Source organism: Streptomyces sp. NPDC058289, from assembly GCF_042880975.1.
GTDB lineage: Bacteria > Actinomycetota > Actinomycetes > Streptomycetales > Streptomycetaceae > Streptomyces > Streptomyces stoeckheimensis.
In genome coordinates this window covers 78310-132153 of the sequence record NZ_JBHVYI010000008.1, presented here as the reverse complement: position 1 = coordinate 132153, position 53844 = coordinate 78310, and the positions used below count along the sequence as shown (strand labels likewise).

The window sequence follows — 53844 nt, the reverse complement described above, 5'->3', positions numbered from 1 at the left end:
CTGCCCCGCGAGCACCCCGCCCGGTTCGGGCTGCGCGAGCGCCATGGACGGCTCCCCATGCCTTCCGGGCTGTGCCGTTTCGAGCGGCCGTGCCGGGCCGCGTCAGATCCGTGCCAGGGTGTCGGGGTTGACGACCGGTCATGTGTGCGGTCCCCCAGTTGAGTTGTCTCCGCAGTCGGAGTCCCGCAAACGGCGTACGGGGCAAAGAGCCCGGGTATCACCGTTTCGGGCAAGGGTGGCGGGGCCTGGGGCGCGGTGCCCGGGTGGGGCCATCTGCCGACGGGTGACGAGGAGTTCGCCATGACACGCTGGTACGAGGGCCCGCTGGCCGCATTCGACACGGAGACGACCGGGGTGGACGTGGAGCGGGACCGGATCGTGTCCGCCGCGCTCATCGTGCAGGAGTGCGCGGGCGGCCGGATCCGCTCGACGCGCTGGCTGGTCAATCCCGGCATCCCGGTACCTCCGGGGGCCACGGAAGTGCACGGTCTGACCGATGAGCACCTCCAGCGCAACGGGCGGTGGCCCGCGCCGGTGGTGGAGGAGATAGCCCGCGCGCTCGGGGAGCAGCAGATGGCGGGGAGGCCGGTGGTGGTGATGAACGCGCCGTTCGATCTGACGCTGCTGGACCGGGAGTTGCGCCGCCACCGGGCGTCCTCGCTGGCCCGGTACCTGGACAACCGGCCGCTGACGGTGCTGGATCCGCGGGTGCTGGACAAGCATCTGGACCGCTACCGCAAGGGGCGCCGGACGCTGACGGATCTGTGCGCGCACTACGGGATAGAGCTGGAGGGGGCCCATGACGCGGGCGCGGACGCGCTGGCGTCCCTGGAGCTCGTACGGGCCGTGGGGCGCAGGTTCGCGGGCCGGCTGGAGCGGCTGACACCGGCGGAGCTGCACACGCTCCAGCAGGTGTGGCACGCGGCGCAGGCGCGGGGACTTCAGGCGTGGTTCGCACGGCAGGGCACGCCGGAGTCGGTGGATCCGCACTGGCCGCTGCGGCCGGAGCTGCCCGCTGCGGCGTGAGCCGGAGCTGCTCGCGGCGTGCGGGGCACGGCACGCGAAGGGTCCCGTACATGCGGAAGGCCGGTCCGTCACAAGACGGACCGGCCTGTCCCGGTGGGCGATACTGGGATCGAACCAGTGACCCCTTCGGTGTGAACGAAGTGCTCTCCCGCTGAGCTAATCGCCCGGGAACGGTGTGAACAATACAGAAGGCTCGGGGCTGGTTCAAACCGCTTCCGGCCGGGCCACCAGATGTGCGGCGAGCCCGCGCCGCCCGGCCCGCATCATCAGGGTGTGGTTGAGCCGGAACACCGGCCGCCCGGGGAACGCGAGCAGGCGCATCAGGGGGCGGCGCACCTCGACCTCCTGCTCGTACAGGGCCCGCGCGCCGCCGGGCCGCGACCGCACGGTCCAGCGCGCCCAGCCCTCCAGGTCACCGAGCAGGGCGACCTCCAGGATGCCGCGCACGGGGTCCCGCAGGAGTTCGGCCGCGCTCACGCGCAGGGTGTACGGGAGGGCGGAGCGGATGAAGGCGGTGCCGCTGCTCCCGTCGGCGGCGGGGGCGACGGCGCGGATCTGGGGCCACCACAGGGGGTAGGACTCGGGGCGTTCCAGGACGGCGTAGACGCGGGCGGGTGCGGCGTCGAGGTCCCACACGCTGCGGAAGCGGTAACGGGTCCACCGGTCGGCGGGGTTGGCGGGGGCGGCGCGGCCGGCGGGGCTGCTGCCCCGCGCGGCGCCGGGGCTGCAGATGCGGCTGCTTCGGTCCATGTCTCCAGTCTTGCGCGCGGCGGGGGCGCGCACCGGGTACTCAGCCGGAACTCACCCGGAGATGAGTACGTGCACCCATGTCCTGACGGGGTGATGGGCGCCACACTCCGAACCATGGACAACCCCCTGCCGCCGGCCGAGGAGCTCGTGCTCATCGACCGGGAACTGATCCAACTCGACGCCCGGCGCCACTTCCTGCTGAGTCGCCGTGCATGGCTGCTCGGCGCCCAGGCCCCCCACGCGTGGGGGGCGCCGGCCCGGCCGCCGGTGCCCGCGCAGGGAGCGGAGGCCTCGGCTCCCGGCGCGCAGAACGTGCTGCTGGTCCTGGGCGCGGTGCTGCTGGCCGTCGCGGCGCTGGCGTTCACGCTGGTCAGCTGGGGCTCCCTGGGGATCGCCGGGCGCAGCGCGGTGCTCGCCGTGGTGACGGCGGCGGCACTGGGCGCCCCGGTGGCGCTGCTGCGCCGGGGGCTGCGCTCGACCGCCGAGGCGGTGGCCGCCGTCGGTCTGCTGCTGACGGTGCTGGACGCGTACGCGCTGTACGCCGTCGGCATGCCGGAGGTGGACGGCACGGCGTACGCGGCCGGTGCCGCCGCGGCTCTGGCGGCTGTGTGGGCGGGGTACGGGCGCTCCCTGCCCGCGCTGCGGATCCCGGTCCCCGCGGCGCTGCTGACGGCGCAGCTCCCGCTGCCGCTGGCGGCGCTGGCCGCCGGGGCGGCGGGGCTGGACATGGCCTGGGCCCTGCTGGGGACGGCTGCGCTGGACGCGGGGCTGGTGCTGCTGCGGCCCGGGCGCTGGTCCCGCTGGGCGGGGGCGGCGGGCTCGGTGGCGGGCGGGGCCGCGCTGCTGACGGGTCTGGTCGAGTCCGCGGCGGCGGAATCGACGGGCGCGGCCCTGGCTCCTTCGGCGCGGCTGGCGGCGGTGGCCGTGCTCGCGCTGGTGGTGGCGTGGCGCGCTTCCGGCCTGCGGGCCGCCTTCGCGGCGGCCGGTGCCTTCGCGGCGGTGGCGGCGCTGGGCGGCCTGTTCCGGCCGGAGCTGAGCCCGCCCTGGGCGGCGGTCGCGTACCTCGTGGTGGCGCTGCCCCTGCTGGGGGCCCTACGGGTCTCCGCGCTCCCGGAGCCGGTGAGGCGCGGCCTCGCCCTGGCCGGTGCGGGGGTGGCCGTCCTGCAGGCGGTGGCCTGCGTGGCGTGGGTGGCGACGGTGCTGGTGGACCGGCTGCGGGTGCTGGAGGAGGTCTGGTCGGTGACGACGCCCGCTCCGGCGGCCGCCGACGGCCCGGGGCTCGCCGCGCCGGTGGCGCTGCTGCTGACGGCCGGGGCCGCGTGGTGGCTGGTCCGGGTGCTCCCGGAGCGGCCTGAGGCCGGGGTGGCGGCGGTGGTCCTGGGCTGGGCGGCGCTGTTCACGGCCCCCGTGGTGCTCGATGCGGCCCCGGGTGCGGTCTTCGCGGCCCAACTCGCGGTGACGCTGACGGCGGGACTGCTCGCGCTGCGGTCCACGGCGGTGGCGGTCGCCGGCGCGCCCGCGAAGGACGCCGCGGCGGCCGGCGGCAGCCCGACGGGCTCCGGGACCGTCGGCGACGGCATCCCCGCGGGCTCCGGGTCCGCGGCGGTCGCCCTTCGCAGTCTCGTGGGGGTGGCTGCGGGCGCCTGCGCGCTGGTGGGGGCCCTGAACGTGTCCGTGGCGGCCCTGGACGGCCGGCTGGCCACCTTCGGGGTGTTCGGCCTGCTGGGGGCCGCCTGCGCGGCGGGAGCGGCGTACCGGCCCGCCCCGGAGTGGGCCCGCGCGGGGGCCGCGGCGCTCGCCGTCGGGTACGCGGCGCTCCTCGCGGTGGCGTTGGGCGCGCTGCTGGATCGGCCGGTGGCCTGGTGGGCGCCGCCGGTGCTGGTGGTCCCGGCGGTGGTGGCGGCGCTCGGGCCGCGGCTGGGCGTCGTACGGGTCCCGGCCGAGGTCGCGGCGGCCGCCTCGGGCCTCCTCGCGGTGGCCCTGGCCACCGGGGACGCTCCGGTGCTCGCGCTGGTCCTGGCCTTGGCCGGGGTGGTGTGCGCTGCGGCGGCGGTGCGGTCCGAGCGCCGGTCGGCGGCGGCCTGGCCGGCCGGGGTGCTGTTCCTCGCGGCGACCTGGGTACGGCTGGCGGCTTCGGAGGTGACGGTGCCCGAGGCGTACACCCTGCCGGTGACGGCGGCGGCGCTGGCCGTGGGGTTCCTGCGGCGGCGCCGTGATCCGCTGGCCGGGTCCTGGACGGCGTACGGGCCGGGTCTGGCGGCGACCCTGCTGCCGAGCACCCTCGCGGTGTGGGGCGATCCGCACTGGCTGCGACCGCTGCTGCTGGGGACGGCCGCGCTCGGGGTGACCCTGGCCGGTGCCCGCGGCCGGCTCCGCGCACCGCTGCTGCTGGGCGGGGCGACGCTGACGGCGGTGGCCCTGCACGAGCTGACCCCGTACGTCGTCCAGGTGGTGGACGCGCTGCCGCGCTGGCTCCCGCCGGCCCTGGCGGGGGTGCTGCTGCTGGCGGTGGGGGCCACCTACGAGAAGCGGCTGCGCGACGCCCGCCGACTGCGGGAGGCCATCGGCCGGCTGAGGTAGCCCGGCGGGGCCGGAGCGGGGGCCGGACGGGTGAAAAAGCCAGAGGCCCGGAGACTGTGAAAGTCTCCGGGCCTCTGGTCCGGGTGGGCGATACTGGGTTCGAACCAGTGACCCCTTCGGTGTGAACGAAGTGCTCTCCCACTGAGCTAATCGCCCGGACGCACCGCAAACATTACCGCATGTCAGCGGTGCTCTCCGCCATGGGCGGGCGGGCTCACTGGTCCTTGAGGTTCCAGGGCAGCACGAGCCCGTACTTCCACAGGTAGAAGCCGATCAGGACGCCCGCGATCACGAGCCCGACGCTGGTCAGGATGATGTTGCGGCGGCGGACCTTCGGATCCAGGGCCTTGTGGGCGGCCTCGCTGACCTTGCGCTTGGTCCAGCGCAGGGCGAGGTGGGCCCAGGCGAATTCGGTGGCCCAGATCGCGAGGCCCGCGAAGATCGCCACCCAGCCCGGTCCGGGCAGGACCAGCATGGCGATGCCGGCGCCGATGACGGCGAGGCCGACGACGAAGACGCCGACCTGCCAGCTCAGGTGCAGACCTCGACGGGCCTTGATGAAGTCCGGCGCCTTGGAGACGTGCGGCGCCTCCTCGGCGGCGGATCCCGTCGTGGATTCGGCCGTGGATTCGGCCGCGGGCTCGGCGGCGGATCCGGCTGTGGATTCGGCAGCGGACTCGTTGGTCTCGCGGTCACTCCCCGTGTTCATGGAGTCGAATCTACCCGAGGTGCCAGCACACGTGAATGGTCGTTTGGATCCGCCGTCCGAGGGACCCAGAGGTCCGCAAAACGGTCAGAGGGGTTTACAACGGCACCGTAGGTGGCATGTCGATTTCGCCGACGTGCGAATCCCCGAGCGCACACTGAGCGAAAGGCCCTGGCGCTTATGAACACCACGGTCAGCTGCGAGCTGCACCTGCGCCTCGTTGTGTCGAGCGAGTCCTCACTGCCTGTTCCCGCGGGCCTGCGGTATGACACGGCCGACCCCTACGCCGTGCACGCCACCTTCCACACCGGCGCCGAGGAGACGGTCGAATGGGTATTCGCCCGCGACCTCCTCGCCGAGGGCCTTCACCGGCCCACCGGTACCGGAGACGTCCGTGTCTGGCCGTCCCGCAGTCACGGTCAGGGGGTCGTCTGCATCGCCCTGAGCTCACCGGAGGGAGAAGCACTGCTCGAAGCACCCGCCCGAGCACTGGAGTCGTTCCTCAAGCGGACGGACGCCGCGGTTCCACCCGGGACCGAACACCGGCACTTCGACCTCGACAAGGAGCTCTCCCACATCCTGGCCGAATCCTGAGCCAGGCCTACAGAGGGAACCCTCCCCCGGCTGAGCCCGGGGGCCGTACGACACCGTCCGACTCGGGGCGACGGTGCACGGCGGACAACCACATACGGAAGTGCCGGCGCTGTTCATGCGGAAGCCACCCGCGTGGACGGCGCCGGTGCGCTTTGGGGTGACCCGCTAGAGTCGGCCACCAGCGGCGGCAGCAGACCGTCACCGCAGGCCCGGCCCTTGAGGGAGACCCCGTGCAGATCCCCCACGACACCCGTCGCGCGCTCGACGTCGTCGTCGCGCTGGTGAACACCTCGGCCGAGACCGAGCAGCCCGACGGGCTGGCGGACGTGAACGCGCTGCGCGGCTTCGTCCACGAGTACGCGATCAGCGACGTCGGCGAGCTCAGCGCCCGCGATCTCGCCGGCGTGCGCACGGTGCGCGGCAAATTCGCCCAGATCTTCGCGGCGCCCACCTCGCGCGCGGCCTCCGTCCTGATCAACGAGCTGGTCGCGACGGCCGGCACCACCCCGCAGCTGACCAACCACGACGGCTACGACTGGCACGTGCACTACTTCGCCCCGGGCGCGTCGGTGGGAGACCACCTGGCGGCCGACGGCGGCATGGCACTGGCCTTCATCGTGGTCTCGGGCGAGCAGGAGCGGCTGCGCCGCTGCGAGGCCCCGGACTGCCGGCGGGCCTTCGTCGACCTGTCCCGCAACCGCTCCCGGCGCTACTGCGACAGCCGCACCTGCGGGAACCGGCTGCACGTGGCGGCGTACCGGGCCCGGCGCAAATCGGAGCTGGGGACGGAGCCGGGCTCAGAGCAGGAAGAGATCGTGCACGGCGGCGAGCAGCAGCAAGCCGCCGATCACGGCTAGGAAGATCATCAAGGGCGGCTGGGAGAGCGCGAAGAGGCAGCCTCTCGGCTCCTCGGCGACGGGAACGGTGGCCGGCGCGGGAACGGCGGGCTCACCCGATGTTGTGTCGGGCATGTCGGGGCGATGATGGCCCAGCGGACCCGCGCGCGCCCCTCAACACGCCAGACGGAACGCGCGAGTTCACCGGATCCCGTCAGATCAGGTGGTTCCCGTCCCGGATCGCCGCGCGGACCTGCCGCGCGGACCGGGGCCGCGCGGCCGGGGTCGGCCGGGTCATATGCCGTGCTTCTTGAGGATCGCCTCGATGTCGGAGAAGTCCTCGGCGGGGGCGGCGGCCGGGGTGGGCCGCGGGCGGGCACCGTCGCCCAGCGAGGGCGCGGAGGCGGCCGGGGCGACGGCCTCCTGGGCCGGGCGGCCCTTGGCGGCCTTCGGCTGCTTCTGCCTTCCCTCCCCCGCGCCCGCTCCGCGCCGCTCTATCGCGCGGGTGGTCACGAAGAGGAGCCAGGCCAGCCCCAGCACGGCGAACCCGGCCCAGACGGTCGGCTTGAAGACGATCCCGGTCGCCCACGCCACGACGCCCGTCATCACCAGGCCGACGGGCACCAGCGAGTACGCCGCGATCCGCGTGGCCGCGAGGAATCGCTTGCGGTAGGCGGTCAGCGCGGCGAGGCCCAGGCCCGCCGCGGACACCGCGGAGCAAATGGTCTCGGCGAGCATGCGGGGCCTCCAGGGGGCGGTGCGGTCGGTCGGACCCGGCCGGCGGGCCGGGCGTTCTGTCCCCATCCATCCTGCACCGGCGACCCTCGCCCTGGCCACGTCCGGAGCCCCCCGCGGGCGGATCTCCGGGACATCTCCGGGTCCCGTCTCCTCCCGAGGTCCCGGTCCGCGCTCATCCCGCGGGCTGGGAGACTGTCCGTATGACCGATTCCGTGATCCTCGACGTCTGGTGCGAACTTCAGTGCCCGGACTGCCACAGCGCCCTGGACGACGTGCGCGCCCTGCGGGCCCGCTACGGCGACCGGCTGGACATCCGGCTGCGCCACTTCCCGCTCGAGAAGCACAAGCACGCCTTCGCCGCCGCACAGGCCGCGGAGGAGGCCGCCGAGCAAGGGCAGGGCTGGCCCTACGTGGAGGCCGTCCTCGCCCGCACCGCGGAGCTCGGCAAGGCCGGCGAATCGGTGCTCGTCGAGGTCGCGCGTGAACTGGGCCTGGACGCCGAGGAGTTCGACACCGCCCTGATCGACGGCCGGCACATCCTGATCGTGGACGCCGACCAGGCCGAGGGCAAGGCGATCGGCGTGACCGGCACCCCGACGTACGTGATCGACGGAGAGCGCCTCGACGGCGGCAAGAGCCAGGAGGGCCTGCGCGAGCGCATCGAGGAGATCGCCGACCGGCTGCTCGGCGCGAACTAGGGCCTGTCGTCAAACTCCCTTCTGCGGGCGACGACGGGAGTTTGACGACAGGCCCCAGACCTGTCGCCTCAGATCAGGTCCTTGGCGTAGTTGAAGTTCGTCGTCCGGTAGCCGAGGGACTCGTAGAGCCGCAGGGCCGGGAGGTTGTCCGTGAAGACGTGCAGGGCGAGCACCCGGTGGCCGGCGGCGAGGGCGACGCCCTCCGCGAGGAGCATCAGGTCCCGGCCGTGGCCGCGGCCCCGGTGCTCCTCGGCGACCGCGACGTCGTAGACGTACGAGTCCCCGCCGTTCGGCGCGACCCATACGGTGCCCACGGGGACCCCGGCCGCCTCCAGCACGGAGAAGCTGACGCCCGGGGTGGCCAGGCCCAGCGGCAGCATGGACGCGTGGTCGTTGACCGACTTCGTCCGTGCGGCCCCGGCCGGCATGCCACGGCTGACCCAGTTCTGCGCGTAGCTCTCCAGCGCCTCCGCGTGCCAGGTCTCGAACTCGGCCTCCGTCATCGGGCGGCCTGCCACCCCCTCGGACAGCGCGGGCGGCCCGGCCGGCAGCTCCTTGGCCATGTTGCGGCTGTACTCGGCGTACCCGAGGGAGCCGGCCAGCCGCAGCCCGCCCGCCGAGCCGGCCGGGACCGACACGCGGATCCGACGGCAGCCCCAGCCGCGCAGTACTTCCTCGGCGGCGAGTGCGGCGACCGTGGCACGGCCGCGCCGGCGGTCGGGCTCCTCGACTGCGAGGTCGCGGATCTCGGCGACCGTCGGCCCGAAGGGGGTGTCGGCGGCGAGCAGCAGGGCGCCGACGCGCCTGCTGTTGACGCGGATCTCGTACGGGCGCGAGCGCGCCCCGCCGGTGCTCTGCTGAAGCGGCCCGCTCGGCCGCAGGGTGGTGGTCATCAGTCGAGTTCTACCCGCCCTGCGGCCCGAAGCACAGCAGATATGCCCGGTCCCCCGGTCAGGAGCGGGGGTCGGCGTCCTCGGCGGCGCGGGCGTCGAAGATCCGCATGGCCTCGGCCGTGACGGGGCCGGGGGCGGAGCCCAGCTCGCGCCCGTCGATCCGTACGACGGCCTGGACGTCGCGCAGGGAAGAGGTCAGGAAGACCTCCTCCGCCTGCTCGAGCGCTTCGAAGGGCAGGTCTGTCTCCTTGGCCCCGCACCATTCGGCGACGAGCGCCCGGGTGATGCCCGCGAGGCAGCCGGAGGCCACGGGCGGAGTGTGCAGCTGCCCGTCGAGGACGACGAACACGTTGGAGCCGGTGCCCTCGCAGAGCCGCCCGACGGTATTGGCGAAGAGGGCCTCGGAGGCGCCGGACCGGTGGGCGGCGGCGAGCGCGACCACGTTCTCGGCGTACGAGGTGGTCTTCAGGCCCACCACGGCGGAGCGCTCGTTGCGCACCCACGGCACGGTGACCACGGCGGTGGTGTCGGGGCGGCGCGTGGACCCGGCCAGCGCGACGATCAGCGTCGGGCCGGCGTCGCCGCGGTCGGAGCCCAGCGGGGAGACGCCCCCGGTGTAGGTGACGCGCAGCCGGCCGAGCGGTACCGGGTTGGCCTCCAGTACGGCGGCGCAGGCGCGGCGCACCTCGTCCGGGTCCGGGTCCGGGAGGCCGAGCCCCCGGGCGGAGCGGGTCAGCCGCTCCAGGTGCCGGGTGAGGGCGAAGGCCGTGCCGTGCTCCGCCTTGAGCGTCTCGAAGACCCCGTCGCCGACGGTGAGGCCGTGGTCGAACACGGACACCTTCGCTTCGTCCGCGTCCCGCAGTGCTCCGTCGAGCCAGATCCTCACCGTACGGTCCTCCCGCTTTCGTCCGTCTGCGTTTCCGTCGGGCCCGTCGGGCCCGTCGGGCCTGTCCTGCCGGTCGCACCGGTGAGACCGGTTGCGTTCGCCTCGACGGCTCCCGACGCTACCCGCAACAGCCGGGCGGCCTTCAGCTCGGTCTCCGCCCACTCGCGGTCGGGGTCGGAGCCCCAGGTGATCCCGGCACCGGTGCCGAAGAGCAGCCGGGGACCGCCGGGGGCCGTGCGGTCGATCCAGAAGGTCCGGATGCCGACGGCGAGCTCGGCCGTGCCCCGGTCGGCGTCGACCCAGCCGATGCCTCCGCAGTAGGGGCCGCGCGGGGCGGTCTCCAGGGCCTCGATGATCCGCAGGGCCGAGGATTTGGGGGCTCCGGTGACGGAGCCGGGCGGGAAGGTCGCGGCGAGCAGCTCGGGCCAGCCGGCGCCCTCGGCGAGTTCCCCGGCGACGGTGGAGACGAGGTGGACGAGGCCCGGGTGCTCTTCGAGCGCGCACAGCTCGGGGACGGTCACGGAGCCGGTGGCGCAGACCCGACCGAGGTCGTTGCGTACGAGGTCCACGATCATCACGTTCTCGGCGTGGTCCTTGGGCAGCAGATCGGCGGCGGTGCGGCCGGTGCCCTTGATCGGGCCGGACTCGACGCGACGGCCGGTGCGGCGCAGGTAGAGCTCGGGGGACGCGGTGGCGATCTCGACGCCGTGAGCCGGCAGCCGAATCGTTCCTGCGTACGGGGCCGGGTTGCCGCGCGCGAGCAGCGCGGTCAGGGCGTCCACATCGGCGCCCGCCGGATCGGGGAGCGGCGCGGACATCACGCGGCAGAGGTTGGCCTGGTAGACCTCGCCCGCCTCGATGTGCTCGCGGATGCGGCGTACGCCCGCGATGTACGCGGCGCGGCCGAGGGAGGAGATCCACTCGTCGGCGTCGGGGCCGCGCCAGGCCCCGGGGACGGGGGCCGGTACCGGGTCGGGGCGTATGTCCCCGAAGCGCGCACAGACGAGACGGCCTTCGAAATCGGCCGTCACCGCCCAGAAGCCGGTGGAGTCGAGGGCACCAGGATCGCTGGTGACATCTCTGAGGTCGGTCGCGAGAAGGCCGCCGAAGCGGGCGAGGGGAGGCAGGTCGTGCACGGCTGCGAGTCTATGACCGGTGACGCCCCTGCGCCGGTGGGGCGTCCGCCGGGTGACCGGCGGTGATCGGGCGGCAGCACGCTGCGGAAACGCGTTTTTGAGCTGGCCCGGGAATCCGCTAGAGTTCAACACGTCGCCAGGGAGCGAAGGGGAAAACCCCGGAGCGAACACGGTGACCTGCGGACGTAGCTCAGTTGGTAGAGCACCACCTTGCCAAGGTGGATGTCGCGAGTTCGAGTCTCGTCGTCCGCTCTGAGGTGGGGGATCATCTTCCCGAGGACCCCCTGCTTGCTCCATGGTGGAGTGGCCGAGAGGCGAGGCAACGGCCTGCAAAGCCGTCTACACGGGTTCAAATCCCGTCTCCACCTCCAAGGACGATTAGCTCAGCGGGAGAGCGCTTCCCTGACACGGAAGAGGTCACTGGTTCAATCCCAGTATCGTCCACTGGTCCGCAAGGATCCCCGCGCGATTAGCTCAGCGGGAGAGCGCTTCCCTGACACGGAAGAGGTCACTGGTTCAATCCCAGTATCGCGCACGCAGTACACTTCACACCTGCCACCTGCGGTGCTCGCACCGTGAACGTGGTCCCGCGCGATTAGCTCAGCGGGAGAGCGCTTCCCTGACACGGAAGAGGTCACTGGTTCAATCCCAGTATCGCGCACCAGTTGTCCGAAAGCCCCGGCCGTTCCCACGGCCGGGGCTTTCGCGTGTGCGGGCTGCGGCCCCCCGCGGAGCTTGTGGGCCCCGGGCGGGAGGACGGGTGGGTGCCGGTCGGTTCCGGGCCCCCACCCCGCCACTCCCTTGGACTCAGGAGGAGAAGAGCATCCGGCCGAAGCCGCCCTTGCGGTGGCCGTGACCGTGGCCGTAGCCGCCGTGCTGCGGGGCACCCCAGGCGGGCGCGGGGGCCGCGTGCTGCTGCGGGTACGCGGCGGGGGCGGGGGCCGGCGGGGCGGCCGGGGGCGGGACCTGGCCGTACTGGGAGGTGTACTGGGACTCCAGGCGGGTCAGCGCCTCCAGCTCGCCGTAGTCGAGGAAGATGCCGCGGCAGCCGCTGCACTGCTCGATCTGGACACCATTGCGGTTGTACGTGTGCATCATCGCGTGACACTTCGGACACTGCATGACCGGACCAACTCCTCGCCGTTCGCGTCGACACCGGATGCGTACCCGGTGGCGTGAGGCTCACCCTACGACGGAGGCTTCGACTCCAAGTCGGGCGGGAGGGAGGCAATTCGGGCACAGGCCTCCACCATCAGCCGCTCCACGTCGTCGAGTCGGCGCCGCTCGCCGGCTGCTTTGGCGAGGGCCAGCGCGGCCGTCTGCACGGTGAGCGCGCGGGCCGCGAGGTCGAGTTCCGGCCAGGGGTCGCTGCCGGGCGGACCGGCCGCGGGGCCGCCGGCGGCGCGGTAGGCGTCGAGGAAGCGCAGCCAGGTCCCGGTGTCCAGCAGCCCGGCGGCGTACCAGGCCGCGGGCCGGGCGAGGTCCCAGGCGGGCGTGCCCAGTCCCAGATCGTCCACGTCGATCAGCCGCCAGCCCCCGGCCGGGCCCCGGACCAGCTGCCCGAGGTGCAGATCGCCGTGGCAGAGCGCCCCGCCGGACGGCGCCGGACCCTCTCCCCGGGCCCACCCGGGGAGCGTGGCCGCGGCGGCCCGTACGAGCCGTGCCAACTCCGCGGCGTCGGCGTCCGTGCCTGCCGGCCCGGCCGGCACCGCCTGCCCTGCGGGGATGGACAGAACGGCGCGGCGGGCTCGGTCTGCTCGACCGGAGGACGGCCCGGCGGGGAGCGCGGCAGCCGCTTCGGCTCGGGTCGGCCTATCGCTGGAGCCGTGGTCGCGGTCTCGGCCTTGGCCTTGGCCTTGGCCTTGGCCGTAGGTGCAGTCGCGGCCGTGGTCGTGGCCGCAGTCGGAGGGGCGTTCCCCGGCCGGGCGCCCCCGCCGTGCTCCGCTCGGGTCGTCGGCTTCCGCGCCCGCGGAGCGCCCCTGCACGGCGCGTCCCCCTGCGACCGGGGTCTCGGGCGGGTGCGCCGCGTCGAGGCGGTGGAGGGCGCGGGCGAGTTTCGCCGGGCCGCGCATCGGGGGGAGCGGGTACGGGAGGTGGTGGAGCGGGGTCCGGTGGAGGGCGGCCAGGAGCTCGGCGGCCGGCTCCCAGGGGGCCTCCTCGGGGCGGTCCGGAGCGACCGGAGCACCGTAGGGCCACAGGGAAACGGGCCGGGAGCCGACCAGGCCGAGCCCGGTGCGCAGCGGGGGCAGCAGGACCCCGGCCAGCGCGGGGTCCCCCGCCACGCGGATCCGTACCGCCAGGTCGTCGGGATCGCTGTCGCCGGCGTGCGCCTTGGCCACGACGTCCCCGCAGCGGACCACGGTGCCGTCGTCGCGGTCCGCGAGGAGCACGTACTCCGCCGCGCCCGCGTACGCGGCGAGCTCGGCCGCGCTCACTCGCTCCAGCGGAACCACGCCTCGGCTCTCCCCGTGCTCCGCACCCGGGCGGGTGCTCCTCGGGACGAGCGTACGCAGCGCGGGGCCGGACGGCAGTGGCGGCACCACCGTTCGGGCACCGCCCGCCTCCGCCGGGCGGAGTCCGGCGCAGCGACCCCGAGCCCGGGAAGTGCGCCGGCGCGAGGGGCGCGTCAAGAGGGTGTGCGCGCGGGCATGAAAAAGGGTGCTGCGCGTCCGGCTCCCCAGCCGTACGCGCAGCACCCTTCACCTGCCGTCCGTCGACCGCTCCCCCGTCCCCACGGGGTTCGGCCGGTGACAGTCCCGGCCCAGGCCGCTCTCCTGGGCCCGGGGCGCCGCTCAGCGCCCCAGCATCACGCTTACGGACGACGCCTGTGCCACCACCTGGTCGAAGCCTCCGAAGAGGAAGAGCAGGAGGGCGGCCAGGGGGAGCACCATGGCCGCGGCCACCAGTGGGTGGCGACGACCGGACTCATGGCTGTTGAACGCGAATGCCTTGCGTCCCTGCCGTGCGATGTCCGCCATGGTCCTCTCCCTGTCGTTTGGCAGCGGCGGGTTTGTGACCTCGGGGGACGAGTGCTCCACCCGCCGCTTGTCTTCAACACTAGGCGCGGGAAAGGCTTCTGGCCTCATGCCTTCGTACCCATTGCCTGGCCTCCAGGAGGATGAGGAGTCCACCTCGCGTGTACTCCCCTGGGTGGAGACCCGTCCCCCGGTCTGAGGGTCTTCCCGGAGGGGATGACCGGAGCGTAGTGACTTCGCTCACTTCCGTCACTCACCGCACACGTCCGGCCTCCGACCAGGCGCTCCCAAGATCAACCGGACGGGCCCGGTCCGACCGCCGGCCGCCGCTCCCCCGCCACCCCGCCCCGAACCCCAATTCCCTTGAGTCCGGCCCGGCTTGGCCGAACGGCCCCGCTCCGCACATGCGTCCTACCGGTGGTCCCGTGACTCCCCAAGTGGACTGCCCCGTACTGACAATCGAATCCCCCGGCGAGGGCGCGGCCTCTGAGCGCGCATGCCGGATGGTCCGTAAGCTGTGCCACGTCAACAGGACGACCGGTCAGCGGGGTGGACATGGCGATGATGCGGCTCCGGCGCGAGGACCCGCGTGTCGTCGGCTCGTTCAGGCTGCACCGGCGCCTCGGCGCCGGCGGCATGGGTGTCGTCTATCTGGGCTCCGACCGGCGCGGACAGCGCGTCGCGCTCAAGGTGATCCGGCCGGACCTCGCCGAGGACCAGGAGTTCCGCTCGCGCTTCGCGCGCGAGGTCTCCGCCGCCCGGCGGATCCGCGGCGGGTGCACCGCGCGCCTGGTCGCCGCGGACCTGGAGGCGGAGCGCCCCTGGTTCGCCACGCAGTACGTGCCCGGCCCCTCCCTGCACGACAAGGTGGCCGAGGAAGGCCCCCTGACGGCCGCGGCCATCGCCGCCATCGGCGCCGCGCTCTCCGAGGGACTGGTCGCCGTGCACGAGGCCGGGGTGGTCCACCGCGACCTCAAGCCCTCGAACATCCTGCTGTCGCCCAAGGGCCCGCGCATCATCGACTTCGGGATCGCCTGGGCGACCGGGGCCAGCACCCTCACCCACGTGGGAACGGCCGTGGGCTCCCCGGGCTTCCTGGCTCCCGAGCAGGTGCGCGGAGCCGCCGTCACGCCCGCCACGGACGTCTTCTCCCTCGGCGCCACCCTCGCCTACGCGGCCACCGCCGACTCGCCCTTCGGGCACGGCAGTTCCGAGGTCATGCTGTACCGGGTGGTGCACGAGGAGCCCCATCTCCAGGGTGTTCCGGACGCGCTCGCGCCCCTCGTACGGGCCTGCCTGGCGAAGGATCCCGACGACCGGCCGACCACGCTCCAGCTGTCGATGCGGCTCAAGGAGATCGCGTCCCGCGAGGCGCACGGGATGGGCGACAGCCGCCCGCCGGCGCAGCGCGCCCGGACCGAGCGGCCGACGGGGCGGCTGCCTGAGGGCTACGTCGAGGACGCAGAGGGGTACGCCGACCAGCGCACGGAGCGCCGCAGCGCCGGCACTCCCGTTCCGGGACGTCCGGGTACGGGAACCGGAGCGGGTCAGGGGAAGGCGCAGACCAGGGGTCAGGGACCGCGCGGCGGGCCGGACTCGCGGCCCTCCTCGCCCCGGAGCACCGGCTCGCGGGGACCCGGCTCCACCGCCGGGCGTACGGGCGGCCGCCCGGCTCCCCGTACGACGGGCACGGGGCGGCGGCCGTCACGGCCGGACCCCAAGCTGATGCGCCAGCGCCTGATCGTCTTCGTCGTGGTGACGCTGCTCGTGGCGCTGGGCATCGCGCTGGCCCAGAAGCTCTAGGGGGTGTCTTGCTGATCGGCAAGACACCCCCTAGGTCCAGTCCTTACGGACGACCGCTGGCCACCGCGTAGAAGGCGACGGCCGCGGCCGCGCCCACGTTCAGCGAGTCCACCCCGGCCGCCATGGGGATCCGTACCCACTCGTCGGCGGCGACCAGTGCCTGGGTCGACAGCCCGTCCCCCTCCGCGCCCAGCATCAGCGCGACCCGCTCCAAGGTCTGCGGGGCGGCCTCGTCGATCGGCGAGGCCTTCTGGTGCGGGGTGAGGGCGAGCAGCTTGAAGCCGGCCTCGCGGACCGATTCCAGGCCCTTGGGCCAGGCCTCCAGCCGGGCGTACGGGACGGAGAACACCGCGCCCATGGAGACCTTGACGGAGCGCCGGTACAGCGGGTCCGCGCAGTCGGGCGAGAGCAGGACCGCGTCCATGCCGAGGGCGGCGGCGCTGCGGAAGATGGCGCCGATGTTGGTGTGGTCGTTCACCGCTTCCATGATGACCACGCGCCGGGTGGTGGCGAGCAGTTCCTCGGCCGTGGGCAGCGGCTTGCGCTGCATGGAGGCGAGGGCGCCGCGGTGCACGTGGTAGCCGGTGACGCGCTCGGCGAGCTCCGGGCTGACGGCGTAGACCGGGGCCGGGAGCTCGTCGATGACGTCGCGCATGACGTCGACCCACTTCGCGGAGAGCAGCATGGAGCGCATCTCGTACCCGGCGTCCTTGGCGCGTCTGATCACCTTCTCGCCTTCGGCGATGAAGAGACCTTCCGCGGGCTCGCGCCTGCGCCGGAGTTCTACGTCGGTCAGGGCCGTGTAGTCGCGCAGGCGCGGGTCGTCGGGGTCCTCGACGGTGATGAGATCAGCCACAGGGTGATACTGCCTTGTCCTGGGTGCGGTGCCAACGGCTCTGCCGGGTTGCGGGATTGCGGGGGTGTCACTCGGCCACGGGCCGGTGGACCTTCACCACGTCGCCGATCACGATGACGGCGGGCGGCCGTACCTCCTGGGCACGGACGGTCTCGCCGACCGTGGCCAGGGTGGCGTCCACCCGGCGCTGGGAGGCGGTGGTGCCCTCCTGGATGACGGCGACGGCGGTGTCGGCGGGGCGGCCGTGGCGGACCAGCGCCTCGGCGATCAGGCCGATCTTGTCGACGCCCATGAGGATGACCAGGGTGCCGGTGAGCTTGGCCAGCGAGGCCCAGTCCACCAGCGAGCGCGGGTCGTCGGGGCCGACGTGGCCGCTGACCACGGTGAACTCGTGGGCCACGCCCCGGTGGGTGACCGGGATGCCGGCCGCGCCGGGCACCGAGATGGAGCTGGAGATGCCGGGCACGACGGTGCAGGGGATGCCGGCCTCGGCGAGGGCCTGGAGCTCCTCCATGCCGCGGCCGAACACGTACGGGTCCCCGCCCTTGAGCCGGACCACGGCCTTGCCGGCCTTGGCGTGCGTGATGAGGGCCTCGTTGATGGCCTCCTGGGCCATGAAACGGCCGTACGGGATCTTCGCGGCGTCGATGACCTCGACGTGCGGCGGGAGCTCGTCCAGGAGGTCACGGGGGCCGAGCCGGTCGGCGATGACCACGTCGGCCTCGGCGAGGAGGCGGCGGCCGCGGACCGTGATCAGGTCCGGGTCGCCGGGCCCGCCACCGACGAGGGACACGCCGGGGGTGTGCGGGCGGGCGGCGGTCAGGGAGCCGTCCCGCAGCCCCTCGACGACCGCATCGCGGACGGCGGCGGAGCGGCGGGGGTCGTTGCCGCTCAGTACGGCGACGGTGACGCCCTCCACCCGGCCGGTGGCCGGCGTCCAGGCGCTCGCGGCCTCGGCGTCGTCGGCGCGGACGCACCAGATCCGCTCGCGCTCGGCTTCGGCGGAGGCGGCGTCGTTGGCGGCGCGGTCCCGGGTGGCCACCAGGGCGTACCAGGCGCCGGCCAGGTCGCCGTCCTCGTAGCGGCGGCGCTCCCAGCGGATCTCACCGGTCTCCGCCATGGCGTCCACGGAGGGGGTCGCGGAGGGCGAGATCAGGACGATGTCGGCGCCGGCGGCGATGAGCGCGGGCAGCCGGCGCTGGGCGACCTGGCCACCGCCGATCACGACGACGCGGCGGCCCGTGAGGCGGAGTCCGACGGGGTAGGCGGGGTGTGCCGGGTGTCCCATGGCGGTTGCGGCTCCTGATGCGGCGGTGACGGCGGGCCGCTGCGTCGCTGGAGCGGCTGATCGGGCGGTGACGTGCGGTGGCCCGTCCGGGGTCCACGATACGACCCACCTGCGCAGTGGTCGCCTCGGGGGCAGCTCCCCGGCCCGGCGGTGCCCCGGCTCCTCCCCAGGCCACGGGGCTGCCGCCCCATGATCCCCGGCCCGTAGGCGGGCTCCGGCCCCCGGACGGCTGCGCGGCCGACACGGCTCGACCGGGCCCTGCGGGGCTTTCCCCACCCCGCCCCTTCCCGAAACCGGGGCTCCGCCCCCGGCCCCCCGCTCCTCGAACGCCGGAGGGGCTGGTTTGGCCGGTGGCGGGGACGGGGTGGGCCCCCGCAGCATCCCCTACTTCTCGGTGACCCCCGCCGAGTCGAACGTAGCCACCTCGTGCATGGCCCGTGCAGCACTCTGCACCAGCGGCAGCGCCAGCAGCGCCCCCGTACCCTCGCCGAGGCGCAGGTCCAGATCGACGAGCGGGCGCAGCCCGAGCTTGTTCAGGGCGGCCACGTGGCCCGGCTCTGCGCTGCGGTGTCCCGCGATGCACGCGGACAGCGACTCCGGAGCGATCGCACGGGCCACCAGCGCGGCCGCACCGGCGCTGACGCCGTCCAGGATCACCGGGGTCCGCAGGGAGGCTCCGCCGAGGAGGAGGCCCACGATCGCCGCGTGCTCCAGGCCGCCGATGGCCGCCAGGACGCCGATCGGGTCCGCCGGGTCCGGCTGGTGGAGTTCCAGGGCGCGGCGCACGACCTCGACCTTGCGGGTGTGCGTCTCGTCGTTGATGCCCGTGCCCCGGCCGGTGACCTCGCCCGGGTCCACCCCGGTGAAGACCGAGATCAGCGCCGCCGACACCGTGGTGTTCGCGATGCCCATCTCGCCCGTCAGGAGGGCCTTGTTGCCCGCCGCGACCAGGTCGCGGGCCGTCTCGATGCCGACCTCAATGGCGGCGACGGCTTCCTCGCGGGTCATCGCCGGGCCGACCGACAGGTCGGCCGTCCCCGCGCGGACCTTGCGCGGCAGCAGGCCCGGCGTGGCCGGGAGGTCGCCGGCGACGCCCACGTCGATCACGCAGACCTCGGCGCCCACCTGGTTGGCGAACGCGTTGCACACCGCGCCGCCGCCCAGGAAGTTGGCCACCATCTGCATGGTGACCTCCTGGGGCCACGGGGTGACCCCCTGGGCGTGCACGCCGTGGTCACCCGCGAAGATCGCGACCGCGGCGGGCTCCGGGATCGGCGGCGGGCAGACCCGCGAAAGGCCGGACAGCTGGGCCGAGATGATTTCGAGCATGCCCAGGGCCCCGGCGGGCTTGGTCATGCGCTTCTGCCGCTCCCACGCCTCGCCGAGCGCCTTCGCGTCGAGCGGGCGGATGCTGGCGACGGTCTCGGAGAGCAGGTCGTGCGGCTCCTCGCCGGGCAGCGCGCGGCGCCCGTACGTTTCCTCGTGCACGACCCAGGAGAGCGGACGCCGCTGCGACCAGCCGGCCTGTGCGAGCTCGGGCTCGTCGGGGAACTCGTCCACGTACCCGATGCACAGGTACGCGACGACCTCCAGGTGCTCCGGCAGGCCGAGCTCGCGGACCATCTCGCGCTCGTCGAAGAAGCTGACCCAGCCGACGCCCAGACCCTCGGCGCGCGCGGCGAGCCAGAGGTTCTCCACGGCGAGGGCCGAGGAGTACGGGGCCATCTGCGGCTGGGTGTGCCGGCCCAGGGTGTGGCGGCCGCCGCGGGTGGGGTCGGCGGTGACCACGATGTTCACCGGGGTGTCGAGGATGGCCTCGATCTTGATTTCCTTGAACTGCTTGGCACGGCCCTTGGGCAGCGACTTCGCGTAGGCCTCGCGCTGACGCTCCGCGAGCTCGTGCATCGTCCGGCGGGTCTCGGCGGACTTGATGACGACGAAGTCCCACGGCTGGGAGTGGCCGACGCTGGGCGCGGTGTGGGCCGCCTCCAGGACGCGCAGCAGCACCTCGTGCGGGATGGGGTCCCGGCGGAAGCCCTTGCGGATGTCACGGCGCTCGCGCATGACGCGCAGGACGGCCTCGCGCTCGGCGTCGGCGTATCCGGGGGCCGCCTCGGTGACCGGGGCCTCGGGCTCGACTTCCGGCTCGGGCTGCGGTTCGGTTCCGGCCTCGGGGGCCTCGGCCTCCAGCGGTACGTCGCCCTGCGCGACGGCGGCCGGCTCGGGCTCGGAGGCCACGACGACGGGCTCGGGCAGGGGCTCCGGCTCCTCGGCCTGAACCACCGTTTCTGCGGGCTGCGGCGCGGACTCCGGCTCCACGACCGGCTCGGGCGCAGGCTCGACGGCGACCTGGGCTTCGGGAGCCGCGACGGGCTCGGGTTCCGGTACGACGGCGGCCTCGGGCTCCGCGAAGGCGACGGGCTCGGCGACGGCCTCCGGCGCGGGCTCCACGAGCACCGGCTCGGCGACGGCCACGGCCACCGGCTCCGCCACGGGCGCGGGCACGGACTCCTGTACGAGGCCCGGCTCGGGCTCGGCGAAGGCGACGGGCGCCGCACCGGTCTCGGTGACCGGCTCGGCCACGGGCTCGGCGACGGGCTGGGCCTCGTGCTGGTCCTCGTACTGGTCCTCGTACTGGGCCACGGGCTCGACGGCGGGCTCCGCCGCGGCTTCCGGAGCCGGCTCCACGGTCCACGGCGTCCCGGCCTGCACCGGGATCTCGACCGGCTGCTGCGCCGGGCCCGGCACGTGCTCGGCCCCGGCCTGCGTGAAGTCCAGGTACTCGGGCCCCGTGGTCGGCGGCCCGGACTGGCGCATCGGGACGGGCATCGCCGGGGTGCTCATGGCCGGGGCCACGGGCTCGGCCACGGCGGGGGAAGCGGGCACGGAGGCGACCGGGACGGCAACGGGCGCGGCCGGCGCCGGGGCCTGCGCGGGCGCCGCGGCCGGGCCCCGGTCCGCGAGGGACCGTACGACTCCACCGGTGGCCTCCGGCACGGGCGGACCCATGTGCAGCGGCCGCCGCACCGGAGCCGCGGCGACGGGCGCCACCGGGTTCTGGGGCTGGGGCTGCGACATGGGCTGCGGGGCCACGAGGCCGCCGAGGTCCAGCGCGCCGGAATCCCGACCGCCGGCCTCGTGCACACCGGCGCCGAAGGAGGCGTCGGCGTAGGAGGCGTCGGCGAAGGACGGCTGCTCCGCGAACTGCTGCCCGTCGAAGGACTGCTGCGGGTATCCGGCGGGCTCGTAGCCCAGCGGCGCTTCGGGGACCGGGAGCAGGCCCGGGTGGGGCTGCTGGTACTCCGGGGTCCCCGCGAAGTCGGCGTAGGGGCCGTCCGCGTACGGGGCGTCCGCGTACGCGGAGGGCTCGGGGAACTCGGGGAAGGCGGGCACCGGCGGGACGACCTGGGGGTCGCTCCACGCGCCCTGGCTGCTCGGCATCAGCAGCAGTTCCTCGTCCTCCGGCTCGGCCGGGTTGTCCACGAGGTCCTGGAAGGCGTAGCTCCCGGTCGCCGGGGAGGACGGGGGAACCGGGGCGGGGACGCCCTGCTGATCCACCATGCCCGTGTTGTCCGGGAGACCCTCGCCCGGAACCTGGCCGGTGTCAGTCATGCGTACCCCTCGCCCATCGGTGTTGCCTCTTCGACTTGTCGCCCACGAGGCCTCACGTACGCCCGCACGACAACCAGTAAGTATTGTCCTGCCCGTTCGCCACCGTGTCGGCCATAACCGCCACGGTCCTCTGTGGACTGCGCCACGTCGGCGGTCCAGCCGGAGCCGCGTGCCCGAATCGTCCGGGCGGTGTGACGATCGGCCAGCCTACCCCGGGCTCGCGGCTAGGGACGGTCCGGGCGGTGAACGGGGCGTTCGGCGGCCAGCAGGAACACCACGGAGCGCTGTTGTTCGGTCCACGTACGGGTGTCCAGGCCGACGGACTGGAGCAGCGCGCACTCGACGGCGTACCCGCCCTCGGTCAGGACCCGGCCGATGGCCTCCGCCTCGTCGCGCGTGGAGGCGTGGCTGACGATCCGTTCGGGGCGACGGTCGGCGACGGCCGCGACGACCGGGGCGCCGCCGCCGCCGACGCGGACGACGTCTGGTTCGGGAAGGGTCTCCAGTACGTGCGGGGCGCGGCCGTTGACGACCTGGAGCTGTACACCCCGGGCGCGGGCGGCGGCGGTTGTGCGTTCGCAGGCCTGCCGGTCGGCGTCGACCGCGATGACGGCGGCGCCGAGGGCGGCGGCGTCCACGGCGAGGGCTCCGGAGCCCGAGCCGATGTCCCAGACGAGGTCCCCGGTGCGCGGGCCGAGCCGGGCGAGCTGGGCCGCGCGCAGCTGCGTGGACTCCCCTTCTCCCACGTCGATCTGCGGGTGGGCCCAGCCCCGTCCGGCGGTCGGTGCCGTGCTCCGGCCGAGCAGCCAGGTCGGTTCGGCGGCGGTCGCGGCCGGTCCCGTACCGCCGATGACGATGACCACGTTGGGGTCGCGCCAGCTGTGGTCGGCGGCCTTGTCGGAGGTGAGGACCGTGACCTGCTCCTTGTCGGTGCCGAGTTCCTCGCAGATGACGAAGGTGCGGTGGACGCCTTCGAGCAGCAGGGCGAGTTCGGCGGGGCCGGCGCCGGGCGAGGTGATGACGGCGACCTTGGAGTGGGCGCGGCAGACGTTGACGGCCCGGCGCAGGGTGCGGCTGTGGGCGACGACGACCTGGGCGTCGTCCCAGGGCATCCCGGCGCGGGCGAAGGCGGCGGCGACGGCGGAGACGGCCGGTACGACCTCGACCTCCAGGCCGTGTTCCGGGGCGCGCAGGGCCCGTACGACGCCGAAGAAGCCGGGGTCCCCGTCGGCGAGGACGACGGCGGTGCCGCGGTGGCCGGCGATCCGGCGGGCGGCGAGGGGCAGGCTGCCCAGGCGCACGCGTTCGGCGGTGGGCGGGACTTCGGGGAGTGCGAGGTGGTGGGCGGCGCCGGCCACCAGGGTGGCGGCGGAGAGCGCGGACCGGGCTGCCGCGGTCAGGGGGGAGCCGTCCCAGCCGATCACCGTGACCCGGTCGGCCATCGTCGTCAGTCTCCTGGTGTCGGAGGGGGCCCTTCCCGGCGGTGGCCGGGGCAGGGCGAAGCTTCGTCGAGGGGGGCGGGCTTCGTGAGACTACCCGGTCATCCGGTCAGTTCCGGTCCGAGAAGAGGGCGTAGTCGTTCGCGTCGTTCGCGTTGGCGCTCTGGATCCGGTGGCCGTCGCGGGCGTCGGCGCGGGGGTCCGCGTAGCCCACGGAGTAGCCGTCCGAGTAGCCGTCTCCGTAGTCTCCGGAGTACTCGTCGGAGTAGCCGGAATAGCCGTCGGCGTCCTCGTCGAGGTCCTCGGGGACCAGGCCCCAGACGATGAGGTCGCTGCGGGTGTCGGCCCAGGAGCCGTCGGGGTTCTGGGTGCGCACTATGCAGGCGTTGCGCAGGACGCCTTCACTGATGCAACCGGTCTTCTGGGCCACTTGCTGCGAGGCCGTGTTGTCGGCGGCGGTGCGCAGTTCGAGGCGTTCGAAGCGCTGGTCGGTGAAGAGCCAGCGGGCCACGGCGCGGACGGACTCGCTGGCGTAGCCCTCGCCGCGGGCCCAGGGGGCGGTGACGTAGCCGACCTCGGTGGTGCGGCTGCGCCAGTCGGTGTCCTGCAGGTGCACGATGCCGACGAGCCTCTGGGTGAGGAACTCGGTGACCGCGAAGACGATGCCGCGGCCCTCGGTGCGCTCCGTGTGGGCGGTCTTCGTGGCCCAGGTGACCGCGTCGGCGTAGGTGTAGGGGTGCGGGACGGAGGTCCAGGCGGTGACGTGTTCGTCGTTCATCATCTCGGCGAGCGCGGTGACGTCTTCTTCCTCGAAGGGGCGCAGCACCAGCCGGTCCGTGCTGATGGTGACGTCCGGGAAGGTGGTAGTCATGCGCAGCTCCAAGCCTGAGACCGTGGTGCGACCGTGATGCGAGGCGACCGTGGCGCGGGACGGCATACACGGGGTACACGGTCCGCGGCCGCGGGTCGTAGGCCACAGCATGCAGCATCGGCCTGGTGATGTGCAGGGCCGGGCTGCCCGGAAGCGGGCAGCGGCAGGCCCCGTACACCGGTGCGGTGTACGGGGCCGGACGGGCCGGCCGGATCGGGCCGGCCCGGTGCCGCCGGCCGATCTAGGCGGCCGGCTTGCCGAAGGCCGGGATGACCGAGCCCTGGTACTTGTCGTCGATGAACTTCTTGACCTCGTCGGAGTTCAGGAGCTTGGCGAGCTTCTGGATCCGCGGGTCGTCCTGGTTGCCGTTCTTGACGGCCAGGATGTTGGCGTACGGGTTGCCCTCGGCCTTCTCCAGGACGAGCGCGTCCTTGGCCGGGACGAGCTTGGCCTCGATGGCGTAGTTGCCGTTGATGACGGCGGCGTCCACGTCGTTCAGGGCGCGCGGGACCGTGGCGGCCTCCAGCTCCTTGAACTCCAGGCCCTTCTTATCGGTGATGTCGGACAGCTTGGCGGCGGTGCCGACACCCTCCTTGAGGGTGATGAGGTTGTTCGCGGCGAGCAGCTGGAGCGCGCGGCCCTCGTTGGTGGGGTCGTTCGGGACGGCGATGGTCTGGCCGGCCTTGATGTCCGTGAGGGCCTTGTCCTTCTTGGAGTACAGGCCCAGGGGCTCCAGGTGCACGTTCACGACGGGCACGATGTCCGTGCCGTTCTTCTTGTTGAAGTCGTCGAGGTACGGCACGTGCTGGAAGTAGTTGGCGTCGACCTGGCCCTGCTGGGTGGCGGTGTTCGGCAGGACGTAGTCCGTGAACTCCTTCACCTCCAGCTTGAGGCCTTCCTTGGCCGCGAGGTTGTCCTGGACGAACTTCAGGATGTCGGCGTGCGGGGAGGGGGACGCCGCGATGACCAGGGGCTTGCTCTCGTCGGTCTTGCCGCCGTCGGCCTTGGTGGAGGACGGGTCCGAGGAGCTGCCGCAGGCGGTGAGACCGAGGGCGAGGGCCGAGACGGTGGCGGCGAGGGCGGTGAGCTTGATGTTCTTGCGCACGAAGAGTGCCTTTCTTGCGTCTTGCTTATGGATGACGGCCCAAGCACGACAAGTGCGGGCTTTCTTGGGAAAAGTTGGTCTATGTCCGGCTCAGGCCCGGTTCAGGCTGTCCGACCGCGCCGCGCGAGGAGGCGTACCACGCCGTCGCCGATGAGCTGGATCACCGTGACGAGCACGATCAGCACCACGACGGTCGCGATCATGAAGCCGGTCTCGAAGCGCTGGAACCCGTACGTGATGGCCTTGGAGCCGAGGCCTTCGCCGCCGACCGCGCCGGCCATGGCCGAGTAGCCGATCAGCGTGATCACGGTGGTGGTGACGGCCGCGATCAGCGAGGGCAGCGCCTGCGGGAGGAGCACCTTGCCGACCAGGGTCGGGATCCCGCCGCCCATGGACTCGACGGCTTCGATCAGGCCGTGGTCCACCTCGCGGACGGCGGTCTCGACGAGCCGGGCGAAGAAGGGGATGGCGCCGATGGCGAGCGGGACGATCATGGCCGTGGGGCCGATGAACGTGCCGACGATCGCCGTGGTGACCGGGATCAGGAAGATCAGCAGGATGATGAACGGCAGCGAGCGGCCCATGTTCACGATCACGCCGAGGATCTTGTTGACCGCGCGGTTCTGGAGCAGGCCGCCCTTGTCGGTCAGGACGAGCAGGATGCCTATGGGCAGTCCGCCCAGGATGGTCACCAGTGCGGACCACAACACCATGTAGAGGGTGTCGAAGGTGCCCTGCGTGAGCAGCGGCTGCATTTCGGACCAGGTCACTTCGCACCATCCTTGACCAGCTCGGCCAGTTCGCCGTCGACGTCGGCGCCCGCGTCCACGTCCACTTCCACGTCCGTGTAAGGGGCCGCGTACGTGTCCGCTTCCACCACGTCCACCTGCAGGCCCTGCTCGCGCAGGAAGCCGACGGGTACGACGTTGTCCTCGTAGCGGCCGGGCAGCTCGATGCGCATGCGGCCGATCTGTCGGCCTGCGACGGTGTCCATCGCGGCGCCGAGGATCGATATGTCGATGTTGTAGGTGCGCGCGAGCTGGGAAATGACCGGCTGGGTCGCGGTCTCGCCGTGGAAGGTGACGTCGATGACCGTGTGCTCCGCGGTGGTCGCGGACCCGGTCAACGGGAACAGTTCGTGGGCGAGCTCGGAACCGGGGGTGGCCAGCAGCTCGGTGACGGTACCGGCCTCGACGATCCGTCCCTGCCGCATGAGGGCGGCCGAGTCGCAGACGGACTTGACCACGTCCATCTCGTGCGTGATGAGCAGGACGGTCAGGCCCAGCCGGCGGTTGAGGTCGCGCAGCAGCTGGAGGATCTGGCGGGTGGTCTCGGGGTCCAGGGCGCTGGTGGCCTCGTCGGAGAGCAGCACCTTGGGGTCGCCGGCCAGGGCGCGGGCGATGCCGACACGCTGCTTCTGTCCGCCGGAGAGCTGACCGGGGTAGGACTTGGCCTTGTCGGCGAGGCCGACGAGGTCGAGCAGTTCGGCGGCCTTGCGGGAGCGCTCGCGGCCGGAGAGCCCGAGGATCTCCAGGGGCAGTTCGATGTTGCCCTGGACGGTGCGCGAGGACAGCAGGTTGAAGTGCTGGAAGACCATGCCGATGCGGCTGCGGGCCTCGCGGAGCTCCTTGCCGGCGCGGCGGCCCCGGCCGGCGAGGGCGGTGAGGTCGACCCCGTCCACGGACACGGTGCCGGTGGTGGGGCGCTCGAGCAGGTTCACGCAGCGGATCAGGGAGGACTTTCCGGCGCCGCTCTGGCCGATGACTCCGTAGACCTCGCCCTGACGGACGTGCAGGTCGACGCCGTCCAGGGCGGTGACCTCGCGGCCACGGGACTGGTAGACCTTCGTGAGGCCCGATGTGGTGATCACAGGATTTCCGTCGCTGTCGAGTGCGCGGCGCAGCGGGTGCCGGGCACGGGGCAAACATCTGGGGACGCGATACGGGGCGAACCATCGGAAATCGACGGCTTCGGCGCATGCGCGGGGCAGGAGCGGTCCGGGTTCACACGGGGGTGCCGGGAGCTGCTCGGCCGGTCTCGCTTCGGGGCGTGAGACCTGGGGCAGGGGCCCTCAGAAGGCGCGCATTCGACACATACAACGAGCACCGGGCGTCATCGTCGCCTCGGTCGCAAGGGTGCGGCTGCTCGTCGTGGTCATGGGCCCAGTAAACCAGACGTTCCCCGTCACCGATCAAAGGTGTCCGAATAGCGGACGGATTTCGGCCGCATACCGGACAACACCGGTCAGGGCCGATCGTCCGTCTCGATCGTCACACCATCGGCTCCGACCAGCACGGACACGGCCGAGAGGTCCCGTACGACCACGTCCGCGTTGAGTTCGGCGGCCGGGTGCGTTGTGGTCAAGGCCACGGTGGTCATCCCGGCCGCGCGCCCCGCGGCCAGGCCGGCGGGGGCGTCCTCGAAGACAGCGCAGCGGGCCGGGTCCACGCCGAGCCGGGCGGCCGCCAGCAGGAAGGGCTCCGGGTCGGGCTTGCCGCGGGTGATGTCGTCGGCGGCCACCATCTCCGGGCCCCCCTCCTCCCAGGCGGCGATGCCGACCTCCCGCAGCCGGGCCTCGGCCAGCGGCCGGGTCGCGGAGGTGACCACGGCCCAGCGACCGGCGGGAAGGGCCGACAGCAGCTCCTTGGTGCCGGGGAGCAGGACCACGCCGCCCGCCACGTCCTCGGTCTCCAGCACCTCGATCCGGGCGAGCGCCCCGGCCCGTACGTCCTCGGGCAGGAGGTCGGCGATGATCTCCGCGGCCGGGCGGCCGTGGAGTTCCACCGCGGCGAAGGCCTCCTCGGTGATCCCGTACTCCCGGGCCCAGCGGGTCCAGCAGCGCTGCACCGACTCCATCGAGGAGATGAGCGTGCCGTCGTTGTCGAACAGCAGCGCGTCGAATTGCGGACCGAGCTTCCCTTGCAACAGCTTCATGCCTTCAAGGAAAGCCCCGGGGCAGGGGTGAGCGCATCGGGTCTTTCGGCCCGTAATACCCTCGCTGCATGCTCGACGCCCTGACGGTCGCCATCGGCGTGGCCGCACTCGCTCTCGCCGCCTGGTGCGGTTTCGCCGCCTGGCGGGACCAGCCGACCAAGGACTGGCACTTCATCGGCATGGCCGTGGTGACCGTACTGGTCCTGGCCCAGCTGGTGATCGGCCTGGTCCAGCTCGCACGCGGCGAGAAGCCCGGCCAGGGCACGGTGCTCTTCCTGTCCTATCTGGTGGGCGCCTTCGCAACCATCCCGGCGGCGGGACTGCTCTCGCTGAGCGAGCGGACCAAATGGGGCTCGGTGACGGTGGCCGCAGGAGCGGTCGTCCTCGCCGTGCTCGAAGTACGGCTCTACGACATCTGGGGAAACACCGGTGCCTGATACCGACACGGACGCCACGGCCACCGCGAACCCGCCCGGCGGACGTAAGCGCCTGGTCACCGGGCCGGGGGTGCTGCTGGTCTGGTTCTACGGAGTGATCACCGTCGGCGCGGTCTCGCGCTCGATCTACCAGATCTCCACCGAGTTCGACCGGGCGCCGCTCGCGTACTCGCTGTCGGCCGTGGCCGCGCTGGTCTACGCCTTCATCACGTACTCGCTCGTGCGCGGCGGGGAGACGGCCCGCAAGGCGGCGCGCATCTGCTGCGCCGCCGAGCTGGCCGGCGTACTCGTCGTGGGCACATGGACCCTGGCGCGGCCCGAGGCCTTCCCCGACGCGACCGTGTGGTCGGACTTCGGGATGGGCTACCTGTTCATCCCGGTGATCCTGCCGATCACCGGGATGCTCTGGCTCCGCGCGAAGCGCTAGGCGTTGGGGGCTAAGCGTTGGGGACTAGGGGCTAGGGGCTAGGGACCGAGCGTCAGGCGCTGACCGCGAAGTCGGTGGCCTCCTTGGCCTCCTTCTCCAGGATCACCAGACGGACGCCGTCGGACGCCGTGCGCCCGCCGACCTGGGTGTAGCCGGCCTTGCGGTAGAGCCGCAGGTTCGACTCGCTCTTGTGGCCGGTGGACAGCCGGAAGCGGGTGGTCGCGTCATTGCCGGACAGGGCCGCCTCGACCGCGCTCAGCAGCCGGGCGCCGAGGCCGTGGCCCTGGAGCCGGGGGTGCACGCAGAGCTTGGCGATCTTGCCGGTGCCCTCCTCGTCGACGGTTCCGCGCACGGCGCCGACGATCTCCTCGCCGAGCCGGGCCACCAGAACGGTGTCCGAGGCCAGTTCGGCCTTGAGGGAGTCCAGGGACTGGGTGAGCGGCTGGATGCGGTAGTTGCCGTACAGCTCGGCCTCGCTCTGGAACGCCAGATACTGCAGTTTGATGATCTGCTCGGCATCCTCGGCAGCTGCCGCCGAAATGGTCACGCTCATGCCCATGTGCGCATGCCTCCCGCTCACCTGGTGGCCCTTGGTCTACCGCTCCATTCCCCGCAGGGCGGGAGCCGCAACCTCTACGGCCAGCATTCTGCGCAGACATCCCAGGCAACGGGAACGGACGGGCCCCAAACTTCCTTGTGAGATACCCAACTCTCCTGCGATTTCACGGTAAGTGAGGTCCCTGGGCGAAAGAAGTGCCCTCATCAGCTCCGGACACCTTCCGGGCAATCGGGCGACCGCCGATCGGAGGGCCCGGTTCTCCTCGCCGTGCAGGAGGGCGTCTTCCGGTTCCGCGCCCGTGCTGGTACGGGTCCCCGCGCCGGGCCCGCCGTGCGCCGCGTGCTGGCGGTGGCCGTACGGGACTTCGCGCCGGGCCCGGCGCCGCGCCCGGCGGGCCTCCCCGCGCACGGCACGGCGCAGCCAGTCGGCGGGTTCCGCGGGGATGCGCCGGTGCTCCAGCAGCCTGACCCAGACGGCTTGTTCCAGGTCGTCGGCGTCCACCCCGGTGCCGGCGGTCTCGGCGGCCGCTTCGGCCGAGAGCAGCGGGCGGAGCGTTTCGAGCAGGTCGGGGAGATCAGCCTTCAGCAGGTCCATGCCGGGCGGGACGCGAAGGCCGTGCCGGGCGGTTTCCCCGCCGGGCACGGCCCACTCGTACGAGAAGCTCCGGTCAGGCGTTGACGCCTAGGTCCCCGCGGCCGGGGCGGAAGGCCTCCGCCGCGAGCAGTCCGGTGTCGGGCTGGTCGGTGAAGATGCCGTCGATGCCCTGTTCGAAGTAGGCCTTGAAGGCGCCGAAGGCATCGCCGTACGCCGTCGGGTCGGTGCCCCTGCGGTAGTCGGCCGGCAGGAAGTTGTTCTCGTTGCGCGCGGTGTAGGGGTGCAGGATCAGCCCCTGCGCGTGGGCGTCCGCGACCAGGGTGGTCGGGGCGCCGAGCTTGCCCGCGGCGTCGCGCGGCAGGATCAGGTCCATGGTCGGCCCGATGCCCTGGGCGAAGCCGGCGATCCACCGGAGCCCCTCGGGCTTGACCAGGTCGGCGACCGTCCGCGGATCCTTGGCCAGCTCGAAGTCCCACGGGCGGGTGCCCGCCGCCGAGAGGAGCACCACGCGCGGGGCGGAGACCAGCCGGGAGAGCCGCTGGATGCTGGAGGGTTCGAAGGACTGCAGGAAGAGCGGGGCGCCCCGGCCGTCGCGCCCGTAGCGCCGCAGCAGCTTGGCGAGGGGCTCCTCCAGCCCGAGGCCCAGGCCGCGGAAGTAGCTGGGGTGCTTGGTCTCCACGTGCAGCCACACGCGCTTCCCGCGCCGCCGGCCCTCGCGGTCGGCCCAGCGGAGCACCTCTTCGAACGTGGGGACGTCCCAGCGGCCGTCGTAGAGGGTGTTGCGCTGCCGGAGGGCGGGGATGCGTTCCTTCGCGCGCAGGGTCTTCAGCTCGGCGAGGGTGAAGTCCTCGGTGAACCAGCCCGTGACCGCGACCCCGTCGACCGTCTTGGTGGTCTTGCGGGACGCGAAGCCGGGGTGGTCGGCGACGTCCGTGGTGCCGCCGATCTCGTTCTCGTGGCGGCACACCAGGTGGCCGTCCTTGGTGGGCACGAGGTCCTGTTCGACGACGTCGGCACCGAGGTCGAGCGCGAGCTGGTAGGACCCGAGCGTGTGCTCGGGCCGGTAGCCGCTGGCTCCCCGGTGTCCGATGACCGTCGGCACCGGCAGGTCGCGGTAACCGCCGCCCTGCCCGCCTCCCGGGCCTCCCCCGTGGCCGCTCTCCGCCGCCGCGGCCGAACCGCCGCCCGCCGCGAGTCCACCGAAGGCTCCGCCCGCCGCGACGACGGCCGCGCCCAGTACCGTGCGCCGCGCTGCCCCACCCTGTGTCATCAGTGCAACTCCCCATCGGACAAGGGGCGGGCGTCCCGGGATCTCCGGGGCCTACGGCCCGAATCCGCGTGCCGATGGTAGGCAAGCGTCGGTGGCGGGCGGGGGTGTGCGGGGGGAACACGGCGGAAACGTGCGTCAACACTGCGTATCCACCTCGTGAACCCGATGTGCGATCAGAGCGGACCCGCGAGTATCGTCCTCACCTGCACTACCGCCGCGTGGTGGGTGCGAGAACCCTAGCTTTTCGATGCCGGAGGGCCCACGTTGTTCCGTACGCGCCTGATCAAAGCCACTGTCGGACCCGTCATGCGCCTGATGTTCCGCACCCGCGTCGAGGGCATCGAGAACATTCCGGGCACCGGGCCGGTGATCCTCGCGGGCAACCACCTCACCTTCATCGACTCGATGATCCTGCCGCTGGTGTGCGACCGCACGGTCCACTTCATCGGCAAGGACGAGTACGTGACCGGCAAGGGCATCAAGGGCCGGGCCATGGCCTGGTTCTTCACCGGCGCCGGCATGATCCCCGTGGACCGCGACGGGGCCAACGGCGGAGTCGCCGCCCTGATGACCGGCCGCCGGATCCTCGAAGAGGGCAAGATCTTCGGCATCTACCCCGAGGGCACCCGCTCCCCCGACGGCCGCCTCTACCGGGGCCGCACCGGCATCGCCCGCCTGACCCTGATGACCGGCGCGCCCGTCGTCCCCTTCGCGATGATCGGCACCGACAAGCTCCAGCCCGGCGGCGCCGGCATGCCGCGCCCGGGCCGGGTCACCGTCCGGTTCGGCGAGGCGATGGAGTTCTCCCGGTACGAGGGCATGGACCGCGACCGCTACGTGCTGCGCGCCGTCACCGACTCGGTGATGGCCGAGGTCATGCGGCTCTCCGGCCAGGAGTACGTGGACATGTACGCGACCAAGGCCAAGGCCGCGTAGCTCGGGTAGCTCCCCTACTGCCGTTGCAGTGACCGGCTGACGCCCGCCGCGGTCGTCGTGGCGAGGACCCAGCCGGTCACGATCAGCAGGTACGACAGCCACTGGTACCAGCCGTCGGGCGCGAACGGCGCCTCCTGCCCGAAGCCGATGATCGGCAGCATCAGGTCGATCGTGTAGAACACCGGGTTGAAGTCCGGCGCCTCCCCCTGCTTCAGTTCCCGGGGCGGGTGGAGCCCGTACGCAACGGTCCCCGTGATCAGCAGCGCCAGCAGCCAGCCCGCGGCGCGCAGCGGCCGGAACCCGTAGCCCACGGTGGCGTCCTGGAGCAGGCCCCAGACCCTGGCGGCCCGGGGCAGGGTGCGGCGGTGCCGCCGCAGTTTGGCGAGCAGGACGGTCCGCGCTGCCGCCTCGTCGCCCGCCGTGCGGTAGGCCGTGGCGAGCTGTTCGTAGGCGTGCGGAACGTAGCCCGACTCCTCGCGCTCCAGCACGGGCAGCCTCTGCTCGGCGGGAACGTGCGGGCTGAGGGCGCGGTAGGCGAGTCCCGCGATGCGGATCTGCGCCGGCGGCCAGGTCTCGGGCGTGATGTGGAGCAGGTCGAACTGGGAGCGTCGCAGGTTCACGCCGCCCTGGATGGTCGGGCAGTTGCGCAGCCACACCTCGCCGGCGACACAGCTGGAGGCGCGCAGGGCGACCCCGCCGGGGTTGATGAGGCGGGCGTAGGCGAGGTTGAGCTGGCCCGGTATCCGGGAGCCGGTGAGGTTGACCCGGCCGCGGGCCTCCAGCCGCATGGCGCGCAGGTCGGTGCCGACGTTGAGGATCTCGGCGTGCAGGGCGGTCGCGCCGGGGGCGAGGAGCCGGGCGTCGTCGAAGTTGATCTGGCCGCCGACGGTCGCGCCGTTGATGCGGGTCTGGCCGTGGACGGTGAGGTTCATGGCGATGACGTCGGTTCCGATGTCGGCGTGGTTGAACTGGAGCGCCGCCTCCTGGCCCTCCTCGGCCGGGCCCGCCGTGCCGATGACCGCCTTCCGGAGGAAGAGCCCGCCGGCTATCCGGGCACCCGCGAGGCGTACCGGCCCGGTGATGCGGCAGCAGGACAGCTTCAGTGCGATGTCGACGGTGACGGTGGAGGCGGTCAGTCCGGGCAGGGCCGAGTCGCTCAGTGACACGATCCTCAACCGGGCCCCGTAGAGGAGGGGTTTGCGCTCGAACCAGCAGGCCCGCAGCCGGATCGCGTGCTCGATGTCGGCATACTTGAGGTTGAGCTTGCCGGTGATGCGGGCGCCCCGGACGTTCAGTCCGGGCACCTGCCCGTCGAGCGGGATCGCGCCGCGCAGCAGCAAGTGGGCGAGGACTTCGGCTCGTACGGTCCGCTCGGGTCCCCACGAGGCGCCGTCGGCGGCCTCCTCGCTGCGGTCCTCCCGGAAATCGACGCCTTCCCCGCGGGGGAAGGCGTCCCATACGCGGCGCTCCGCCGGGGTCAAGTCGTTGATCTCCATCGCCGGGATGGTGTCCCGCGCGTCGACGGACTGTCAACTCTGCGCGGGACACCCGTCCCTGTCATGGTGTCAGCGGGGCATCAGTGCTCGATGCCGTCCTGGAGCTCCTGTCCCTTGAGCAGGAACCAGGCGGCCACGGCGGTGGCCAGCAGGACGGCCGCGCCCACGCCGGAGGCCAGCCGCAGGCCGTCCACGAAGGCCTCCTGGGCGGCGCCGACCATCTGCTCGGCGGTCTGCGGGTCCAGCGACTTGGCCGCTTCGACGGCGCCGCCGAGCGATTCGTGGGCGGCGTCGGCGACGGATCCGCTGACGGAGGCCGGGGCGGTGAAGCCCTGGTAGACACCGGTGACGACCGAACCGAGCAGGGCGATGCCGAGGGCGGCGCCCAGTTCGTAGGCGGTCTCGGAGACGGCCGAGGCGGAACCGGCCTGCTCCTTGGGGACGCTGGAGAGGATCACGTCGGCGGTGACGGTGAAGGAGAAGCCGGCGCCGAGGCCGACGATGAGCAGGGCCGCGCCGAGCAGCGGGTAGCCGGTCTCCTTGTGGATCACGGTCAGCGCGGCCAGCGCGATGCCGATGGCGGCGAGGCCTCCCGTCACGATGACCCGTACCCCGTACTTGCGGGCGTATTTGCCCGCGACCAGGCCGGTGGCCACGGCGCCGATGGCGGCGGGCAGCTCCGCCAGACCGGCTTCCAGCGGATCGCGGCCCTGGACGAGCTGGAGGAACTGGGAGAGGAAGAAGACCAGTCCGGACAGGCCGAAGACGGTGAGCAGGTCGGCGAGGACCGCGCCGGAGAACCCGCGGTGCTTGAACAGCCGCATGTCCAGGAGCGGAGCCGGCAGCGTGAACTGGCGTCGTACGAAGGTGTAGAGCGCGCCCGCTCCGATGGCGGCGGACGCCCACACCTCCCAGCCCAGGCCGTGGGTGGCGACCTGCTTGACGGCGTAGACCACGCCGATGATGCCGACGAGGGAGAGGCCGACGCTGAACAGGTCCCAGGGGCCGGCGACCGGGTTCTTGGACTCGGGCAGCAGCTTGATGCCGACGATGACCAGGACGATCATCACGGGGAGGTTGATGAGGAAGACCGAGCCCCACCAGAAGTGCTGGAGCAGGGCTCCGCCGACCACCGGGCCGACGGCCGCGCCGGCCGAGGCGGTGGCGCCCCAGATGCCGATGGCGAGGCTGCGCTCCTTGGGGTCGTGGAAGATGTTGCGGATCAGCGCCAGGGTGGAGGGCATCAAGGTCGCGCCGGCCACGCCGAGCAGGGCCCGGGCGATGATCATCATCTCGGGGCTGGTGGCGTAGGCGTTGAGGACCGAGACTGCGCCGAAGGCGGTCGCGCCGATGAGGAGGAGCTTCTTGCGGCCTATCCGGTCGCCGAGGGAGCCCATGGAGACGAGCAGGCCGGCGATGACGAAGGAGTAGATGTCGCCGATCCACAGGAGCTGGGTGCCCGACGGCTTCAGGTCTTCGCTGAGGGCGGGCGTGGCGAGACCGAGCACGGTGGCATCGACGGCGACCAGCAGGACGGCCAGCACGAGCACGGAGAGCGCGAGCCAGCGCCCGGGGCTCCGGCCCTCCGCCCCCTTCGTCCGGGTCAGCTGTTCGGTACGGCTCATTTCTCCACACTCCGTCGTGCGCCACCGAGCAGCAACTCGGTGATCATGTACTGAAAGTCCTTGGCCGCGACCCGGCCGTCCATGACGGCCCAGGCGCAGGCGCCGATGAGGCTGTAAAGGGCCTCGGTGAGCCAGGCGGGGCTCAGGTCGATCCGGATGTCGCCCTCGTGCTGGCCGCGCCGGAAGAGCGCGCCGACGCGGGCGTCGAGCCGGGCCCAGCCCTCGTTGACCTGGTCTCCCTCGAAGAGCTGGTTCTCGGTGACGAGGAAGGCCAGCAGCTCGGCGTTGGGCTCCGCCTCGGCGACGAGCCTGCGGAGCGCGTCGATCGCCGTGCCCTCGTCGAGGCGGGCGTTGTCGAAGGCCACCTCGAACTCCCGGATGCCGAGCTCTTCGAGCGCCCGTACGAGGGCGTCGCGCCCGGCGAAGTGCCGGTGGAGGGTCGCGCGGCCGATGCCGGCGGCCCTCGCGACCTCGTCCATCGTGGCGGTCGATTTGCGGGAGAGCAGGGCGGCGGCGGCGCGGAGCACCTGATCACGATCCATGGCCATGAGACAAGCATAGCCCGAATGAGACGTTCGTGTCTCATTGAATAAATGAGATGCCCCTGGGGGCAGCGAAAGGAACCCTGCCGGAATGAAGCCACTGCTGCTGATCGACGTGGACGGCCCGCTGAACCCCTACGCAGCCAAGCCCCAGCGCCGCCCCGAGGGCTACCGCACCCACCGGATGCGCCCGACGGGCTGGACCGGCGCCGAGAGCGCGAAGCCGCTGCGGGTTTGGCTGAATCCGGACCACGGGACGGAGCTGCTCGCGCTCGCGGAGGCGTACGAGCTCGTCTGGGCCACCACCTGGAAGGGCGAGGCCAACGAGTGGATAGGCCCGCACCTGGGCCTGCCGGAGCTGCCCTGGATCGACTGGCCTCGGATGCACGGGCGCGCACCGCGCGGAACGTTCTGGAAGACCCAGTACATCCTGGAGTACGCGGGAGAGCGGCCCTTCGCCTGGATCGACGACGACATCACGGACATGGACCGCGCGTACGTGGATCAGCGCCACCCCGCGCAGGCGCTGCTGCTGCGGATCGACGAGCGGATCGGGCTGGTCCGGGCCGACTTCGACGCACTGGCGGACTGGTCCCGGTAACACCGGAGGGGCGACCGGGGCTCTTGGGCCCCGACCGCCCCTCCGGGCACGACCGTCAGTTCTTGTGCGCCGCCCAGGCGTGCTGGATGACCAGGTCGGCCTTCAGCTCCGTGAGCTGGATCGCGACCGCCGACGGGGCGGTGCCGCCGCGGCCGTCGCGGGAGGCCAGCGCGCCCTTGACGTTGAGGACCTTGCGGACCTCCGGGGTCAGGTGCTCCGAGATCTTCGCGAACTGCTCGTCCGTGAGCTCGTCGAGCTCGATGCCGAGCCCCTCGCACTCCTTGACGCACTCGCCGGCCACCTCGTGCGCCACCCGGAACGGCACGCCCTGCTTGACCAGCCACTCCGCGATGTCGGTGGCGAGCGAGAAGCCGGCCGGGGCCAGCTCCTCCATCCGCTCCCGGTTGATCGTGAGGGTGGCCATCATCCCGGTGAAGGCCGGCAGCAGGACTTCGAGGGTGTCGCAGGAGTCGAAGACCGGCTCCTTGTCCTCCTGGAGGTCCCGGTTGTAGGCCAGGGGAAGGGCCTTCAGGGTGGCGAGCAGGCCCGTCAGGTTGCCGATGAGGCGGCCCGACTTGCCGCGCGCCAGCTCCGCGATGTCCGGGTTCTTCTTCTGCGGCATGATCGACGACCCGGTGGAGAAGGCGTCGTGCAGGGTCACGAAGGAGAACTCCTTCGTGTTCCAGATGATGATCTCCTCCGCGATCCGCGACAGGTTGATCCCGATCATCGCGGTGACGAAGGCGAACTCGGCGACGAAGTCGCGCGAGGCCGTGCCGTCGATGGAGTTGCCGACCGAGCCGCGCTCGAAGCCCAGGTCGGCGGCGACGGCCTCCGGGTCCAGGCCGAGCGAGGAGCCCGCCAGGGCGCCCGAACCGTACGGGGACACCGCGGTCCGGGTGTCCCACTGCCGCAGCCGCTCCGCGTCACGGGACAGGGCCTGCACGTGGGCCAGTACGTGGTGGGCGAAGAGCACCGGCTGCGCGTGCTGCAGGTGGGTCCGGCCCGGCATGGCCACGTCGGCGTGCGCCTCGGCGAGGCCGACCAGCGCGTCCTGGAGATCGGCGACGAGGCCGCCGATGATCCGGGCGTGGTCGCGCAGGTACATGCGGAAGAGGGTGGCGATCTGGTCGTTGCGCGACCGGCCCGCGCGCAGCTTGCCGCCGAGGTCGGCGCCGAGCCGCTCCAGCAGGCCCCGCTCCAGTGCGGTGTGGACGTCCTCGTCGGCGATGGTGCCGGTGAAGGAGCCGTTCTCCACGTCGATCGCGAGCTGGTCCAGGCCGGCGATCATGCGGCCGAGCTCGTCGGCCGTGAGCAGGCCGGCTTTGGCGAGCACGCGGGCGTGGGCCTTGGAGCCCGCGATGTCGTACGGGGCCAGGCGCCAGTCGAAGTGGACTGACGCGGACAGCTTCGCGAGGGCCTCGGCGGGACCGTCGGCGAACCGAGCGCCCCAGAGCCGGACGTCACCACCGTTGTTGCTGCTCACAGCTACTGCTCCTCAAGAACGTGCATGGCTTCGGATGTGCAACCGCCTCCCCGCCGCGGAGGTAACGGGGAGGCGGTTCGTACTACGGTGTCAAATCAGGCGAGGTCGCGGCGGGCCGCGATCTTCGAGGACAGGCCGAAGATCTCGATGAAGCCCTGGGCCTTCGACTGGTCGAAGGTGTCGCCCGAGTCGTAGGTCGCGAGGTTGAAGTCGTACAGCGACTCGTCCGACTTCCGGCCGGTGACGACCGCGCGGCCGCCGTGCAGGGTCATCCGGATGTCGCCGCTGACGTGCTGGTTGGCCTCGTTGACGAAACCGTCCAGCGCCCGCTTCAGCGGGGAGAACCACAGGCCGTCGTAGACCATCTCGCCCCAGCGCTGCTCGACCTGCCGCTTGTAGCGGGCCAGCTCGCGCTCGACGGTGACGTTCTCCAGCTCCTGGTGGGCGGTGATCAGCGCGATCGCGCCCGGGGCCTCGTACACCTCGCGGGACTTGATGCCCACGAGCCGGTCCTCGACGATGTCGATCCGGCCGATGCCCTGGGCCCCGGCGCGCTCGTTGAGCTGCTGGATGGCCTGGAGCACGGTGACGGGCTTGCCGTCGATGGCGACCGGGACGCCCTCCTTGAAGGAGATGACGACCTCGTCGGCCTCGCGCGGCAGGGCCGGGTCCGCGGTGTACTCGTAGATGTCCTCGATCGGCGCGTTCCAGATGTCCTCCAGGAAGCCCGTCTCGACGGCGCGCCCGAAGACGTTCTGGTCGATGGAGTACGGGGACTTCTTGGTGGTCGCGATCGGCAGGTTCGCCTTCTCGGCGAAGGCGATGGCCTTGTCGCGGGTCATCGCGTAGTCGCGGACCGGGGCGATGCACTGGAGGTCGGGGCCGAGGGCGGCGATGCCGGCCTCGAAGCGGACCTGGTCGTTGCCCTTGCCGGTGCAGCCGTGGGCGACGGTGGTGGCGCCGTGCTTGCGGGCGGCGGCCACGAGGTGCTTGACGATGGCGGGCCGCGAGAGGGCCGAGACCAGCGGGTAGCGGTCCATGTAGAGGGCGTTCGCCTTGATCGCCGGGAGGCAGTACTCGTCGGCGAACTCGTCCCTGGCGTCGGCGACCTCGGCTTCGACCGCACCGCAGGCGAGCGCCCGCTCGCGGATGACGTCCAGGTCCTCGCCGCCCTGACCGACGTCCACCGCGACGGCGATGACCTCGGCGCCCGTCTCCTCGGCGATCCAGCCGATGGCGACGGAGGTGTCCAGACCGCCTGAATAGGCGAGTACGACGCGCTCGGCCACGGGGTTCTCCTTACACGGTGCATCCGCCGTTACGTCCAACAGCGGTAGGCATAACTATGCACTGGTCTGCATGTTTCGTCAATGGACGGAATAACAGGAGGTCAGCGGCTGTGACGACCACCTAGAGTGCGCGGATGGAGATGCTTCCACCCCTGTCCCGGACCGAATTCCACTCACCGGCCGAGCGCCTGCTGCACGGCAAGGGCCCTGCGCGCGCCCTTGACGGCGGCGGCCCGCGGGCCTGGGCGCAGCTCGACACCAGCGTCTACTGGTCCACCGTCGCCCACCACGGGCGCCGGAGCTCCTCCGGCACCGTCCGGGTGGGCCCGCACCGGTTCGACAGCCGGGAGATCGCCGACTGGAGCACCGCCCCGCACTGGCACCGCAGACACGGGGTGACCTGGGCCGCCGCGCCCCCGGCCGCCGCCGAGCTCGCCCTCTGCCTGTGCCACGCCGACCCCCGGGTGCGGAAGGCCGCCCTCGGGCAGGCGGCCGGCCGGCCCGAGGTCCTGGAGCTGGTGCTGATCCGGTGCGCCGACACGGAGGAGCCCGTACGAGACCGGGCGCGGGCGGTGCTGACCGCGGAACTGGACGCGGCCGTCGCGGCCGCCGCCGACGCCGCCGCGGCGGACCTCGTACGCGCCCTGGCGCCCCTCGCCCTGCTCGTGAGCCCGCGCCGGTACGGCGCCTGGGCCTGGGGACTGTGCCTGGCGCGGCTCGGCTCGCCGCCCGCCGCACTGATCCTCGAGCTGACGGACGACGCGGACCCGGGGACCCGGCTCGCCGCCGTCCGGGCCGCGCTGGCCCACGGACTGCTCCCGGCGGACCGCGTCGCGGACCTCACCGCGGACCCCGACGCCGGGATCCGCAGCGCGGCGCTGCGCTCCGGACTGCTCCGCACCGAGCGGACGGCGGGGCTCCTCCCCAGGACGGCGGCGAGGTGCGCGCCGCGTACCTGCAGCTGTGCGCCGACCTCCCGTCGCCCGGGGCCGTATTTGGGCTCGCGGAGTGCGCCGAGCGCGCGGACTGCGCCGTGCTGACCGGCCTGCTCGGCCACCGGGACGGCCCCGTCCGGGCGGCGGCCGTCGCGGGGCTGCGGCTGCTCGACGGGCCAGGCCCCGGCCCGGAGGCACTGACCGCGCTGCTGGACGACCCGTCACCGGCGGTGGTCCGGGAGGCGACGCGCTCGCTGCGCCCGGTGGCCGGCCGGCTGGCGGCGGGCCCGCTGGTGGCACGCACCCTGCCGGACCGCCCCGCGCACATCCGCCGGGCCGCTCTCAGGCTGCTGGCCGCCCAGGCCGCCGACGAGGGGCTGCCCGCACTGACCGCCGCACTGGACGACCCCGACCCGGCACTGCGGCGCATCGCGCTGGACCTGCTGCGGGGATGGGACTGGCAGGCGACGGCCCGCCGGGAGACCTTCGAACGGAGGGAGCTGCGGACCCTCTACGAGCGGTACTACTTCAAGCTCGACTGGGCCGAGATGCGCCGGACCCGTCTCAACTGGTGAAAATGCGGTCCGGCCCCGCCCCCGGCGCACCGATAATCGGATCATGGGAAAGCTCTATGACCGCATTGACAGCCGCATGCGCACCTTCATCGAGGAGCAGCCGGTCTTCTTCACCGCCACCGCGCCGCTGTCCGGCGACGGGCACGTCAACCTCTCCCCCAAGGGCCGCGCCGGCACGCTCGTCGTCATCGACGAAACGACCCTCGCCTACCTGGACTTCGGCGGCAGCGGCGCCGAGACCATCGCCCACGTCCGCGAGAACGGCCGCATCACGCTGATGTGGTGCGCGTTCAGCGGGCCGCCGAACATCGTGCGCATCCACGGCGACGGCGAGGCCGTCTTCCGCGACGACCCGCGCTGGGACGGGCTGATCGAGCGGTTCGGGGACGCCGACGGGCCTTCGGCGCGCGCCGTCATCCTCGTGAGGACCCGGCGGATCGCCACCGTGTGCGGGTTCGCCGTCCCCCTGATGGACTACCAGGGCGAGCGCACGCTGCACGCGGAGTACTTCGGCCGCAAGACGGACGAGGAGTTCAACGAGTACTGCGAGAAGAAGGAGTTCATCGGAGTGAGCGTCGACGGCCTGCCTGCGCTGCCGCTGCCCCTTCCGCCCCGTACCGTCTGACATGTGCTGCGTACCGCGCTCTTCGCCACCTCACTGATCGTCACCAGCCTGCTGGTACAGGGCCCCCAGGGTGACCCGCCGCTGCCCGCCCGGCTCGCCGACACCGGCGGCGGGAGCCAGCTGATCACCGCCGTGGCTCCGGCCCCCGGCTCCACGACCGGGCGTCTGACCTGGTGGGACCGGTGGGCCGGGCGCTGGTACCCGACGGGGAGCGCGCCCGCCCGCTTCGGCGCGAACGGGCTGACCGAGGGCGCGACCCGGACCCAGGGCACGAACACCACCCCGGCCGGCCTGTATGCGCTCCCCTACGCCTTCGGCATCGCGCACGCCCCGGCCGGTACGGCGTACCGCTACCGGCGGGTGACCCCCGACTCCTGGTGGTGCCAGGACAACGCCTCGGAGAGCTACAACCGCTGGGTGGAGCCGCTGCCCGCGGACTGCGCGCCCGGCGAGGCGGAGCACCTGACCACGTACACGACGCAGTACGCGCACGCGCTGGTCATCGCCTTCAACTACGAGCACCCGGTACGGGGCCGGGGCGCGGGCATCTTCCTGCACGTGAACGGCAAGGGCGCGACGGCCGGCTGCGTCTCGGTCCCCGAGGGCGCGATGCGCGCGGTGCTGCGCTGGGCGGATCCGCGCAGGCGGCCGTACATCGCGATCGGCACGGAGTCCGGCGACCTGGCCGTCACCCGGTACTGACCGGGAACCGGTCGGGCACCGGCCCGGTGGTCAGCTTTCCTTCTGGGCCAGCCTCAGCAGGTGGTCGGCGAGGGCCTGGCCGCCCGCCGGGTCGCGGCTGATCAGCATCAGGGTGTCGTCGCCCGCGATCGTGCCGAGGATGGCCTGGAGTTCGGCCTGGTCGATCGCGGAGGCGAGGAACTGGGCCGCACCCGGCGGGGTGCGCAGGACCACGAGGTTCGCGGAGGCCTCCGCCGAGATCAGCAGCTCGCCGGAGAGGCGCCGCATGCGCTCCTCCTTCGCCGACTCGCCGAGCGGCGCCTGCGGGGTGCGGAAGCCGCCCTCGCTGGGGACCGCGTAGATCAGCTCGCCGCCGGTGTTGCGGATCTTCACCGCGCCGAGCTCGTCGAGGTCGCGGCTGAGCGTCGCCTGGGTGACGCTCAGCCCGTCGTCGGCGAGCAGCTTCGCCAGCTGGCTCTGGGAGCGGACCGGCTGCCGGTTGAGGATGTCCACGATCCGGCGGTGGCGGGCGGTGCGGGTCTGCGGGACGGACTGGCCGTTCTGCTCGTGTTCCTGCGCCTGACTCATCGTCGTCCCATTCCCCGATTGATCATCCGTCCACGTCCGCGGCGGACTTCGCTGCGTCCAGCACGCCGGGCAGGGCCTGCAGGAACGCGTCCACCTCGGCCTCGGAGAGCACGTACGGGGGCATGAGCCGTACGACGTCGGGGGCGGGCGCGTTGACCAGGAAGCCGGCGTCCTGAGCCGCGCGCTGGACCTGCGGTGCGAGCGGCTCGGTCAGCACGATACCCAGCAGAAGGCCCGCGCCGCGGACGTGCGAGACGAGCGGGTGTGCGAATCCTTCGATTCCGCCCCGCAGGCGCTCGCCGCGCTCCTTGACCTGGTCGAGGAGCGCGTCGGCGGCGATGGTGTCGATCACGGCGAGGCCGGCGGCGCACGCGACCGGGTTGCCACCGAAGGTGGTGCCGTGCTGGCCGGGCTGGAGCAGGTCGGCCACGGGTCCGAAGACGGCGACGGCGCCGATCGGCAGACCCCCGCCGAGACCCTTCGCGAGTGTGACGACATCGGGCTCGACGCCCTCGTGGGCCTGGTGCTCGAACCACTGGCCGCAGCGTCCGATGCCGGTCTGCACCTCGTCGAGGACGAGCAGGGTGCCGGTGGCCCGGGTGATCTCACGGGCGGCCGTCAGGTATCCGGCCGGGGGGACGACCACGCCGTTCTCGCCCTGGATCGGCTCGATGATCACGAACGCCGTCTCCTCGGTGACGGCGGCCCGCAGGGCCTCCACATCGCCGTACGGGACGTGCGTGACGTCTCCGGGGAGCGGCAGGAACGGACCCTGCTTCTTCGGCTGGCCGGTGAGCGCCAGGGCGCCCATGGTGCGGCCGTGGAAGCCGCCGTCGGTGGCGACCATGTGGGTCCGCCCGGTCAGTCGGCCGATCTTGAAGGCGGCCTCGACGGCCTCGGCACCGGAGTTGCAGAAGAAAACCTTGCCGGGGCGGCCGAAGAGCTGGAGCAGCCGCTCGCCGAGCGCGAGGACCGGCTCGGAGGCGTAGAGGTTGGAGACGTGGCCCAGGGTGGAGATCTGCTCGGTCACGGCGGTGACGATGGCCGGGTGCGCGTGGCCGAGGGCGTTGACCGCGATACCGCCGACGAAGTCGGTGTACTGCTTGCCGTCCGCGTCCCAGACCTGCGCTCCTTCGCCGCGTACGAGCGCCAGCGCGGGGGTGCCGTAGTTGTTGGTCAGCGCGCCCTGCCAGCGGGCGGCGAACTCCTGGTTGCCGGTCATGCGGGGTCCCCTCCCTGTGTCTGGACTGCCTGTGTCTGAACTGCCTGTGTCTGAACTGCCTGTGTCTGGACTGCCTGTGCCTGGACTGCCTGTACGTCGAGTCCCTGACCGTCGGGCACGACCATCGTGCCGATTCCCTCGTCCGTGAAGATCTCCAGCAGGATCGAGTGCTGGACCCGCCCGTCGATCACCCGGGCGGTGGTCACCCCGTTGCGGACGGCGTGCAGACAGCCCTCCATCTTCGGGACCATGCCGCTGGACAGCTCGGGCAGCAGCTTCTCGAGCTGGCTGACGGTGAGCCTGCTGATGACCTCGTCGCTGTTGGGCCAGTCCGCGTAGAGCCCCTCCACGTCGGTGAGGACCATCAGCGTCTCGGCGCCGAGCGCGGCGGCGAGCGCCGCGGCGGCCGTGTCGGCGTTCACGTTGTACACGTGGTGGTCGTCGGCGCTGCGCGCGATGGAGGAGATGACCGGGATCCTGCCGTCCGCCAGCAGCGCTTCGATCGCGCCGGTGTCGATGGCGGTGATCTCGCCGACCCGTCCGATGTCGACGCTCTCGCCGTCGATCTCGGGCAGGTGCTTGGTGGCGGTGATGGTGTGCGCGTCCTCGCCGGTCATGCCGACGGCCAACGGCCCGTGCTGGTTGAGCAGCCCGACCAGCTCGCGCTGGACCTGCCCGGCCAGGACCATCCGTACGACGTCCATCGCCTCGGGCGTGGTGACGCGCAGACCCGCCTTGAACTCGCTGACCAGGCCCTGTTTGTCGAGCTGGGCGTTGATCTGCGGGCCGCCGCCGTGGACGACGACCGGCTTCAGGCCGGCCTGGCGCAGGAAGACGACGTCCTGGGCGAAGGCGGCCTTCAGGTCCTCGTCGATCATGGCGTTGCCGCCGAACTTGATGACGACGACCTTGCCGTTGTGGCGGGTCAGCCAGGGCAGGGCCTCGATGAGGATCTCGGCCTTGGGCAGGGCGGTGTGCCTGCGTGCAGTGCTCATGAGGAGTACGCGCTGTTCTCGTGGACGTACTCGGCGGTCAGGTCGTTGGCCCAGATGACCGCGGACTGCGAACCGGTGGACAGGTCCGCGGTGATGCGGACCTCGCGGCCCTTCATGCCGACCAGGTCGCGGTCCTCGCCGACCGAGCCGTTCTTGCAGACCCAGACGTCGTTGATGGCGACGTTCAGCCGGTCCGGGTCGAAGGCGGCCTGCGTGGTGCCGATCGCGGACAGGACACGGCCCCAGTTCGGGTCCTCGCCGTGGATGGCGCACTTGAGCAGGTTGTTCCGGGCGATGGACCGGCCGACCTCGACCGCGTCCTCCTCGGTGGCCGCGCCGATGACCTCGATGCGGATGTCCTTGCTGGCGCCCTCGGCGTCGCCGATCAGCTGGCGGGCCAGGTCGTCGCAGACCGTGCGTACGGCCTCCGCGAACGCCTCGTACGCCGGCACCCGGCCGGACGCGCCGGAGGCGAGCAGCAGCACCGTGTCGTTGGTGGACATGCAGCCGTCGGAGTCGACCCGGTCGAAGGTGGTGCGGGTCGCGGCGCGCAGCGCCTTGTCGAGGGTGGCGCTGTCCAGGTCGGCGTCGGTGGTGAGGACGACGAGCATGGTGGCCAGGCCCGGGGCGAGCATGCCGGCGCCCTTGGCCATGCCGCCGACGGTCCAGCCGTCCTGAGTCACCGTGGCCGTCTTGTGCACGGTGTCGGTGGTCTTGATGGCGATGGCCGCGGCCTCGCCGCCGTCGGCGGAGAGCGCGGCGGCCGCGGTCTCGATGCCGGGCAGCAGCTTGTCCATGGGGAGCAGGATGCCGATCAGGCCGGTGGACGCGACGGCGACCTCGCCGGCGTTGACCTGACCGCCCGGGCCGTGGCCGTTCAGGACCTCGGCGACCTTCTCGGCGGTGGCGTGGGTGTCCTGGAAGCCCTTGGGTCCGGTGCACGCGTTGGCGCCGCCGGAATTGAGGACCACCGCGCTGACGGTGGCGCCCCGCAGGACCTGCTCGGACCAGTGGACGGGCGCGGCCTTGACCCGGTTGGAGGTGAAGACGCCCGCCGCGGCCAGGCGCGGCCCGTTGTTGACCACGAGGGCCAGGTCGGGATTGCCGTTCGCCTTGATCCCGGCGGCGATGCCCGCCGCCGTGAACCCCTGTGCTGCCGTGACACTCACGGTGCGACTCCGATCGTGGAAAGACCCAGGCTCTCGTGGAGCCCCAGGGCGATGTTCATGCTCTGGACCGCGCCGCCGGCGGTGCCCTTGGTCAGGTTGTCGATGGCGCTGATCGCGATGATCCGCTGCGCGGCCTCGTCGTACGCGACCTGGATCTGAACGGCGTTGGAACCGTAGACGGACGCCGTCGCCGGCCACTGGCCCTCGGGCAGCAGGTGCACGAAGGGCTCGTCCGCGTACGCCTTCTCGTACGCGGCGCGGACCGCGTCGGCCGTGGTGCCCGGCAGCGCCTTGGCGGAGCAGGTCGCCAGGATGCCGCGGGGCATCGGCGCCAGCGTGGGCGTGAAGGAGACGGAGACCCGCTGACCGGCCACGGGGCTGAGGTTCTGCACCATCTCGGGCGTGTGGCGGTGGCCGCCGCCGACCCCGTACGGGCTCATGGAGCCCATGACCTCGGAGCCCAGCAGGTTCGGCTTGAGCGCCTTGCCGGCGCCGGAGGTCCCGGAGGCGGCGACGATCACGGCCTCGGGCTCGGCGAGCTGCGCGGCGTAGGCCGGGAACAGTGCGAGCGAGACGGCGGTCGGGTAGCAGCCGGGGACGGCGATGCGCTTGGAGCCGGCCAGGGCGGCGCGGGCGCCCGGCAGCTCGGGAAGGCCGTAGGGCCAGGTCCCGGCGTGCGGGGCGCCGTAGAACTTGTCCCAGTCGGCGGAGTCCTGGAGCCGGTGGTCGGCGCCCATGTCGACGACGAGGACTTCTTCACCGAGCTGGGCGGCCACGGCGGCGGACTGCCCGTGCGGCAGGGCCAGGAAGACGACATCATGACCGGAGAGCACCTCGGGCGTGGTCGCCTCCAGTACGCGTCCGGCCAGCGGCACCAGGTGCGGCTGGAGCGCACCGAGCGGCTGCCCGGCGTTGGAGTTGGCGGTCAGCGCGCCGATCTCGACCTCGGGGTGGGCCAGCAGCAGGCGCAGCACCTCCCCGCCCGCGTATCCGCTCGCACCGGCCACCGCTACACGTACCACCATCGGACCCTCCTCCTCGATGGCATGACTATACGTACGACCGCACGTTTATGCAAAGCAGTCATCCGGCGTCACTCCCCCAGTGTTACTCCCTTGTCCGCCCGATGATCACGGGTTACGTTCCCCGGGCACATATCGGGGGATCACAGCAGGTGGGGGACATGAGCGAAGACGCCGGGACGATCACGAAGGGCGCGGCGATAGGCCAGGGCCTCACGGCCGTGGCCCTGATCGGGGCCATGGGAATCGGCCTCTGGGCGGCCGGGGAGTCGGTGAATTCGAGCGGCGAGCGGAAGCCCGTCACCTGCTCGCACGGGCTGCCGGAGGAGACGCCCGCGAAGGCGGAGGTCGAGGCCGGGCACGTCTCCGGGGCCCAGCTGTGCGCGGCGCTGCACCGTCCCGATCTCGCCGATCTGCTGGGCACTCCCGGGGAGGCCGTGAAGAACGCGAACGGCGGCGGCAGCACTTTCAAGCCCGTCGGCAGCGACGAGGAGATCCACACCCCCTCGGGCGAGATCGAGCTCGATACGTACACGGTCCACCTGAGGGCCTCCTACGACGGACTGACGGTCGCCACCGTGGCCAGGTTCCTGGGAGACGGCACTCCGCCGCAGACGGTCCTGGGCCGCCCGGCCACCTTCTACTCGGACCGCACCCTCAGCATCAGCTTCAGCCTGGACGGCAGCAATGCCAGCAGCGGCTCCGGAGTTCCGACCCGCAGCCTCGTGGTGGCCCGGGACCCGGAGGACGGCAACGGGTCCTACGAGCTGACCCTGTGGCGCTCCGACGGCGGGGTGCCCGACGACGCGGTGGTGCTGCGCGTGGCCGAACAGGTGCTGCCGACGATCCCGGGGTGGGCCGCCGCCGGGTGAGGGCCCGTTACGGGGTCAGCGGCTCCGGGTCGACTACTGCGAGTCGACTGCTGCGGGTCAGCTGCTGCGGGGCTGGTTGAAGCGGAGCATGTTGCCGGCCGGATCGCGGAAGGCGCAGTCGCGGACCCCGTACGGCTGGTCGACGGGCTCCTGGAGCACCTCGGCTCCGGCGGCCCGGATGCGTTCGAAGGTGGCGTCCACGTCGTCCGTCGCGAAGATCACCCCGCGCAGCACGCCCTTGGCCAGCAGTTCCGCCATCGTCTGCCGGTCGGCCGGCGAAGCGCCGGGGTCGGCGAGCGGCGGTTCGAGGACGATCTCCACGTCGGGCTGCTCGGGCGAGCCGACGGTCACCCAGCGCATCCCCTCGAACGCGACGTCGTTGCGCACTTCCATGCCGAGGGCGTCACGGTAGAAGGCGAGCGCCTTGTCGTGGTCGTCGACGGCGATGAAGCACTGCGAGAGCTTGATGGTCATGCCCCGACGCTACGACGCGGCCGCGGATCCCGCTCCCCCGTTGCCCGCGGAGTTCCGGACGGGCCGGGTGAAGACCTTGGCGACACACGCCGGGATGGCTGCGCCGGCCTCGTGCCGGCGGGCCCGGTAGGCGCTGGGGGTCTCACCGACCAGCTCCGTGAAGCGCGAACTGAACGACCCCAGCGAGGTGCATCCGACGGCGAAGCAGACCTCGGTCACGCTCAGGTCGCCCCGGCGCAGCAGCGCCTTGGCCCGCTCGATGCGGCGGGTCATCAGATAGCTGTACGGGGTCTCCCCGAAGGCCGCCCGGAAGCTGCGGGAGAAGTGCCCGGGCGACATGAGGGCGACGGACGCCAGCGCCGGTACGTCCAGCGGGTCGGCGTAGTCGCGGTCCATCACGTCCCGGGCGCGCCGCAGCCGTACCAGGTCCTCGATCGTCACGCGCACCAGCATCTCACGGCCGGTGCGGGCCCAGGGGGCCAAGAGGGCCGGGGGCCCGCCGAGGAGCGACTACTTCTTCTCGGTCTTCTCGGCAGCCTTCTCGGCCTTCTCCGCCTGCATCTGCTTGATGCGGACGGTCTCCTTGCGGACGTCGGCCTGGGTGGCGCGCTCCTTCGCGAGCCACTCCGGCATCTCCTGCTTCAGGGCCTCGATCTGCTCCGTGGTGAGCGCCTCGGTGACACCGCCGCGCGCCAGACCGGCGATGGAGACGCCGAGCTTCGACGCGACCACCGGACGGGGGTGCGGGCCGTTGTTCCGGAGGTCCTGCAGCCACTGGGGCGGCTCGGCCTGGAGGGCGGTCAGCTCGGTGCGCGAGACGACACCCTCCTGGAACTCTGCGGGGGTGGCCTCGAGGTACACACCCAGCTTCTTCGCCGCAGTAGCGGGCTTCATGGTCTGGGTGGTCTGGTGCGACGTCATGAGGTCAAGGGTATCGAGCATGTGCGCCACCTCCGACCACGGCCGGTAATCTGGCCGGGTGACAGACTCCCGGACCCCCCCGTCGTTCCAGCTCGCATACGTCCCCGGGGTGACTCCCACGAAGTGGGTCCGGATCTGGAAGGAGCGCCTGCCCGACGTTGCGCTGACCCTCGTCCAGGTCACTCCGGCCGAAGCCCCCGCCCTGCTGCGCGGCGGCGGCGCCGACGCCGGGTTCGTCCGGCTGCCGATCGACCGTACGGACCTCAGCGCGATCCCGCTCTACACCGAGACCACGGTCGTCGTGATCCCGAAGGACCACGTCATGGCCGCGGTCGAGGAGCTGTCGATCGCGGAGCTGGCCGACGACATCGTGCTCCACCCGCTGGACGACACCCTCGAGTGGGAGCAGCTGCCGGGCAAGGCCGCGCTCCAGCGCCCGGAGACCACGGCCGACGCGATCGAGCTGGTGGCCGCGGGCATCGGGGTGCTGGTCGTGCCCCAGTCGCTCGCGCGGCTGCACCACCGCAAGGACCTCACGTACCGGACCCTGCTGGACGCTCCCGAGTCGCGTGTCGCGCTGTCGTGGCCGGAGGCGGACGAGACTCCCGACCTGGTCGAGGAGTTCATCGGGATCGTGCGCGGGCGGACCGTCAACAGCTCGCGCGGACGCGGCCGCACCCAGCCCGAGCCCGAGCAGAAGAAGGCGAAGCCGACGCGGAAGCCGGCCCCCCGCTCGGGAGGCAAGCCGGCCGCCAAGAACCCGCGGTCCGGGGCCCCCAAGGGCGGCAAGGCCACGGCCAAGTCCACCGGCAAGCGCGGAAAGCCCCGGGGCCGCTAGGGCCTGGAACCGCTAGGCCCCCGAACCGACCCTCGGGCGTGATCTCCCGCTCGGCTCAGCCGCCGAGCAGGTGGACGAGGGCCGCCAGCGAGCCGATCGCGGGCAGCACCGCGACGGCCACGGCGGCGAAGCTGAAGACCGTGGCCGGGGTTGCGTGGGCGCGCGGGTCGGCGAAGTTCGCGCACAGCAGGAGCAGCGACGACGGCAGGAAGATCCACGCCCCCTCCAGGATGCCGACGAGCGACCACCCGAACAGCACGACCGCGAGGACCCCGCACGAGGTCATGAACCGGGCCCGGTGTGCGCGCAGGGCCGTGGGCGCCGCGAGCAGGAGGACCGGGGCGACCAGCACGAACGGCGACAGCCCCGCCTTGAGCATCTCCACCACGGGCGGCACCGGGAGGATCAGCGCGACCAGCGCGATCCGCTGCTGCCACGGGTGGGCGGCCCGCGCCCTGCGCGCCCGGACGGCGCCGTCGGCCGCTCCCCGGCCGGGCGACAGGATCCCCGCCATGCCCGCCCCCTCCGGCCGCACCCACTCGACTTGAACGCGTTCAAGCTAGCGGATATTCGCACTCCTTGGCGATGCCCCGAGAGCGTTGCGCCCGCCACACACGCGTCCCTATAGTCACTTCGTATTCATTTCGTCACAGTGAGTGAGCTGGGGGCAAGGGTGTTACGTATCGGCAAGGGACCGTCCGGCAAAGGGCGGGCCGGCAAGGGACGGGCCTCGTTCGCCGCGCTGGCCGCCGGGGCGCTCCTCGCGCTGGGAGTGGGGGCCGCACCCGCGAGCGCCGTCGAGGGCTCGTGCGCCGGCGGCGCCACCGGGCGGCTGCCGCGACTGCAGGACCAGCGGTTCTACGTCCAGTGCGCGGGCGGGGTCGCCACCGTCGTGGCCTGCCCCACCGGACAGGTCTACGCTCCCGGCACCCAGCTCTGCGAGGCGCCCGAGCTGGTCCGGCCCGCCGTGGCCACGCTCACCACGGCCGGTCCGGCGAAGCTGAACGGGCTGCTCTTCGGGGTCAAGAACCTCAGCACCACCGTGCGGATCGCGGACGCCCCGGCCGGACTGGACGGCGTACCGGTCACCTTCACCACCGTCGGCGGCCGGACCCTGTGCACCGCCGTCACCGACCAGTTCGGAGCCGCCCGCTGCGACACCCCGGCCCGGCTGACCATCCCGCTGGACGAACTCCTGCGCGGCTACCGGGCCACCTACGCGGGCATCGGCGGGATCTACCTCCCCTCCTCCGCCACCGCCCCGATCGCGCTCCTCTAGGCGACTAGCCGAGCGTCCCCAGCGAGTGCCGGACCCAGACGTTCGGCTCCACGTAGACCGCGAAGCCCTGCTCCGGTTCGCAGTGGACCGGGGACAGGGCGCCCGGGACCCGGACCGGACCGGCCGTGTCGAAGGGCAGGCCCGTCCACTCCCGCCACTCGGCGAGGGAGCCGGTGATCGTCATCGACAGCGGGGCCACCGAGTCGATGACGCCGCCCGCACGCACGTGGACCCGTAGCCACGGGTCGTACGGGAGACCGTCCTCGCGGGTGCGGTACGCGTACTCGTGGATCGAGGTGTCCGGCTCGGCCGGCTTTCCGCTGGGCCGGACCGGCGCCACCACCTCGGTGAAGCCGCGCGCGCGGGCGGTCTCCCGCATCGCGGCGAGCATCCGGCCGGACAGGCCCTCGCCCTGCCGGTCGACAGCGATGCTGATCTCGATCGCGCTCACGGTGTCGGGCTCGACCCCGCGCCGCAGGTCGGAGAAGGCCCACATCAGGATCCGGTCCCAGCCCTGCGCGGGCAGCGCCCCTTCGCGGCCCGGCGCGTGCTGCGCGAAGGGCACGCTGAAGCCCCGGGCGACCACCGCGTCGCCGTCCGTGCCGATCAGGACGTACTCCGGGAACTCGGCCACCATCCGCGGGTACAGCAGCCAGGCCAGCGCGTCGTGCTGGGCGAACTCGGGCCACGAGTCCTTCATGTCCCAGAGCCGGGCCGCCAGTTCGGGCCGCTCCGCGAGCGTGGTGATCCGTATGCCCGCGCCGCCGATGTCCGTGATCTCGTCCATGCCCGCAGGCTAGGCACGCCCCACCTGCACCTCAAGCGATTTAACCGGTTCAGACGGGCGCCTGGAGGGAGAGGTGCCAGCTCCGCGGCCGGCCGGCGAGGGTGAGCGTGGACAGGGGGCGGACGTCCACGTTCCAGTAGGTCAGCGGCGGTGCGTTCAGGGCGTACACGAGCGCCGCCCGGACCACCGACGGCTCCGCCACCGCCACGATCGCTCCCCCGTCGTCGGCGGGCCGGGTGTCGAGCCAGCCGCCGATCCGGGCGATGAAGGCGAGCAGGGACTCCCCGCCGTGCGGCGCGGCGCGCGGATCGGTCAGCCAGAGGTCCACGGCCGCGGGATCCCGGGCCGCCACCTCGGCCAGGGTGAGCCCGCGCCAGTAACCCATGTCGCACTCCCGCAGGGCGGGTTGCGCCATCGGGGCGTAGCCGAGGGCGGTACCGGTGGCCCGGCTGCGCGAGGTCGGCGAACAGTAGCGGAGCTCGGCCGAGCCCAGCGGTACGAGCCCGCGCGCGGCGGATTCCACCGCGCGCCAGCCGTCCACGTCGAGGGGGCGGTCGTCGTCGAAGCGCTCGGCGAGCAGCGAGGTACTACGGGCTGCTGCGACTAGCGAAACCCGAACATGCATGCGGCGATGGTGATCCGCGTGCCGTACGGGGTCAAGCGTCGAGACGAAGCCCGGACCGCAGCCGCCGGACGGCCTCGGTCAATTCACCCGCGCCGGACACCCCGGCGAAGCTCAGCCGGACGAACGGAGCGGGCGGTTCCGCGCAGAAGTACGGCCGTCCCGGCGCGACCGCGACCCCGGCCCGCAGGGCGGCCGCCACGAAGGCCGCGTCGTCGTCGCCCCCGCCGGGCCGCGCCCACAACTGGTAGCCGCCCCGCGGCGGATGGGGCACCTCCAGCTCCGGCAGCTCCCGCCGCAGGGCCCCCGTGAGGACGTCCCGGCGGTGGCGCAGTTCGGCGGCCACGGTCTTGAGGTGGCGCGGCCAGGCGGGTGCGCCCACCAGTTCCAGGGCGGCCTCCTGGAGGGGCCGGGGCACGAAGAAGCTGTCCACGACCTGGATGGCGCGCAGCCGGTCGAAGACCGGGCCGCGGGCCGCCAGCGCGCCCACGCGCAGGCTGGGTGAGGTGACCTTGGTCAGGGACCGCACGTGGACGACCACCCCGTCCGGGTCCTCGGCGGCGAGCGGCGCGGGCAGCGGGCCCGAGTCCTCGTGGGCCAGGGACCGCGCGTAGTCGTCCTCCAGCACGAACGCCCCGGCGGCGCGCGCGATCCGCAGGACCTCTCCCCGCCGCTCGCCGGACAGCACGGTCCCGGTCGGGTTCTGGAACAGCGGCTGACATACGAACACCCGCGCCCCGGTCGCTTCGAAGGCGGCGGCCAGCAGCTCCGGTCGGACCCCGTCCGCATCCACCGGGACGGGTACCGGCCGGCAGCCGGCGGCCCGCGCGAGGGCCAGCAGCCCCGGGTAGGTCGGGGATTCCACGAGGATCGGCGCCCCGGGCGGGGCGAGCGCCCGCAGTGCGGTGGCGAGCGCGCTCTGGCCGCCCGCGGTCACCAGCACGTCCGCGGCCGCGACCGCCCCGCCGATCTCCCGCGCGAACCAGTCCCGCAGCTCCGGCAGCCCCTCCACGGGCGGCCGACCCCACACCCCGGGCCGCCGGCCGGCCCGGGCGAGGGCCGCCGCCATGGCCCGCTCGGGTTGGAGCGCCTCGTGCAGGTAGCCGCTGTGCAGCGGGATGACCCCGGCGGGCGGGGCGGCCAGGGTGACCAGCACCCCGGAGGCGTCCACGGAGCGCGGGACCACCTCGCCGGAGTCCTCGGCGCTCAGGGCGACGGCCTGCCACGAGGTGTCGCCGAGCTCCTGGGTGT

Annotated in this window: 56 protein-coding genes and 7 tRNA genes (2 of these 63 cut by a window edge); 22 read left to right on the top strand and 41 right to left on the bottom strand. The window is 72.6% G+C overall.

Annotation, left to right across the window (positions count from 1 at the left end; genetic code table 11):
* A protein-coding gene (locus tag ACFVX6_RS06265; RefSeq protein ID WP_383955012.1) for a DUF4365 domain-containing protein crosses the window boundary here: on the bottom strand, positions 1-45 show its start. Its footprint begins 546 nt before the window's first position; 45 of the gene's 591 nt are visible here — the first part of the coding sequence; its start codon is at positions 43-45; its stop codon lies beyond the left edge, outside the window.
* Between the two features lie 255 nt (positions 46-300).
* Between ACFVX6_RS06265 and ACFVX6_RS06260 the strand changes: the two genes are divergently transcribed.
* Entirely contained in the window at positions 301-1026 is a 726-nt protein-coding gene (locus ACFVX6_RS06260) for a 3'-5' exonuclease (RefSeq protein ID WP_267040828.1), read from the top strand.
* 94 nt (positions 1027-1120) lie between these two features.
* On the opposite strand, the gene ACFVX6_RS06255 is transcribed toward ACFVX6_RS06260, so the two are convergent.
* Together ACFVX6_RS06255 and ACFVX6_RS06250 are read right to left on the bottom strand one after the other, a co-directional pair.
* A tRNA-Val gene (locus ACFVX6_RS06255) sits at positions 1121-1192 on the bottom strand.
* A gap of 38 nt (positions 1193-1230) precedes the next feature.
* The gene (locus tag ACFVX6_RS06250; RefSeq protein ID WP_389688464.1) at positions 1231-1776 is read right to left on the bottom strand and encodes an SRPBCC family protein; all 546 of its coding nucleotides are present in this window, start codon (positions 1774-1776) and stop codon (positions 1231-1233) included.
* Between the two features lie 114 nt (positions 1777-1890).
* On the opposite strand from ACFVX6_RS06250, the gene ACFVX6_RS06245 reads away from it, so the two are divergent.
* The gene (locus ACFVX6_RS06245; protein ID WP_389688463.1) at positions 1891-4356 is read left to right on the top strand and encodes an SCO7613 C-terminal domain-containing membrane protein; all 2466 of its coding nucleotides are present in this window, start codon (positions 1891-1893) and stop codon (positions 4354-4356) included.
* 84 nt (positions 4357-4440) lie between these two features.
* Here the strand turns inward: ACFVX6_RS06245 and ACFVX6_RS06240 are convergent.
* Positions 4441-4512 (bottom strand) — tRNA-Val (locus ACFVX6_RS06240).
* Positions 4513-4570: 58 nt separating this feature from the next.
* Positions 4571-5065, bottom strand: coding sequence for a TIGR02611 family protein (locus tag ACFVX6_RS06235; protein ID WP_389688461.1), 495 nt, complete (start codon positions 5063-5065; stop codon positions 4571-4573).
* A gap of 177 nt (positions 5066-5242) precedes the next feature.
* Between ACFVX6_RS06235 and ACFVX6_RS06230 the strand changes: the two genes are divergently transcribed.
* Positions 5243-5656, top strand: a complete 414-nt coding sequence (locus ACFVX6_RS06230; protein WP_030011909.1) for an SsgA family sporulation/cell division regulator — start codon at positions 5243-5245, stop codon at positions 5654-5656.
* Between the two features lie 230 nt (positions 5657-5886).
* Positions 5887-6513 carry a CGNR zinc finger domain-containing protein gene (locus ACFVX6_RS06225; protein WP_389688459.1) on the top strand — a complete coding sequence of 209 codons (627 nt, stop codon included), beginning with the start codon at positions 5887-5889 and terminating at the stop codon, positions 6511-6513.
* A gap of 273 nt (positions 6514-6786) precedes the next feature.
* Here ACFVX6_RS06225 and ACFVX6_RS06220 read toward each other — a convergent pair whose 3' ends face one another.
* The gene (locus ACFVX6_RS06220; protein ID WP_389688457.1) at positions 6787-7230 is read right to left on the bottom strand and encodes a hypothetical protein; all 444 of its coding nucleotides are present in this window, start codon (positions 7228-7230) and stop codon (positions 6787-6789) included.
* Positions 7231-7430: 200 nt separating this feature from the next.
* On the opposite strand from ACFVX6_RS06220, the gene ACFVX6_RS06215 reads away from it, so the two are divergent.
* Entirely contained in the window at positions 7431-7928 is a 498-nt protein-coding gene (locus ACFVX6_RS06215; protein WP_389688455.1) for a DsbA family protein, read from the top strand.
* A gap of 68 nt (positions 7929-7996) precedes the next feature.
* Here the strand turns inward: ACFVX6_RS06215 and ACFVX6_RS06210 are convergent, their stop codons facing one another.
* The 3 genes from ACFVX6_RS06210 to ACFVX6_RS06200 are packed head-to-tail and all read right to left on the bottom strand — an operon-like array spanning position 7997 to position 10843.
* Positions 7997-8821 carry a GNAT family N-acetyltransferase gene (locus ACFVX6_RS06210; RefSeq protein WP_389688453.1) on the bottom strand — a complete coding sequence of 275 codons (825 nt, stop codon included), beginning with the start codon at positions 8819-8821 and terminating at the stop codon, positions 7997-7999.
* A 58-nt stretch (positions 8822-8879) separates the two neighbouring features.
* Entirely contained in the window at positions 8880-9707 is an 828-nt protein-coding gene (locus tag ACFVX6_RS06205; protein ID WP_389688451.1) for an aminotransferase class IV, read from the bottom strand.
* Complete coding sequence (locus ACFVX6_RS06200) at positions 9704-10843, bottom strand: chorismate-binding protein (protein ID WP_389688449.1); 1140 nt, start codon at positions 10841-10843, stop codon at positions 9704-9706. Before ACFVX6_RS06200 ends, ACFVX6_RS06205 begins: the two co-directional genes overlap by 4 nt.
* Positions 10844-11022: 179 nt before the next feature.
* On the opposite strand from ACFVX6_RS06200, the gene ACFVX6_RS06195 reads away from it, so the two are divergent.
* The 5 genes from ACFVX6_RS06195 to ACFVX6_RS06175 all read left to right on the top strand — a co-directional run bounded on the left by ACFVX6_RS06195 (position 11023) and on the right by ACFVX6_RS06175 (position 11507).
* Positions 11023-11095, top strand: a tRNA-Gly gene (locus ACFVX6_RS06195).
* A 45-nt stretch (positions 11096-11140) separates the two neighbouring features.
* A tRNA-Cys gene (locus tag ACFVX6_RS06190) sits at positions 11141-11214 on the top strand.
* A 1-nt stretch (position 11215) separates the two neighbouring features.
* Positions 11216-11287: transfer RNA gene (locus tag ACFVX6_RS06185), tRNA-Val, on the top strand.
* Positions 11288-11306: 19 nt separating this feature from the next.
* Positions 11307-11378, top strand: a tRNA-Val gene (locus ACFVX6_RS06180).
* A 54-nt stretch (positions 11379-11432) separates the two neighbouring features.
* Positions 11433-11507: transfer RNA gene (locus ACFVX6_RS06175), tRNA-Val, on the top strand.
* 143 nt (positions 11508-11650) lie between these two features.
* Here ACFVX6_RS06175 and ACFVX6_RS06170 read toward each other — a convergent pair.
* The 3 genes from ACFVX6_RS06170 to ACFVX6_RS06160 all read right to left on the bottom strand — a co-directional run bounded on the left by ACFVX6_RS06170 (position 11651) and on the right by ACFVX6_RS06160 (position 13821).
* Positions 11651-11965, bottom strand: a complete 315-nt coding sequence (locus tag ACFVX6_RS06170; RefSeq protein ID WP_389688447.1) for a zf-TFIIB domain-containing protein — start codon at positions 11963-11965, stop codon at positions 11651-11653.
* A gap of 65 nt (positions 11966-12030) precedes the next feature.
* A complete protein-coding gene (locus tag ACFVX6_RS06165; protein ID WP_389688445.1) occupies positions 12031-13278 on the bottom strand; it encodes a phosphotransferase family protein in 1248 nt (415 codons plus the stop codon).
* 357 nt (positions 13279-13635) lie between these two features.
* The gene (locus ACFVX6_RS06160; RefSeq protein ID WP_266876567.1) at positions 13636-13821 is read right to left on the bottom strand and encodes a hypothetical protein; all 186 of its coding nucleotides are present in this window, start codon (positions 13819-13821) and stop codon (positions 13636-13638) included.
* A 546-nt stretch (positions 13822-14367) separates the two neighbouring features.
* On the opposite strand from ACFVX6_RS06160, the gene ACFVX6_RS06155 reads away from it, so the two are divergent.
* Entirely contained in the window at positions 14368-15621 is a 1254-nt protein-coding gene (locus ACFVX6_RS06155; protein ID WP_389688443.1) for a protein kinase, read from the top strand.
* A 43-nt stretch (positions 15622-15664) separates the two neighbouring features.
* On the opposite strand, the gene ACFVX6_RS06150 is transcribed toward ACFVX6_RS06155, so the two are convergent.
* The 9 genes from ACFVX6_RS06150 to ACFVX6_RS06110 all read right to left on the bottom strand — a co-directional run bounded on the left by ACFVX6_RS06150 (position 15665) and on the right by ACFVX6_RS06110 (position 27726).
* Positions 15665-16477: a TrmH family RNA methyltransferase gene (locus ACFVX6_RS06150; RefSeq protein ID WP_389688441.1), complete on the bottom strand. Its 813-nt coding sequence runs from the start codon at positions 16475-16477 to the stop codon at positions 15665-15667.
* Between the two features lie 67 nt (positions 16478-16544).
* The gene (gene cobA, locus ACFVX6_RS06145) at positions 16545-17765 is read right to left on the bottom strand and encodes a uroporphyrinogen-III C-methyltransferase (RefSeq protein WP_389688439.1); all 1221 of its coding nucleotides are present in this window, start codon (positions 17763-17765) and stop codon (positions 16545-16547) included.
* A gap of 384 nt (positions 17766-18149) precedes the next feature.
* Positions 18150-21377, bottom strand: a complete 3228-nt coding sequence (gene cobT, locus ACFVX6_RS06140) for a nicotinate-nucleotide--dimethylbenzimidazole phosphoribosyltransferase (RefSeq protein WP_389688437.1) — start codon at positions 21375-21377, stop codon at positions 18150-18152.
* 224 nt (positions 21378-21601) lie between these two features.
* A complete protein-coding gene (cbiE, locus tag ACFVX6_RS06135; RefSeq protein WP_389688435.1) occupies positions 21602-22819 on the bottom strand; it encodes a precorrin-6y C5,15-methyltransferase (decarboxylating) subunit CbiE in 1218 nt (405 codons plus the stop codon).
* Between the two features lie 106 nt (positions 22820-22925).
* The gene (locus tag ACFVX6_RS06130; RefSeq protein WP_389688433.1) at positions 22926-23687 is read right to left on the bottom strand and encodes a GNAT family N-acetyltransferase; all 762 of its coding nucleotides are present in this window, start codon (positions 23685-23687) and stop codon (positions 22926-22928) included.
* Positions 23688-23928: 241 nt separating this feature from the next.
* On the bottom strand, positions 23929-24792 hold the full coding sequence (locus ACFVX6_RS06125; protein WP_389688431.1) for a MetQ/NlpA family ABC transporter substrate-binding protein: 864 nt from the start codon (positions 24790-24792) through the stop codon (positions 23929-23931).
* 101 nt (positions 24793-24893) lie between these two features.
* Entirely contained in the window at positions 24894-25562 is a 669-nt protein-coding gene (locus ACFVX6_RS06120; protein ID WP_382974455.1) for a methionine ABC transporter permease, read from the bottom strand.
* Positions 25559-26662: a methionine ABC transporter ATP-binding protein gene (locus tag ACFVX6_RS06115; protein WP_389688429.1), complete on the bottom strand. Its 1104-nt coding sequence runs from the start codon at positions 26660-26662 to the stop codon at positions 25559-25561. The genes ACFVX6_RS06120 and ACFVX6_RS06115 overlap by 4 nt, the downstream gene beginning before the upstream one ends.
* A 374-nt stretch (positions 26663-27036) precedes the next feature.
* Positions 27037-27726 carry an HAD-IA family hydrolase gene (locus tag ACFVX6_RS06110; protein ID WP_389688427.1) on the bottom strand — a complete coding sequence of 230 codons (690 nt, stop codon included), beginning with the start codon at positions 27724-27726 and terminating at the stop codon, positions 27037-27039.
* A 68-nt stretch (positions 27727-27794) separates the two neighbouring features.
* On the opposite strand from ACFVX6_RS06110, the gene ACFVX6_RS06105 reads away from it, so the two are divergent.
* Together ACFVX6_RS06105 and ACFVX6_RS06100 are read left to right on the top strand one after the other, a co-directional pair.
* Positions 27795-28163, top strand: a complete 369-nt coding sequence (locus ACFVX6_RS06105) for a hypothetical protein (RefSeq protein WP_389688425.1) — start codon at positions 27795-27797, stop codon at positions 28161-28163.
* A complete protein-coding gene (locus ACFVX6_RS06100) occupies positions 28156-28590 on the top strand; it encodes a hypothetical protein (RefSeq protein ID WP_389688423.1) in 435 nt (144 codons plus the stop codon). Before ACFVX6_RS06105 ends, ACFVX6_RS06100 begins: the two co-directional genes overlap by 8 nt.
* 52 nt (positions 28591-28642) lie before the next feature.
* Here ACFVX6_RS06100 and ACFVX6_RS06095 read toward each other — a convergent pair whose 3' ends face one another.
* From ACFVX6_RS06095 to ACFVX6_RS06085, 3 genes are all read right to left on the bottom strand, one after another.
* On the bottom strand, positions 28643-29149 hold the full coding sequence (locus ACFVX6_RS06095; protein WP_389688494.1) for a GNAT family N-acetyltransferase: 507 nt from the start codon (positions 29147-29149) through the stop codon (positions 28643-28645).
* Between the two features lie 36 nt (positions 29150-29185).
* The gene (locus ACFVX6_RS06090) at positions 29186-29743 is read right to left on the bottom strand and encodes a sigma-70 family RNA polymerase sigma factor (protein WP_389688492.1); all 558 of its coding nucleotides are present in this window, start codon (positions 29741-29743) and stop codon (positions 29186-29188) included.
* Positions 29744-29816: 73 nt separating this feature from the next.
* Positions 29817-31013, bottom strand: a complete 1197-nt coding sequence (locus ACFVX6_RS06085) for a glycerophosphodiester phosphodiesterase (RefSeq protein ID WP_389688421.1) — start codon at positions 31011-31013, stop codon at positions 29817-29819.
* Positions 31014-31319: 306 nt separating this feature from the next.
* Here ACFVX6_RS06085 and ACFVX6_RS06080 point away from each other — a divergent pair, with 306 nt between their 5' ends.
* Positions 31320-31949, top strand: a complete 630-nt coding sequence (locus ACFVX6_RS06080) for a 1-acyl-sn-glycerol-3-phosphate acyltransferase (protein ID WP_250744673.1) — start codon at positions 31320-31322, stop codon at positions 31947-31949.
* 14 nt (positions 31950-31963) lie between these two features.
* Here the strand turns inward: ACFVX6_RS06080 and ACFVX6_RS06075 are convergent, their stop codons facing one another.
* The 3 genes from ACFVX6_RS06075 to ACFVX6_RS06065 all read right to left on the bottom strand — a co-directional run bounded on the left by ACFVX6_RS06075 (position 31964) and on the right by ACFVX6_RS06065 (position 35618).
* Positions 31964-33445, bottom strand: coding sequence for a membrane-associated oxidoreductase (locus ACFVX6_RS06075; RefSeq protein WP_389688419.1), 1482 nt, complete (start codon positions 33443-33445; stop codon positions 31964-31966).
* Between the two features lie 80 nt (positions 33446-33525).
* Complete coding sequence (locus ACFVX6_RS06070) at positions 33526-35070, bottom strand: MFS transporter (protein ID WP_389688417.1); 1545 nt, start codon at positions 35068-35070, stop codon at positions 33526-33528.
* On the bottom strand, positions 35067-35618 hold the full coding sequence (locus ACFVX6_RS06065) for a TetR/AcrR family transcriptional regulator (protein WP_389688415.1): 552 nt from the start codon (positions 35616-35618) through the stop codon (positions 35067-35069). The genes ACFVX6_RS06070 and ACFVX6_RS06065 overlap by 4 nt, the downstream gene beginning before the upstream one ends.
* An 85-nt stretch (positions 35619-35703) precedes the next feature.
* Between ACFVX6_RS06065 and ACFVX6_RS06060 the strand changes: the two genes are divergently transcribed.
* Complete coding sequence (locus ACFVX6_RS06060) at positions 35704-36213, top strand: HAD domain-containing protein (protein WP_389688413.1); 510 nt, start codon at positions 35704-35706, stop codon at positions 36211-36213.
* Between the two features lie 55 nt (positions 36214-36268).
* On the opposite strand, the gene argH is transcribed toward ACFVX6_RS06060, so the two are convergent.
* The gene (gene argH / locus ACFVX6_RS06055) at positions 36269-37699 is read right to left on the bottom strand and encodes an argininosuccinate lyase (protein WP_389688411.1); all 1431 of its coding nucleotides are present in this window, start codon (positions 37697-37699) and stop codon (positions 36269-36271) included.
* A 95-nt stretch (positions 37700-37794) separates the two neighbouring features.
* Positions 37795-38988: an argininosuccinate synthase gene (locus ACFVX6_RS06050; protein WP_389688409.1), complete on the bottom strand. Its 1194-nt coding sequence runs from the start codon at positions 38986-38988 to the stop codon at positions 37795-37797.
* A 134-nt stretch (positions 38989-39122) separates the two neighbouring features.
* On the opposite strand from ACFVX6_RS06050, the gene ACFVX6_RS06045 reads away from it, so the two are divergent.
* Genes ACFVX6_RS06045 through ACFVX6_RS06030 form a run of 4 tightly spaced genes read left to right on the top strand, consistent with a single transcriptional unit; the run spans position 39123 to position 41825 of the window.
* Positions 39123-40028, top strand: coding sequence for a hypothetical protein (locus ACFVX6_RS06045; RefSeq protein ID WP_389688407.1), 906 nt, complete (start codon positions 39123-39125; stop codon positions 40026-40028).
* On the top strand, positions 40022-40498 hold the full coding sequence (locus ACFVX6_RS06040; protein WP_389688405.1) for a HEAT repeat domain-containing protein: 477 nt from the start codon (positions 40022-40024) through the stop codon (positions 40496-40498). The genes ACFVX6_RS06045 and ACFVX6_RS06040 overlap by 7 nt, the downstream gene beginning before the upstream one ends.
* A gap of 43 nt (positions 40499-40541) precedes the next feature.
* Positions 40542-41123: a pyridoxamine 5'-phosphate oxidase family protein gene (locus ACFVX6_RS06035; protein WP_389688403.1), complete on the top strand. Its 582-nt coding sequence runs from the start codon at positions 40542-40544 to the stop codon at positions 41121-41123.
* Between the two features lie 6 nt (positions 41124-41129).
* Positions 41130-41825, top strand: a complete 696-nt coding sequence (locus tag ACFVX6_RS06030; protein ID WP_389688490.1) for a L,D-transpeptidase — start codon at positions 41130-41132, stop codon at positions 41823-41825.
* Between the two features lie 30 nt (positions 41826-41855).
* Here the strand turns inward: ACFVX6_RS06030 and ACFVX6_RS06025 are convergent, their stop codons facing one another.
* From ACFVX6_RS06025 to argC, 5 genes are read right to left on the bottom strand one after another with little or no spacing between them, the layout of a single operon-like run.
* Positions 41856-42392, bottom strand: a complete 537-nt coding sequence (locus tag ACFVX6_RS06025) for an arginine repressor (protein ID WP_266910251.1) — start codon at positions 42390-42392, stop codon at positions 41856-41858.
* Positions 42393-42414: 22 nt separating this feature from the next.
* Positions 42415-43614: an acetylornithine transaminase gene (locus ACFVX6_RS06020; RefSeq protein ID WP_389688401.1), complete on the bottom strand. Its 1200-nt coding sequence runs from the start codon at positions 43612-43614 to the stop codon at positions 42415-42417.
* Positions 43611-44609, bottom strand: a complete 999-nt coding sequence (gene argB, locus ACFVX6_RS06015; protein ID WP_389688399.1) for an acetylglutamate kinase — start codon at positions 44607-44609, stop codon at positions 43611-43613. The genes ACFVX6_RS06020 and argB overlap by 4 nt, the downstream gene beginning before the upstream one ends.
* The gene (argJ, locus tag ACFVX6_RS06010; protein WP_389688397.1) at positions 44606-45778 is read right to left on the bottom strand and encodes a bifunctional glutamate N-acetyltransferase/amino-acid acetyltransferase ArgJ; all 1173 of its coding nucleotides are present in this window, start codon (positions 45776-45778) and stop codon (positions 44606-44608) included. The genes argB and argJ overlap by 4 nt, the downstream gene beginning before the upstream one ends.
* On the bottom strand, positions 45775-46803 hold the full coding sequence (argC, locus tag ACFVX6_RS06005) for an N-acetyl-gamma-glutamyl-phosphate reductase (RefSeq protein WP_250744659.1): 1029 nt from the start codon (positions 46801-46803) through the stop codon (positions 45775-45777). Before argC ends, argJ begins: the two co-directional genes overlap by 4 nt.
* Positions 46804-46961: 158 nt before the next feature.
* Between argC and ACFVX6_RS06000 the strand changes: the two genes are divergently transcribed.
* A complete protein-coding gene (locus ACFVX6_RS06000) occupies positions 46962-47672 on the top strand; it encodes a DUF6215 domain-containing protein (protein ID WP_389688394.1) in 711 nt (236 codons plus the stop codon).
* Between the two features lie 57 nt (positions 47673-47729).
* On the opposite strand, the gene ACFVX6_RS05995 is transcribed toward ACFVX6_RS06000, so the two are convergent.
* The 3 genes from ACFVX6_RS05995 to ACFVX6_RS05985 all read right to left on the bottom strand — a co-directional run bounded on the left by ACFVX6_RS05995 (position 47730) and on the right by ACFVX6_RS05985 (position 49088).
* Positions 47730-48146 carry a VOC family protein gene (locus tag ACFVX6_RS05995; protein WP_389688392.1) on the bottom strand — a complete coding sequence of 139 codons (417 nt, stop codon included), beginning with the start codon at positions 48144-48146 and terminating at the stop codon, positions 47730-47732.
* A gap of 9 nt (positions 48147-48155) precedes the next feature.
* Positions 48156-48587, bottom strand: coding sequence for a helix-turn-helix domain-containing protein (locus tag ACFVX6_RS05990; RefSeq protein ID WP_389688390.1), 432 nt, complete (start codon positions 48585-48587; stop codon positions 48156-48158).
* 69 nt (positions 48588-48656) lie between these two features.
* Positions 48657-49088, bottom strand: a complete 432-nt coding sequence (locus ACFVX6_RS05985) for a DUF5997 family protein (protein ID WP_389688388.1) — start codon at positions 49086-49088, stop codon at positions 48657-48659.
* 37 nt (positions 49089-49125) lie between these two features.
* Between ACFVX6_RS05985 and ACFVX6_RS05980 the strand changes: the two genes are divergently transcribed.
* The gene (locus ACFVX6_RS05980; RefSeq protein WP_389688386.1) at positions 49126-49905 is read left to right on the top strand and encodes a LysR family substrate-binding domain-containing protein; all 780 of its coding nucleotides are present in this window, start codon (positions 49126-49128) and stop codon (positions 49903-49905) included.
* A gap of 55 nt (positions 49906-49960) precedes the next feature.
* Here ACFVX6_RS05980 and ACFVX6_RS05975 read toward each other — a convergent pair whose 3' ends face one another.
* Positions 49961-50419, bottom strand: a complete 459-nt coding sequence (locus ACFVX6_RS05975) for a hypothetical protein (RefSeq protein ID WP_389688384.1) — start codon at positions 50417-50419, stop codon at positions 49961-49963.
* 159 nt (positions 50420-50578) lie between these two features.
* Here ACFVX6_RS05975 and ACFVX6_RS05970 point away from each other — a divergent pair, with 159 nt between their 5' ends.
* Complete coding sequence (locus ACFVX6_RS05970) at positions 50579-51184, top strand: carbohydrate-binding module family 14 protein (protein WP_389688382.1); 606 nt, start codon at positions 50579-50581, stop codon at positions 51182-51184.
* 4 nt (positions 51185-51188) lie between these two features.
* On the opposite strand, the gene ACFVX6_RS05965 is transcribed toward ACFVX6_RS05970, so the two are convergent.
* The 3 genes in view from ACFVX6_RS05965 to ACFVX6_RS05955 are tightly spaced (at most 49 nt apart) and all read right to left on the bottom strand, a layout consistent with a single transcriptional unit that may run on beyond the window.
* Complete coding sequence (locus ACFVX6_RS05965) at positions 51189-51971, bottom strand: N-acetyltransferase (RefSeq protein ID WP_389688380.1); 783 nt, start codon at positions 51969-51971, stop codon at positions 51189-51191.
* Between the two features lie 49 nt (positions 51972-52020).
* On the bottom strand, positions 52021-52596 hold the full coding sequence (locus ACFVX6_RS05960) for a histidine phosphatase family protein (RefSeq protein ID WP_389688378.1): 576 nt from the start codon (positions 52594-52596) through the stop codon (positions 52021-52023).
* Between the two features lie 31 nt (positions 52597-52627).
* Positions 52628-53844, bottom strand: the 3' portion of a protein-coding gene (locus ACFVX6_RS05955; RefSeq protein ID WP_389688376.1) for a PLP-dependent aminotransferase family protein. Its footprint extends 217 nt past the window's final position; only the last 1217 of its 1434 coding nucleotides appear in the window; its start codon lies beyond the right edge, outside the window — the gene reads right to left on this strand; the stop codon is at positions 52628-52630.

What these genes read in the sequence shown, in the direction of transcription:
- ACFVX6_RS06230 (WP_030011909.1), top strand. Translation starts at nt 5,243, where the DNA reads ATGAACACCACGGTCAGCTGCGAGCTGCACCTGCGCCTCGTTGTGTCG.
- ACFVX6_RS05960 (WP_389688378.1), bottom strand. Translation starts at nt 52,596, where the DNA reads ATGCATGTTCGGGTTTCGCTAGTCGCAGCAGCCCGTAGTACCTCGCTG.
- ACFVX6_RS05985 (WP_389688388.1), bottom strand. Translation starts at nt 49,088, where the DNA reads ATGCTCGATACCCTTGACCTCATGACGTCGCACCAGACCACCCAGACC.
- ACFVX6_RS06245 (WP_389688463.1), top strand. Translation starts at nt 1,891, where the DNA reads ATGGACAACCCCCTGCCGCCGGCCGAGGAGCTCGTGCTCATCGACCGG.
- ACFVX6_RS05975 (WP_389688384.1), bottom strand. Translation starts at nt 50,419, where the DNA reads ATGGCGGGGATCCTGTCGCCCGGCCGGGGAGCGGCCGACGGCGCCGTC.
- ACFVX6_RS06130 (WP_389688433.1), bottom strand. Translation starts at nt 23,687, where the DNA reads ATGACTACCACCTTCCCGGACGTCACCATCAGCACGGACCGGCTGGTG.
- ACFVX6_RS06235 (WP_389688461.1), bottom strand. Translation starts at nt 5,065, where the DNA reads ATGAACACGGGGAGTGACCGCGAGACCAACGAGTCCGCTGCCGAATCC.
- ACFVX6_RS06000 (WP_389688394.1), top strand. Translation starts at nt 46,962, where the DNA reads ATGAGCGAAGACGCCGGGACGATCACGAAGGGCGCGGCGATAGGCCAG.
- ACFVX6_RS06220 (WP_389688457.1), bottom strand. Translation starts at nt 7,230, where the DNA reads ATGCTCGCCGAGACCATTTGCTCCGCGGTGTCCGCGGCGGGCCTGGGC.
- ACFVX6_RS06080 (WP_250744673.1), top strand. Translation starts at nt 31,320, where the DNA reads ATGCGCCTGATGTTCCGCACCCGCGTCGAGGGCATCGAGAACATTCCG.
- ACFVX6_RS05965 (WP_389688380.1), bottom strand. Translation starts at nt 51,971, where the DNA reads ATGGACGAGATCACGGACATCGGCGGCGCGGGCATACGGATCACCACG.
- ACFVX6_RS06105 (WP_389688425.1), top strand. Translation starts at nt 27,795, where the DNA reads ATGCTCGACGCCCTGACGGTCGCCATCGGCGTGGCCGCACTCGCTCTC.
- cobA (WP_389688439.1), bottom strand. Translation starts at nt 17,765, where the DNA reads ATGGGACACCCGGCACACCCCGCCTACCCCGTCGGACTCCGCCTCACG.
- ACFVX6_RS06065 (WP_389688415.1), bottom strand. Translation starts at nt 35,618, where the DNA reads ATGGCCATGGATCGTGATCAGGTGCTCCGCGCCGCCGCCGCCCTGCTC.
- cbiE (WP_389688435.1), bottom strand. Translation starts at nt 22,819, where the DNA reads ATGGCCGACCGGGTCACGGTGATCGGCTGGGACGGCTCCCCCCTGACC.
- ACFVX6_RS06025 (WP_266910251.1), bottom strand. Translation starts at nt 42,392, where the DNA reads ATGAGTCAGGCGCAGGAACACGAGCAGAACGGCCAGTCCGTCCCGCAG.
- ACFVX6_RS06170 (WP_389688447.1), bottom strand. Translation starts at nt 11,965, where the DNA reads ATGCAGTGTCCGAAGTGTCACGCGATGATGCACACGTACAACCGCAAT.
- ACFVX6_RS06095 (WP_389688494.1), bottom strand. Translation starts at nt 29,149, where the DNA reads ATGGGCATGAGCGTGACCATTTCGGCGGCAGCTGCCGAGGATGCCGAG.
- ACFVX6_RS06085 (WP_389688421.1), bottom strand. Translation starts at nt 31,013, where the DNA reads ATGACACAGGGTGGGGCAGCGCGGCGCACGGTACTGGGCGCGGCCGTC.
- argC (WP_250744659.1), bottom strand. Translation starts at nt 46,803, where the DNA reads ATGGTGGTACGTGTAGCGGTGGCCGGTGCGAGCGGATACGCGGGCGGG.
- ACFVX6_RS06035 (WP_389688403.1), top strand. Translation starts at nt 40,542, where the DNA reads ATGGGAAAGCTCTATGACCGCATTGACAGCCGCATGCGCACCTTCATC.
- ACFVX6_RS06260 (WP_267040828.1), top strand. Translation starts at nt 301, where the DNA reads ATGACACGCTGGTACGAGGGCCCGCTGGCCGCATTCGACACGGAGACG.
- ACFVX6_RS06210 (WP_389688453.1), bottom strand. Translation starts at nt 8,821, where the DNA reads ATGACCACCACCCTGCGGCCGAGCGGGCCGCTTCAGCAGAGCACCGGC.
- ACFVX6_RS06215 (WP_389688455.1), top strand. Translation starts at nt 7,431, where the DNA reads ATGACCGATTCCGTGATCCTCGACGTCTGGTGCGAACTTCAGTGCCCG.
- ACFVX6_RS05995 (WP_389688392.1), bottom strand. Translation starts at nt 48,146, where the DNA reads ATGACCATCAAGCTCTCGCAGTGCTTCATCGCCGTCGACGACCACGAC.
- cobT (WP_389688437.1), bottom strand. Translation starts at nt 21,377, where the DNA reads ATGACTGACACCGGCCAGGTTCCGGGCGAGGGTCTCCCGGACAACACG.
- ACFVX6_RS06060 (WP_389688413.1), top strand. Translation starts at nt 35,704, where the DNA reads ATGAAGCCACTGCTGCTGATCGACGTGGACGGCCCGCTGAACCCCTAC.
- ACFVX6_RS06020 (WP_389688401.1), bottom strand. Translation starts at nt 43,614, where the DNA reads ATGACCGGCAACCAGGAGTTCGCCGCCCGCTGGCAGGGCGCGCTGACC.
- ACFVX6_RS06090 (WP_389688492.1), bottom strand. Translation starts at nt 29,743, where the DNA reads ATGGACCTGCTGAAGGCTGATCTCCCCGACCTGCTCGAAACGCTCCGC.
- ACFVX6_RS06070 (WP_389688417.1), bottom strand. Translation starts at nt 35,070, where the DNA reads ATGAGCCGTACCGAACAGCTGACCCGGACGAAGGGGGCGGAGGGCCGG.
- ACFVX6_RS06075 (WP_389688419.1), bottom strand. Translation starts at nt 33,445, where the DNA reads ATGGAGATCAACGACTTGACCCCGGCGGAGCGCCGCGTATGGGACGCC.
- ACFVX6_RS06250 (WP_389688464.1), bottom strand. Translation starts at nt 1,776, where the DNA reads ATGGACCGAAGCAGCCGCATCTGCAGCCCCGGCGCCGCGCGGGGCAGC.
- ACFVX6_RS06160 (WP_266876567.1), bottom strand. Translation starts at nt 13,821, where the DNA reads ATGGCGGACATCGCACGGCAGGGACGCAAGGCATTCGCGTTCAACAGC.
- argB (WP_389688399.1), bottom strand. Translation starts at nt 44,609, where the DNA reads ATGAGCACTGCACGCAGGCACACCGCCCTGCCCAAGGCCGAGATCCTC.
- ACFVX6_RS06110 (WP_389688427.1), bottom strand. Translation starts at nt 27,726, where the DNA reads ATGAAGCTGTTGCAAGGGAAGCTCGGTCCGCAATTCGACGCGCTGCTG.
- ACFVX6_RS06045 (WP_389688407.1), top strand. Translation starts at nt 39,123, where the DNA reads ATGGAGATGCTTCCACCCCTGTCCCGGACCGAATTCCACTCACCGGCC.